General features: G+C 73.3%; 53 protein-coding genes (1 of these 53 cut by a window edge). 26 read left to right on the top strand and 27 right to left on the bottom strand.

From position 1 onward, the window contains the following. A protein-coding gene (locus tag ACIRFH_RS18545; protein WP_403522013.1) for a SpoIIE family protein phosphatase crosses the window boundary here: on the top strand, positions 1-1,660 show its 3' portion. The gene continues 833 nt to the left of window position 1, outside the view; only the last 1,660 of its 2,493 coding nucleotides appear in the window; the start codon falls outside the window, past its left edge; the stop codon is at positions 1,658-1,660. A 10-nt stretch (positions 1,661-1,670) separates the two neighbouring features. On the opposite strand, the gene ACIRFH_RS18540 is transcribed toward ACIRFH_RS18545, so the two are convergent. Further along, the gene (locus ACIRFH_RS18540; RefSeq protein ID WP_403521802.1) at positions 1,671-2,162 is read right to left on the bottom strand and encodes a flavin reductase family protein; all 492 of its coding nucleotides are present in this window, start codon (positions 2,160-2,162) and stop codon (positions 1,671-1,673) included. A gap of 236 nt (positions 2,163-2,398) precedes the next feature. Here ACIRFH_RS18540 and ACIRFH_RS18535 point away from each other — a divergent pair, with 236 nt between their 5' ends. Beyond that, positions 2,399-2,812, top strand: a complete 414-nt coding sequence (locus tag ACIRFH_RS18535; protein WP_403521800.1) for a Zn-ribbon domain-containing OB-fold protein — start codon at positions 2,399-2,401, stop codon at positions 2,810-2,812. 9 nt (positions 2,813-2,821) lie between these two features. Here ACIRFH_RS18535 and ACIRFH_RS18530 read toward each other — a convergent pair whose 3' ends face one another. Both ACIRFH_RS18530 and ACIRFH_RS18525 read right to left on the bottom strand, forming a co-directional pair. After that, positions 2,822-3,208, bottom strand: coding sequence for a PPOX class F420-dependent oxidoreductase (locus ACIRFH_RS18530; RefSeq protein ID WP_403521798.1), 387 nt, complete (start codon positions 3,206-3,208; stop codon positions 2,822-2,824). A 273-nt stretch (positions 3,209-3,481) separates the two neighbouring features. Beyond that, entirely contained in the window at positions 3,482-4,660 is a 1,179-nt protein-coding gene (locus ACIRFH_RS18525; protein ID WP_403521796.1) for a MalY/PatB family protein, read from the bottom strand. A gap of 168 nt (positions 4,661-4,828) precedes the next feature. Here ACIRFH_RS18525 and ACIRFH_RS18520 point away from each other — a divergent pair, with 168 nt between their 5' ends. After that, positions 4,829-6,169, top strand: coding sequence for a S1 family peptidase (locus ACIRFH_RS18520; protein WP_403521795.1), 1,341 nt, complete (start codon positions 4,829-4,831; stop codon positions 6,167-6,169). Between the two features lie 124 nt (positions 6,170-6,293). On the opposite strand, the gene ACIRFH_RS18515 is transcribed toward ACIRFH_RS18520, so the two are convergent. The 7 genes from ACIRFH_RS18515 to ACIRFH_RS18485 all read right to left on the bottom strand — a co-directional run bounded on the left by ACIRFH_RS18515 (position 6,294) and on the right by ACIRFH_RS18485 (position 11,702). After that, the gene (locus ACIRFH_RS18515; protein ID WP_385466696.1) at positions 6,294-6,479 is read right to left on the bottom strand and encodes a hypothetical protein; all 186 of its coding nucleotides are present in this window, start codon (positions 6,477-6,479) and stop codon (positions 6,294-6,296) included. Between the two features lie 271 nt (positions 6,480-6,750). After that, the gene (locus ACIRFH_RS18510) at positions 6,751-7,446 is read right to left on the bottom strand and encodes a L,D-transpeptidase family protein (RefSeq protein WP_403522011.1); all 696 of its coding nucleotides are present in this window, start codon (positions 7,444-7,446) and stop codon (positions 6,751-6,753) included. Between the two features lie 162 nt (positions 7,447-7,608). Further along, a complete protein-coding gene (locus ACIRFH_RS18505; protein ID WP_403521793.1) occupies positions 7,609-8,409 on the bottom strand; it encodes an SDR family NAD(P)-dependent oxidoreductase in 801 nt (266 codons plus the stop codon). A gap of 32 nt (positions 8,410-8,441) precedes the next feature. Continuing rightward, on the bottom strand, positions 8,442-9,356 hold the full coding sequence (locus ACIRFH_RS18500) for an SDR family oxidoreductase (RefSeq protein ID WP_403521791.1): 915 nt from the start codon (positions 9,354-9,356) through the stop codon (positions 8,442-8,444). Between the two features lie 169 nt (positions 9,357-9,525). Then, entirely contained in the window at positions 9,526-10,155 is a 630-nt protein-coding gene (locus ACIRFH_RS18495) for an MBL fold metallo-hydrolase (RefSeq protein ID WP_403521789.1), read from the bottom strand. Next, complete coding sequence (locus ACIRFH_RS18490) at positions 10,155-11,243, bottom strand: S-(hydroxymethyl)mycothiol dehydrogenase (RefSeq protein WP_403521787.1); 1,089 nt, start codon at positions 11,241-11,243, stop codon at positions 10,155-10,157. Before ACIRFH_RS18490 ends, ACIRFH_RS18495 begins: the two co-directional genes overlap by 1 nt. Positions 11,244-11,456: 213 nt before the next feature. Beyond that, complete coding sequence (locus ACIRFH_RS18485; protein WP_403521785.1) at positions 11,457-11,702, bottom strand: hypothetical protein; 246 nt, start codon at positions 11,700-11,702, stop codon at positions 11,457-11,459. Between the two features lie 172 nt (positions 11,703-11,874). Between ACIRFH_RS18485 and ACIRFH_RS18480 the strand changes: the two genes are divergently transcribed. Both ACIRFH_RS18480 and ACIRFH_RS18475 read left to right on the top strand, forming a co-directional pair. Continuing rightward, positions 11,875-12,240 (top strand): nuclear transport factor 2 family protein, encoded by a 366-nt coding sequence (locus ACIRFH_RS18480; protein ID WP_403521783.1) that lies wholly within the window; start codon positions 11,875-11,877, stop codon positions 12,238-12,240. A gap of 431 nt (positions 12,241-12,671) precedes the next feature. Continuing rightward, positions 12,672-13,922: a YncE family protein gene (locus ACIRFH_RS18475; protein ID WP_403521781.1), complete on the top strand. Its 1,251-nt coding sequence runs from the start codon at positions 12,672-12,674 to the stop codon at positions 13,920-13,922. Positions 13,923-14,197: 275 nt separating this feature from the next. Here the strand turns inward: ACIRFH_RS18475 and ACIRFH_RS18470 are convergent, their stop codons facing one another. From ACIRFH_RS18470 to ACIRFH_RS18455, 4 genes are all read right to left on the bottom strand, one after another. Then, positions 14,198-14,698: a metallophosphoesterase family protein gene (locus tag ACIRFH_RS18470; protein WP_403521779.1), complete on the bottom strand. Its 501-nt coding sequence runs from the start codon at positions 14,696-14,698 to the stop codon at positions 14,198-14,200. Between the two features lie 90 nt (positions 14,699-14,788). After that, a complete protein-coding gene (locus tag ACIRFH_RS18465) occupies positions 14,789-14,968 on the bottom strand; it encodes a hypothetical protein (RefSeq protein WP_403521777.1) in 180 nt (59 codons plus the stop codon). Between the two features lie 86 nt (positions 14,969-15,054). Further along, positions 15,055-15,474: a CBS domain-containing protein gene (locus ACIRFH_RS18460; RefSeq protein ID WP_403521775.1), complete on the bottom strand. Its 420-nt coding sequence runs from the start codon at positions 15,472-15,474 to the stop codon at positions 15,055-15,057. A gap of 119 nt (positions 15,475-15,593) precedes the next feature. Beyond that, positions 15,594-18,035, bottom strand: coding sequence for a SpoIIE family protein phosphatase (locus ACIRFH_RS18455; RefSeq protein WP_403521773.1), 2,442 nt, complete (start codon positions 18,033-18,035; stop codon positions 15,594-15,596). A 1,006-nt stretch (positions 18,036-19,041) separates the two neighbouring features. Here ACIRFH_RS18455 and ACIRFH_RS18450 point away from each other — a divergent pair. The 5 genes from ACIRFH_RS18450 (at position 19,042) to ACIRFH_RS18430 (ending at position 25,720) form a co-directional block, all read left to right on the top strand. Next, on the top strand, positions 19,042-19,257 hold the full coding sequence (locus ACIRFH_RS18450) for a type A2 lantipeptide (protein WP_403521771.1): 216 nt from the start codon (positions 19,042-19,044) through the stop codon (positions 19,255-19,257). 101 nt (positions 19,258-19,358) lie between these two features. After that, on the top strand, positions 19,359-20,165 hold the full coding sequence (locus tag ACIRFH_RS18445) for an HlyD family efflux transporter periplasmic adaptor subunit (RefSeq protein WP_403521769.1): 807 nt from the start codon (positions 19,359-19,361) through the stop codon (positions 20,163-20,165). Next, complete coding sequence (locus ACIRFH_RS18440; protein ID WP_403521768.1) at positions 20,162-22,384, top strand: NHLP family bacteriocin export ABC transporter peptidase/permease/ATPase subunit; 2,223 nt, start codon at positions 20,162-20,164, stop codon at positions 22,382-22,384. Before ACIRFH_RS18445 ends, ACIRFH_RS18440 begins: the two co-directional genes overlap by 4 nt. 1 nt (position 22,385) lies before the next feature. Continuing rightward, a complete protein-coding gene (locus ACIRFH_RS18435) occupies positions 22,386-25,208 on the top strand; it encodes an NHLP bacteriocin export ABC transporter permease/ATPase subunit (RefSeq protein ID WP_403521766.1) in 2,823 nt (940 codons plus the stop codon). Positions 25,209-25,321: 113 nt separating this feature from the next. After that, positions 25,322-25,720 (top strand): hypothetical protein, encoded by a 399-nt coding sequence (locus tag ACIRFH_RS18430; RefSeq protein WP_403521764.1) that lies wholly within the window; start codon positions 25,322-25,324, stop codon positions 25,718-25,720. Here the strand turns inward: ACIRFH_RS18430 and ACIRFH_RS18425 are convergent. Beyond that, entirely contained in the window at positions 25,685-27,343 is a 1,659-nt protein-coding gene (locus tag ACIRFH_RS18425) for an IS1182 family transposase (RefSeq protein ID WP_403521762.1), read from the bottom strand. The genes ACIRFH_RS18430 and ACIRFH_RS18425 overlap by 36 nt on opposite strands. A gap of 152 nt (positions 27,344-27,495) precedes the next feature. Here ACIRFH_RS18425 and ACIRFH_RS18420 point away from each other — a divergent pair, with 152 nt between their 5' ends. The 5 genes from ACIRFH_RS18420 to ACIRFH_RS18400 all read left to right on the top strand — a co-directional run bounded on the left by ACIRFH_RS18420 (position 27,496) and on the right by ACIRFH_RS18400 (position 30,743). Next, positions 27,496-28,506, top strand: coding sequence for a Ppx/GppA family phosphatase (locus ACIRFH_RS18420; protein ID WP_403521760.1), 1,011 nt, complete (start codon positions 27,496-27,498; stop codon positions 28,504-28,506). A 72-nt stretch (positions 28,507-28,578) separates the two neighbouring features. After that, entirely contained in the window at positions 28,579-28,761 is a 183-nt protein-coding gene (locus tag ACIRFH_RS18415; RefSeq protein ID WP_403521758.1) for a hypothetical protein, read from the top strand. 63 nt (positions 28,762-28,824) lie between these two features. Next, positions 28,825-29,856 carry an iron-containing redox enzyme family protein gene (locus tag ACIRFH_RS18410; RefSeq protein ID WP_403521757.1) on the top strand — a complete coding sequence of 344 codons (1,032 nt, stop codon included), beginning with the start codon at positions 28,825-28,827 and terminating at the stop codon, positions 29,854-29,856. A 31-nt stretch (positions 29,857-29,887) separates the two neighbouring features. After that, a complete protein-coding gene (locus tag ACIRFH_RS18405) occupies positions 29,888-30,532 on the top strand; it encodes a HemK2/MTQ2 family protein methyltransferase (RefSeq protein ID WP_403522009.1) in 645 nt (214 codons plus the stop codon). After that, entirely contained in the window at positions 30,513-30,743 is a 231-nt protein-coding gene (locus tag ACIRFH_RS18400) for a CDGSH iron-sulfur domain-containing protein (RefSeq protein ID WP_403521756.1), read from the top strand. The genes ACIRFH_RS18405 and ACIRFH_RS18400 overlap by 20 nt, the downstream gene beginning before the upstream one ends. Before the next feature lie 153 nt (positions 30,744-30,896). Here ACIRFH_RS18400 and ACIRFH_RS18395 read toward each other — a convergent pair whose 3' ends face one another. Beyond that, positions 30,897-31,331, bottom strand: a complete 435-nt coding sequence (locus tag ACIRFH_RS18395) for a protease inhibitor (RefSeq protein ID WP_403521755.1) — start codon at positions 31,329-31,331, stop codon at positions 30,897-30,899. Positions 31,332-31,680: 349 nt separating this feature from the next. Between ACIRFH_RS18395 and ACIRFH_RS18390 the strand changes: the two genes are divergently transcribed. Beyond that, the gene (locus ACIRFH_RS18390; protein ID WP_403522007.1) at positions 31,681-32,850 is read left to right on the top strand and encodes a lactate 2-monooxygenase; all 1,170 of its coding nucleotides are present in this window, start codon (positions 31,681-31,683) and stop codon (positions 32,848-32,850) included. A 159-nt stretch (positions 32,851-33,009) separates the two neighbouring features. Further along, positions 33,010-33,519 carry a GNAT family N-acetyltransferase gene (locus tag ACIRFH_RS18385; protein WP_403521753.1) on the top strand — a complete coding sequence of 170 codons (510 nt, stop codon included), beginning with the start codon at positions 33,010-33,012 and terminating at the stop codon, positions 33,517-33,519. Positions 33,520-33,662: 143 nt separating this feature from the next. Here the strand turns inward: ACIRFH_RS18385 and ACIRFH_RS18380 are convergent, their stop codons facing one another. The 4 genes from ACIRFH_RS18380 to ACIRFH_RS18365 form a co-directional block, all read right to left on the bottom strand. After that, entirely contained in the window at positions 33,663-35,273 is a 1,611-nt protein-coding gene (locus ACIRFH_RS18380; RefSeq protein WP_403521751.1) for an RICIN domain-containing protein, read from the bottom strand. A gap of 482 nt (positions 35,274-35,755) precedes the next feature. Continuing rightward, complete coding sequence (locus ACIRFH_RS18375; protein ID WP_403521749.1) at positions 35,756-36,133, bottom strand: toxin Doc; 378 nt, start codon at positions 36,131-36,133, stop codon at positions 35,756-35,758. A 3-nt stretch (positions 36,134-36,136) separates the two neighbouring features. Then, positions 36,137-36,385 carry a hypothetical protein gene (locus ACIRFH_RS18370; protein ID WP_403521747.1) on the bottom strand — a complete coding sequence of 83 codons (249 nt, stop codon included), beginning with the start codon at positions 36,383-36,385 and terminating at the stop codon, positions 36,137-36,139. A 161-nt stretch (positions 36,386-36,546) separates the two neighbouring features. Further along, a complete protein-coding gene (locus ACIRFH_RS18365) occupies positions 36,547-39,642 on the bottom strand; it encodes a glycoside hydrolase family 2 TIM barrel-domain containing protein (RefSeq protein ID WP_403521745.1) in 3,096 nt (1,031 codons plus the stop codon). Between the two features lie 255 nt (positions 39,643-39,897). Here ACIRFH_RS18365 and ACIRFH_RS18360 point away from each other — a divergent pair, with 255 nt between their 5' ends. Then, entirely contained in the window at positions 39,898-42,276 is a 2,379-nt protein-coding gene (locus tag ACIRFH_RS18360; RefSeq protein WP_403521743.1) for a SpoIIE family protein phosphatase, read from the top strand. 107 nt (positions 42,277-42,383) lie between these two features. Continuing rightward, on the top strand, positions 42,384-43,076 hold the full coding sequence (locus ACIRFH_RS18355; protein WP_403521741.1) for a DUF4232 domain-containing protein: 693 nt from the start codon (positions 42,384-42,386) through the stop codon (positions 43,074-43,076). A gap of 19 nt (positions 43,077-43,095) precedes the next feature. Here the strand turns inward: ACIRFH_RS18355 and ACIRFH_RS18350 are convergent, their stop codons facing one another. Together ACIRFH_RS18350 and ACIRFH_RS18345 are read right to left on the bottom strand one after the other, a co-directional pair. Next, positions 43,096-44,064: an aldo/keto reductase gene (locus ACIRFH_RS18350; protein WP_403521739.1), complete on the bottom strand. Its 969-nt coding sequence runs from the start codon at positions 44,062-44,064 to the stop codon at positions 43,096-43,098. Positions 44,065-44,137: 73 nt separating this feature from the next. Next, a complete protein-coding gene (locus tag ACIRFH_RS18345) occupies positions 44,138-44,680 on the bottom strand; it encodes a flavoprotein (RefSeq protein WP_403521737.1) in 543 nt (180 codons plus the stop codon). A 256-nt stretch (positions 44,681-44,936) separates the two neighbouring features. Between ACIRFH_RS18345 and ACIRFH_RS18340 the strand changes: the two genes are divergently transcribed. Then, on the top strand, positions 44,937-45,386 hold the full coding sequence (locus ACIRFH_RS18340; protein ID WP_403521735.1) for a nitroreductase family deazaflavin-dependent oxidoreductase: 450 nt from the start codon (positions 44,937-44,939) through the stop codon (positions 45,384-45,386). 66 nt (positions 45,387-45,452) lie between these two features. Here ACIRFH_RS18340 and ACIRFH_RS18335 read toward each other — a convergent pair whose 3' ends face one another. Then, positions 45,453-46,367 (bottom strand): cation diffusion facilitator family transporter, encoded by a 915-nt coding sequence (locus tag ACIRFH_RS18335; RefSeq protein WP_403522005.1) that lies wholly within the window; start codon positions 46,365-46,367, stop codon positions 45,453-45,455. Between the two features lie 292 nt (positions 46,368-46,659). Between ACIRFH_RS18335 and ACIRFH_RS18330 the strand changes: the two genes are divergently transcribed. Both ACIRFH_RS18330 and ACIRFH_RS18325 read left to right on the top strand, forming a co-directional pair. Next, positions 46,660-47,685, top strand: coding sequence for a glutathione S-transferase family protein (locus ACIRFH_RS18330; RefSeq protein ID WP_403521733.1), 1,026 nt, complete (start codon positions 46,660-46,662; stop codon positions 47,683-47,685). A gap of 59 nt (positions 47,686-47,744) precedes the next feature. Next, positions 47,745-48,047, top strand: coding sequence for a DUF4235 domain-containing protein (locus tag ACIRFH_RS18325; protein ID WP_403521731.1), 303 nt, complete (start codon positions 47,745-47,747; stop codon positions 48,045-48,047). A 73-nt stretch (positions 48,048-48,120) separates the two neighbouring features. Here the strand turns inward: ACIRFH_RS18325 and ACIRFH_RS18320 are convergent, their stop codons facing one another. Beyond that, the gene (locus ACIRFH_RS18320; protein WP_403521729.1) at positions 48,121-48,516 is read right to left on the bottom strand and encodes a VOC family protein; all 396 of its coding nucleotides are present in this window, start codon (positions 48,514-48,516) and stop codon (positions 48,121-48,123) included. A 191-nt stretch (positions 48,517-48,707) separates the two neighbouring features. Then, positions 48,708-49,676, bottom strand: a complete 969-nt coding sequence (locus ACIRFH_RS18315; RefSeq protein ID WP_403521727.1) for a GlxA family transcriptional regulator — start codon at positions 49,674-49,676, stop codon at positions 48,708-48,710. A gap of 71 nt (positions 49,677-49,747) precedes the next feature. Between ACIRFH_RS18315 and ACIRFH_RS18310 the strand changes: the two genes are divergently transcribed. Continuing rightward, positions 49,748-50,698, top strand: a complete 951-nt coding sequence (locus tag ACIRFH_RS18310) for an NADP-dependent oxidoreductase (protein ID WP_403521725.1) — start codon at positions 49,748-49,750, stop codon at positions 50,696-50,698. A 125-nt stretch (positions 50,699-50,823) separates the two neighbouring features. Continuing rightward, positions 50,824-51,210 (top strand): anti-sigma factor antagonist, encoded by a 387-nt coding sequence (locus ACIRFH_RS18305; protein ID WP_403521723.1) that lies wholly within the window; start codon positions 50,824-50,826, stop codon positions 51,208-51,210. Here ACIRFH_RS18305 and ACIRFH_RS18300 read toward each other — a convergent pair. Further along, a complete protein-coding gene (locus ACIRFH_RS18300) occupies positions 51,176-52,129 on the bottom strand; it encodes a ribose-phosphate diphosphokinase (protein WP_403521721.1) in 954 nt (317 codons plus the stop codon). The genes ACIRFH_RS18305 and ACIRFH_RS18300 overlap by 35 nt on opposite strands. A gap of 397 nt (positions 52,130-52,526) precedes the next feature. Between ACIRFH_RS18300 and ACIRFH_RS18295 the strand changes: the two genes are divergently transcribed. Next, positions 52,527-53,189, top strand: coding sequence for a DUF4230 domain-containing protein (locus ACIRFH_RS18295; protein WP_403521719.1), 663 nt, complete (start codon positions 52,527-52,529; stop codon positions 53,187-53,189). 95 nt (positions 53,190-53,284) lie between these two features. Further along, entirely contained in the window at positions 53,285-53,824 is a 540-nt protein-coding gene (locus ACIRFH_RS18290) for a VanZ family protein (protein WP_403521717.1), read from the top strand. A 51-nt stretch (positions 53,825-53,875) separates the two neighbouring features. On the opposite strand, the gene ACIRFH_RS18285 is transcribed toward ACIRFH_RS18290, so the two are convergent. Next, complete coding sequence (locus ACIRFH_RS18285; protein WP_403521715.1) at positions 53,876-54,988, bottom strand: ABC transporter substrate-binding protein; 1,113 nt, start codon at positions 54,986-54,988, stop codon at positions 53,876-53,878. Positions 54,989-55,429: the final 441 nt, after the last annotated feature.

Raw genomic sequence — 55,429 nt, 5'->3', positions numbered from 1 at the left:
GCCCGGTGACCGGGACCACCTGCGGGCCGTCGCCCGCCTGTGTGCCGGATGGCTGCGGGCGTTCGGCGGCCGGCCGGAGCCCGCCGGGACCGGTGCCGCCGATGCCGTACGACGGGTGTTCGACGCCCTGCCGGACGCGGCGGTGCTGCTGACCCCGGTGCGGGCGTCCTCGGGGCGGGTCCAGGACTTCCGCGTCGTCGCCGCCACCCCGCGCGCCGCGCGGTTCGCCGGCGGCGACGGCACGGACCCGGCCGGCCGGCGGCTCCTGGAGTGGCTGTCCGGGACGGTGGCCGAGCCGCTGCGGCAGGGGTGCCTGCGCGCGCTGGCCACCGGGGAGCCGTACGAGAGCGAGCCGTTCGCCCACCGGGACGTGCCGGACTGCGTCGCGGGGCCGGCCGCCCACTCGGTGCGAGCGGTGCCGCTGGGCGACGGGCTCGTGCTGTCCTGGGTCCGGCACGACGCCTCCGACCGGCAGGAGCAGCGGCTGGCCGATCTGCAACGGCTGGGCGACCTCGGCTGGGCGAACTGGAACCTGGTCACCCACGAGGCCGCCTGGTCCGACCAGGTCTTCGCCATCTTCGGCCGGGACCCCGCACACGGCCCGGTCGCGCTCACCGCCCTGCCCGGCCTCGCGCTGCCCGACGAGATGACCGCGCTGTCCCGGGCCGTGCGGGAGCTGACGCGTGAGGGGCGGCCGTGCGACGTCCCGTTCCGGACCAGGACGCCGGCCGGTGTCCGGCACCTGAGGTTCGTGGCCGAGGCGGTGACGGACGGCGAGGACATGCCCGTCGAGGTGCACGGTTTCGTCCAGGACCTGACCGCGCGGCGCCGGGCGGAGCTGGCTCTGGTCGAGAGCGAGCGGGCGATGCTGTCCCAGCACGACGTGCTGCTGGCCGAGCGGACGCTGGCCGCCCGGTTGCAGGACGCGCTGCTGCCCCTGCCCCGGCGCCCCGTGCGGCCGGCCGGGCTGCGCGTCGAGATCGCCTATCTTCCCGCGCAGGCGGGCGTGCAGGTCGGCGGCGACTGGTTCAGCGCCATAGAACTGCCCGACGGGGACGCCCTGTTCGTGGTCGGCGACGTCGCCGGTCACGGGGTGGACGCCGTCGCCACCATGGCCCAGCTGCGCTTCACCGCCAAGGGCATGGTCATCACGGGTTCCTCACTGACCGGCGCGCTGGCCCGCCTCAACACGCTGCTGCTGCACTCCCGGGGCGCCCACGGCACGGCGAGCATGATCCTGGCCCGCTACTCACCCGCGCGGCGACGGCTGGTGTGGGCCCAGGCCGGTCATCTGCCGCCGCTGCTGCTGCGTGCCGGGGAGACCCGCTACCTCGACCGGCCGAAGGGCATCCTGCTCGGGGCGAGCACCACCCCGGTCTTCGCGGAGGCGGAATGCCTTCTGAAGCCGGGTGACCGTCTCCTGCTGTACACGGACGGCCTGGTGGAGCGGCCCCCCGACGGCATCGACCGGGGCCTGGAGCGGCTCGCGCGGGCCGCCGCGGCCCACGAGGCCGACGCGGCGGGCACGTTGGAGCCGCTGCTGGCCACGCTGCTGCCGGAGACCGAACTCCGGGACGACGTCTGCGTCCTCGACATACGGGTGCCGAACGGTCAGGCGCCGGACGGGCCGATGCCGGACGGTCCGGCGCGGAAGCCGTAGGTGCCGCGGGTCAGTCCTCCACCGGGTGGCCGGGGTCGATGCCGAGGGCGTCACCGAGCCGCAGCAGCGGCCCGCCGGACGGCTCGCGCCCGCCCCACTCGACCGGGTCGATGACGAAACCGACGTGGTCGCCTCCGGTGACCCGCTCCACGACCCGGCCGACGAACCACGCCTCGGCGTCCTCCAGCACGACCGCCCCGCCGTACCCGTGGCGCCGGCGGACCTGCCGGAACTTGTCCACGTCGTCGCCGGTCTGCCCGCCGAACACCTCGGCCAGTCCGTGCTGCCCCCGGGCGAGCAGGTGGACGGCCAGGTACTCGGCGGACCGGGCCACCCGGAAGGTCCGGTTGACCTCGGACAGCCACACGACGAACCGCACGGGCTCCATGGAGCACTGGGAGGCGAAGCCGACCAGGCAGCCGGCCTCCTCCCCGCCCGCGGCCGCCGTCACCACGCACATGTCCGGGTCGAGCCGGTCCAGAAACACGTCCATGCCCGCCATGCTAGGCGGACGGGCCGGGCCGGACCGTCAGACAACTGCACTCAGTGCCACTTTCCCCCCATCACCCCTCCACCACTCCCCCACAGGCCCTGAATTCAGCGGTACACAGCTTCTTTACGCGTGGCACTCAGTGCCATAATCTGTCGTCGTGCACGGTGGCACGGCCTGCCGCGCACATGCGTGCCCGGGTGACCGCGCACGCGGGATTCCGGCCCGAGTGCAGGGAGTTGACCAGCGTGTACCACCCCTCAGGAAGCGTCGCTCAGCAGGAAGCCGGCTCCGCGACGGGCGTGCTCGCCCCCAGGGCCCCGGAGACCGAGGCCATCTGGTTCCAGCGCTGCACCTGGTGCGGCACCTCCATGTACCACCGGCTGCTGTGTCCGGTGTGCCGCGGCAGCGACCTGCGGACGGAGCGCAGCGAGGGCACCGGGACGGTACGCCACGCCACGGTGGTGCACCGCAACACCCCCGCCGCGCGCAATGTGTCCCTGATCGAGATGGCCGAGGGCTTCGTGCTGCGCGGCCGGGTCATGGGCCCGCTCATCGCCATCCACAGCGGGGACCGGGTGCGGCTGTCCACGGCCAAGGACCCGGTACGCGGTGAGCCGGTCTTCCAGCTGGTCGACGAGCCGTACCGGGCCTGGACCTGAACCGGGTCCTCACGGCGTGAGCGTGATCGTGATGCCCACGGTGCCGTCCGGGCCCCGGCGCAGCCGGCTCCCGAAGAGGGTGAGCCGTCCGAGGACGCCGTACTTGCGGGCGATGAGTCCGCGGTACCGGCCGGCCGTGGCCGCGTCGCCGATCTCGGCGGTCGCGGGGACCTGGTCACCCGTCGGGTTGCCCCGCACGTCGCAGGGGCCGACCAGGACGTCGGCACGCCTGCGGATGCGCTTGACCTTCCAGGAGTCGGCGGCCGTCCACACGCCGAGCGCGTCCTCGTCCCGCACGACCCACACCGGGGTGGCGACCGGAGTCCCGTCCTTGCGGTAGCTGGTGACCAGCAGGTACTTGCCGGCCCCGAGCCGGGCCAGTGACGCCTCGTCCATGGCCGGAGTCTAGTGCCGCGGCAGGCGACGTTCGCCCGGTGAGGAGCGGCGTCCGGTGCGGGCTCTGGGGGTCCCCCCGGCCGGAGGCTGGGGGAGTGCCGGCCGAAAGCCCTCGTACTGGACGCACTCGGGCTTTCGGCCGGTGCGGCGAGCGGGGGCACCCCCTCCGGGGAAGCGTGCCGGGCGTCGCGACGGGGCGAACGCCGCCTGTCGCGGCACCAGGAGCCGCCCGGATCCGCGCATCACCCGTACGCGGCAAGTGCGCGTCGCGGCTCAGGTCAGGGCCGACGCCATCCTCCGTACCGCCTCCGTGATCACCTCCGGGGAGGCCGCGAGGTTGAGCCGGACGTGCCCCTCGCCGCCGGTGCCGAAGTCCGGGCCCGGGCTGAGCGCCACCCGGCCGCGTCGGAGGAAGACCTGCGCCGGGTCGTCGCCGAGGCCGAGCGCACGGCAGTCGAGCCAGGCCAGGTAGGTCGCCTCCCCGGTGCGGTGGACGACGCCGGGCAGGTGCGCGGCCAGCAGGCCGGTGAGCAGCCGCCGGTTCTCGTCGATGCCGGCGAGCACGGCGTCCAGCCAGGGGACGCCGTCGCGCAGTGCGGCGGTGTGGGCGATGACGCCGACATGGCTCGGACCGTGTCCGACCTCCTCGGGCATCCGGGCCAGGTCGCCGGCGGCGCCGGGCCCGGCGAGGGCGAGTGCCGCCTTGAGCCCGGGCAGGTTCCAGCCCTTGGACGCCGACATCAGCGACAGGCCGCGTTCGGCGCCGGGGACGCTCAGGTACGGCACGAACCGCACGCCGCCGGCGACGACGGGCGCGTGGATCTCGTCGGCCACGACCCGGACGCCGTACCGCTCGGCGAGGGCGGCGACGGTGGCCAGTTCCCCGGCGGTGTGGACGGTGCCGGTCGGGTTGTGCGGGCTGCACAGCAGGTAGGCGGCCCGCCCGCCGCCGGCGACCGCCCGCCGGAAGGCGTCCTTCAGCACCTGGGGATCGAGGCGCAGGTCCGCGCCGAGCGGCGCCTCGACCACGCGCCGGTCCAGGTGCGTCACGAACTGGTAGAACGGCGGATACACCGGCGGATTGACGATCACCGGGTCACCGGGGCCGGTCACCAGCTTGAGCATCTCGACGACGCCCAGCATCACGTCGGGCACGATCGCGGTGCGTTCCACGGCGAGGTCGTCCCAGCCCCAGCGTTTGCCCGCGAAGGCGGCCAGTGCCTCCGCGTAGGAGGTTCCGGCGGGGTAACCGGTGTCGCCGAGTTCCATGGCGTCGGTGACGGCGCGCACGACGGGTTCGGCGAGCGGCACGTCCATCTCCGCCACCCACAGCGGCAGCACGTCATCGGGGTGGGTGCGCCACTTCATGCTCGTACGGCGGCGCAACCGGTCGAGGGTGAGCGCGCGCAGGGGCTCGGGGTCACGTGGCTGTTCCTGCGGGTTCCTGGTCATGGGGCTCAAGATAGGACGCCGTGGTGCGACCGGGGAACGGGACGACGGGGGACGGGATCACCGGTGCGGTGAACACGGCCGTCACCGGGTTCGTACGGAGGGAGGGCACTCGACGTCCGCAGGCCCCCGCGGTGGCGACGCCGCGCATCCGGGCCCGGGAGCGCACGCATGAGGCACGCACGACGACGTATCGTCCGGCGAGCGGCACGACCGGCCGCCGTCGGCGGACTCCTCCTGGGTACCGCGATGGTCACCCGGGCCGTGGCGGGCGAGCCTCCCGGCGCCCCGGCCGTCTCGCACACGCTCGCGCCGCCGGCGTCCGGCACCGGCGGCGCTCTCGTCTCCCGCCTCGGCGCCTCGCGCACGGCGGGCCACTGGGTCGGCCCCGACGGGCGGCCGGTCGTCGCGGTCACCGACGACGCGGCGGCCGACGAGGTGCGGCGGGCGGGCGCCGGGGCGAAGGCCGTCCGGCACAGCATGGCGGAGCTGACGTCGGCGACGTCCGCGCTGCGTTCGGCACCCCGGGTCGCGGGGACGGCGTGGGCCCTCGACTACCGGTCCAACGAGGTGGTGGTACGGGGTGACAGCACCGTCTCCGGAGCCGACTGGTCACGGCTGACGAAGGTCGCGGAGGGCATCGGCGGTTTCCTCCGCATGGAGCGCACCGAGGGGGTGTCCACGACGCGGCTGAGGGGGGCACGGCCGATCCTGTCGACGGCCGGCCGCTGCTCGGCGGGCTTCAACGTGACCGACGGCCGCGGCGACTTCATCCTCACCGCCGGTCACTGCGGGCCGACGGGGGCGGTGTGGTTCGGGGACGACGGAGGCGGCCGGCAGATCGGGAAGACGGTCGCCCGGAGTTTCCCCGGTGACGACTTCTCACTGGTGGAGTACGCGAACGGCCGGGCGGGAGGCGGCGCCGGCGTGGTGGCGGTCGGAGACGGCGAGGGGGCGCGGATCACGGGCGCGGGTGAAGCGGCCGTCGGACAGCGGGTGTTCCGCAGCGGCAGCACGAGCGGACTGCGCAGCGGTCGGGTCACCGCGCTCGACGCGACGGTGAACTACCCCGAGGGCACGGTCTCCGGCCTCGTCCAGACGAACGTGTGCGCCGAGCCCGGGGACAGCGGGGGCCCGCTGTTCTCCGAGGGGGTCGCCCTCGGCGTGACGCCGGGAGGCAGCGGCGACTGCGCCGAGGGCGGGACGACGTTCTTCCAGCCGGTGGCGGAGGCACTGACGTCGCTCGGCATGCGGATGATCGTCTCGTCGCCGGACGGGGCCGGGCAGCGGGCCGCACCCGCGCCCTCCGGGGGCGGTGCGGCGTCACCGGGGGCGCCGGTGCCGGGAGTGGACGGCACCGCCTCGCTCTCCCGGCTCACGGACCGCCGCGCCGTCGGCCCCGGCCTGCTGGTGATCGCGGGCAGCCCGGTCGCGCTGGCGGCCACACGGTGGCTGCGCGCGGAACAGGACCGCAAGGCCCGCCGGCGGTACTACTCGGGCACGTGGAGGTGAGTCATGGGGGGCGCCGTCGGAGAAGCCGACGGCGCCGTGACGGACGGCCTGGGCCGGTACGAGAAGAGCACCCCGTGCGGGGTGCCGGGGGGCGGGCTCCGATACGCCGAGGAGCCTCGGGCGGTCAGGCGGCCTTCACCGGCTCAGGGGCCGCGGCGGCCCACTCCAGGACGAGCCGCTGGTACTCCTCGCGCTGCTCGACGCTCAGTGTCCCGCCCGACCGGAGCCACAGGGCCCGGATCTCCTCGTTGACCTCGGCAGCCGATCGCTCGGAGGAGGGTTCAACAGTGGTGGACATGCTGTGAAGCATACGGCGCCGGGCGTGAAGACGATGTGAGTAATCACGAGCCAAACGGACATATCGGACCGTGTTACTGATCACGTCGATCGCCCCATCTGTCAAGACCCATGGGCGAGTTCGTTCCCACCGATTGTGTCCCGGCACACATGCCTCGCCCTCCGCCGGTGTCACGGATCACGACGGCGAACGGCCTTCACGGGCGGACCGGCCGCCGGCACGTCCCCGCTTCCGGACCCGCCCCGGACGGGACGGGTCCGCGCTCGCCGGGTGTCCGGGTCCGTCAGGTGCCCGGCTTGCGCCCGTACACGTAGACGTCGTCGCCGTTCTTCAGCAGCGACCAGTACTTCTTGGCGTCGGTCTTCGTCATGTTGACGCAGCCGTGGGACCCCGGCGGGTTCCACACGCTGATGCCGACCGAGTGGAAGGCCTGGCCCCCGTCGAAGAACTGGCTGTAGGGCATCGCCACGTTGTAGATCGTGGAGACGTGGTCGATGTGCCGCCAGTAGACCTTCTTCAGGCCGGTGCGGGTCTCGTAGCCGTCACGGCCCGTGCGGACCGGCACCGGACCGTAGACGAGCTTCTTGCCGTCCTGGATCCAGCTCAGCTGGAGGGTCAGGTCCACGCAGGCGATGCGCCCCTTGTTGACCGGACATTTGCCCGACTTGTTCGGGTTCTTGCCGACGGCTTTCTGCTTCTGCATCAGGTCCATCACGCCCCAGGTGACGGAGCCCGCGTAGCCGATGTTCGGCGTGATGCCGTGCTTGGTCTGGAAGGCCCGGATCGCCTTGCAGTCGGCGGTGGACTGCTTCCCGTCGGCCGGGCGGCCGAGGAACTTCTCGACCTTCTTCTGGTAGGGGCCCGTCTGCGTGCTGCAGCTCGCGGCCTGTGCCGGTGCGGCACCGAGCACGAGCGTGAGCGGCGCCACCAGTGCGGTGAGCCCGAGTGCGACGGCACCCCGTCTGCGTATGTCCCCCATGGCGGTCATGCCTTTCACGTCGAAGCGATGGGATGGGCGGAAGGTCGCCCGTGTGCGATCCCCGCGTGCTAGACCGCCGGCCGGCGGTCTCGGTTGCCCGCGGGCCGGCATCGCGACGAAACAGTGACGAACGACACCGGGCGGTCCATACCGGGAGCCCTGTCAGTCCGTGCCGCCCCGCTCCTGCAGGGCCTGCCGGAACCCGGTGTTGACCGCGGTCAGACCGCCGTCGACGACCAGGGTGGTCCCGGTGATCCAGGACGCGTCGCGCGAGGCCAGGAAGGCGACGGCTGCCGCGATGTCCCCGGGCTCTCCGATCCGCCCCAGAGGATACAGCCCCCGGAGCGCCGCCAGCTCACCCTCCCTGCCCTCCCAGGCCGCGGTGCGCACGGTGCCCGGCGCCACCAGGTTGACGCGGACGCCCCGCGCGGCGGCGTGCCCGGCCAGGGTGCGGGTCAGCGAGGCCAGACCGGCCTTGGCGGCGCTGTAGGCATGGTTGCCGAAGTCCTGGACGCCGTTGACCGAGCCGATGCTCACGATCGCGCCGCGGCCGGAGGCCGCCAGGCGGGGCAGCGCGGCGCGACAGCAGCGGTAGGCTCCGGTGAGGGTGATGTCGAGGTCGCGCGCCCACGCCTCGTCCGGTTCGTCCTCGAAGAGCGGGACGTCGGGGGTGCAGGCATAGGCGTTGTTGACCAGCACGTCGAGGGAGCCGAAGGCGGCGACGGCACGGGCGACTGCCGCCTCGACGGAGACCCGGTCGGCGACGTCGCAGTCGAACGCCTCGGCGGTGAGTCCCCGTTCCCGCAGCGCCGCCGCGGTCTTCTCGGCCGCGGGCCGGTCCACGTCGGTCACCAGCACCCCGGCCCCCTCCTCGGCGAGCCTCGCCGCGATGGCGGCGCCGATGCCGCGCGCGGCGCCGGTGACGAGAACGCCGTGTCCCTCGAAACGCATGGTGTCGGTCATGGGGCCGACGGTAGTGCGCGGGCGAGCGACGGTCAGCGATAACCGGTCACGTCCGCCGGCTTGCCCGCGTCCTGGACCTCGACGAGGTAGCGCCAGGCGTCGGGACGGCTGCCGTCGAGGTCGGTGAAGCCGTACTCCCGCGCGAGCCCGCCGCTGGAGAGGGAGAGGCCGTTGAGGCGGGCCACTCCGGGGTCGGCGGCCAGTGCGGCCACGGCGCGGCCGACGTAGCGGGGGGTCTCGGAGATGGCGAAGTGGGGGACGCGGTCGAGGGCCTCGCGCCAGTTGTCCTCCCGTACGCCGAAGTGGTCGAGCATGATCTCCGAGCGCATCCAGCCCGGCGTCAGCGCGACGGCGGTCGCGCCGCGCGGCCCGAGTTCGTGGCCGAGGGCGAAGGCCATGCGCAGCACCGAGGACTTGGCGAGGTCGTAGAAGAAGGAGACCCGGTAGTGGTCGCGGTTGTAGTCGGCGGTGCCGTCGGTGACCTCGACCACGAGCCCGCCGGGGTTGCGCAGAAGCAGGGGCAGGGCGTGGTGGCTGGTGATCGCGTGGGTCTCCACGGCGAGCCGCAGCAACCGCAGTCCCTTGTCGAGGTCGTGCTCCCAGACGGGGCGGTCCCACTCGAACAGGTTCTCGCCGCCCCAGATGTCGTTGACCAGGATGTCGAGGCGGGCCTGTTCGCGGGCGATGCGGTCGACGAGCGCGGCGACCTGGGCCGGTTCGAGGTGGTCGGTGGGGACGGCGATGCCGTGGCCGCCGGCCTCGGTGACGAGGTCGGCGGTGTCCTCGACGGTCTCGGGACGGTCGTACTCCGAGCGCCGGGAGCGGGTGGTGCGGCCGGTGACGTAGACGGTGGCACCGGCCGCGCCCAGTTCGACGGCGATGCCGCGTCCGGCGCCGCGGGTCGCTCCGGCGACCAGTGCGACCCTGCCCTCGAGTGACTTTGCCATGTCCGGCTCCCGTTCCCTCTGTACACGAACTCACCACGAGCTCACCGCGCGGTCGCCAGGGACCGCGGACGAGCGATGTCGTGATCGAGACTGCACGGGAAGCCGGACAACGTCTGTCACCTTTTCCGCGTGTCTTCCGGCTTGGCGCCGAGTGCCGCGCGGTCCGGTCTCAGTGGCCGCGCCGGATCCACTCCTCCAGGTGCGGGGCCTCGGCGCCGATCGTGGTCGGGTCGCCGTGGCCGGTGCGGACCTCCGTCCCGGGCGGCAGCACGAGGAGCCGGTCGCGGATCGAGTCGATGATCGTCGGGAAGTGGGAGTAGGAACGGCCGGTGGCGCCGGGGCCGCCCTGGAAGAGCGTGTCGCCGGTGAAGACGGTGCCGAGGCCCGGGTCGTACAGGCAGACGGCGCCGGGGGCGTGGCCGGGGGTGTGCAGGACCGTCAGGTCGGCGCCGGCGGCCTCGATGACCTGACCGTCGGTCAGCCAGGCGTCCGGTTCCCGGTCGGGGTGGGTCTGGTGCCACAGCGGCAGGTCGTCGCGGTGCAGCCAGATGGTGGCACCGGTGCGCTCGGCGAGGGCGGGGGCGGCGTTCACGTGGTCGTTGTGGGCGTGGGTGCACACGATGGCGGTCAGGCGCCGGTCCCCGACGGCCTCGGCGATGGCGTCGGCGTCGTGGGCGGCGTCGATGACGACGACCTCGTGGTCGTCGCCGACGAGCCAGACGTTGTTGTCGACGTCCCAGGTGCCGCCGTCGAGGCTGAACGTGCCGGAGGTGACGAGGCGTTCGATGCGGGCGGTCATCACAGCACCACCACCGAACGCAGCACGTCGCCGGCGTGCATCCGCTCGAAGGCCTTCTCGACCTCGTCGAGCCGGATGGTCTCGGTGACGAACGCGCCGAGGTCCAGGCGGCCCTGGAGGTGGAGGTCGATGAGCATCGGGAAGTCGCGGGAGGGCAGACAGTCGCCGTACCAGGACGACTTCAGCGACCCGCCGCGCCCGAAGACGTCGAGGAGCGGCAGTTCGAGCTTCATCTCGGGCGTCGGCACGCCGACGAGGACGACGGTGCCGGCGAGGTCGCGGGCGTAGAAGGCCTGCTGGTACGTCTCCGGGCGGCCGACCGCCTCGATGACGACGTCGGCGCCGAAGCCGCCGGTCAGTTCGCGGATCGCCTCGACGGGGTCGCTCTCGCGGGAGTTGACGGTGTGGGTGGCGCCCATGGAGCGGGCGGTCTCCAGCTTGCGGTCGTCGATGTCGACGGCGATGATCTTCGCCGCCCCGGCGAGGCGGGAGCCGGCGATCGCCGCGTCGCCGACGCCGCCGCAGCCGATGACGGCGACGGTGTCGCCGCGGCCGACGCCGCCGGTGTTGATGGCGGCGCCGATGCCGGCCATCACGCCGCAGCCCAGCAGTCCGGCCACCTCGGCGGAGACGGCCGGGTCGACCTTGGTGCACTGTCCGGCGGCGACCAGGGTCTTCTCGGCGAAGGCGCCGATGCCGAGCGCCGGGGAGAGTTCCTGGCCGGTCGAGGCCAGGGTCATCTTCTGCTCGGCGTTGTGGGTGTCGAAGCAGTACCAGGGGCGTCCGCGCAGACAGGCGCGGCACTTGCCGCACACCGCGCGCCAGTTGAGGATCACGAAGTCGCCGGGGGCCACGTCGGTGACTCCGGCGCCGACCGACTCCACGACGCCCGCGGCCTCGTGGCCGAGCAGGAAGGGGAAGTCGTCGCTGATGCCGCCCTGCTTGTAGTGCAGGTCGGTGTGGCACACCCCGCAGGCCTGGATCGCGACCACGGCCTCGCCCGGTCCGGGATCGGGCACGACGATCGTCTCGATCCGTACCGGCTCGTCCTTGCCGGGTGCGATCACGCCGCGTACTTCCTGCGCCATGGTCCTGACTCCTTGTTCGGCCATTCGTTGTTCCTCCCCGACCCTACGCGCAACCGATCGGCGGGGGCCGGTGACGGGGCGCCCCGGGTCGCCGGCGACCGCCGATCCGCTGAACGCGGAATCCGCGGCGGCCCGGTTCCCGCGGCCGAGCCCGCACACGTGTGAGGGCCGCCCGGACGCGGGCGGCCCTGTGCGGAGGACGCGGCGTGGCCGTCAGCCCCGGGGGCCGAACAGCGAGGACAACAGGCCGCTGGACTTGCCGTCCCCGCTGGACGTGCCCTCCTTGGTGGACGTGCCCTCCTTGGTGGACGTGCCGTCGCCGGCGAGCGAGTGGAGCAACGAGTCGAGGGCGTTGTCGCCCGACGAGTCCGTGCCGGCGGCGCTCGCCATCGGCGCGACGAGGACGGTGACAGCCGCGGCGAGACCGACCGCGGTGATGATGCGTCGTGGTGTGATCATGCCTTCGGCAACGCCGGCGGGCCGATGGCGGACACGGGCGGCCCGCCGTTCTCACCCGTCGGGAGCAGCGGTACGTCGGGGCTTGCCGGAGCCGTCCGGACGGAGGAGGCTCGGAGGAGAGGCCCTCGGCGGCCCGTTCCCGGTCGGGCCGCGGCCCTCTGAGGAGGTCGTCATGGGCACCAGCACAGGCCCCGGCTTCGACACCGAAGCCCTGCGCCGGGGCATCGAGGAGGAGACGGCGGAGACCCTCCTGTCGCTCTACGCGGACGACGCGGAGATCCGCATCGTGGACCGCTACACACAGCCCAGCAACCCCAAGGTCCTGCACGGCCGCGACGAGATCGCCGAGATGCTCGACGACGTCTACGGCCGCGACATGACGCACCGGCTCGAGAACTGCGTCGTCCAGGGCGACCAGGCCGCCTTCACGGAGTCCTGCGCCTATCCCGACGGCGCCCGCGTCCTGGCGGAGTCGATGATGTCGCTGCGGGACGGGAAGATCGTCCGGCAGACCATGATCCAGGCCTGGGACGATTAGCCGGAGCGGCGGGCCGGCCGGCGCCGAAACCGTGGGGGAAGGCCGTCGGCGCCGCCGGTGAACGCCGTGGCGGCGCGTCGCGGCGGGCGGCGCCGGGCCGCGGGCCGCGCCGCCGTGGCGCGGGCGGTTTCCTCGGCCCAGGCATCGACCCGGCGGCGGAGCGGGGCGCGGGCGTCCCGCAAAGGACGTCCGGACTCGTCGCCGTGACGGTCCGTGGCCGTCCTGGCCCTGTCCGTCCCCGCGTCCCTGCGTCCCCGCTTCACGCGGCCCCGGCGCCGGCTCCTCGCGCCGGGGCCGCTTTTTGTCGCGCATGCGGTCTTGTGGAGACGCCGCCTCTTCCTTACTTTTCAGTAAGTTCCCCTGGGTAACACCCTCTGTCCAGGTACTCCGTATCCGTGCGCCTCCCCCTCACCACCAGAGGAGAGAACAGCATGCCTGTCCGCAGACCCAGGCACCTTTGCTCCGTGGCCGCCGCCCTCGCCCTCACCGTCGCCGCCCCCGCGACCGCGACCGCGTCCCCGGACGCCCCCGCCGCACTGCGCGAGGTGATGTTCGTCGGCAACAACTGGGACGGCACCGCCGACGTGATCGGATCCACCGGCGACTTCGCGAAGATCGGCCGGATCGGCGTCGTCCCGGACAAGAAGCAACGGATGGCCGAGATCAACGCCGACCCGATCCGGTGGATCTACTTCCAGGCCATCCGCAACAGCGTCGGCGAGGGACACGACCAGTTCGTCGACGACATGTACTCGACGCCGGACGGGAGGTCGCTCGTCGTCTCCCGGCCGAGCTTCGCGGACGTCGTGTCCATCGACCTCGCCACCGGGCAGCTCAACTGGCGTTTTCCCGTCTCGGGATACCGCGCCGACCACATGGCCCTCTCACCGGACGGCACCCGTGTCGCGGTGTCGGCGTCCACGTCCAACACCGTGCACGTGCTGGACATCGGCACGGGCCGGCAGCTCGGGTCCTTCCGCACGGGGGACAAGCCGCACGAGAACATCTTCACCAAGGACGGCAAGTACCTCTGGAACATGTCCATCGGTGACGTCAACACCGCGCTCGACGCCCCCTGGCTGGACTGGACGAAGGGCGACCGGCGCATCACCGTCGTGGACGCGACGACGTTCCGGCAGGTCAAGGTCATCGACATGCGCGAGCGTCTCGACGCGATCGGTCTCGGCGACCACTCCGACGCCGTGCGGCCCGCCGTGTTCTCACCCGACGAGTCCACGCTGTACTTCCAGGTCTCCTTCTTCAACGGCTTCTTCGAGTACGACCTCGCCACCGACCGGATCACCCGGACCAAGACCCTGCCGAAGAACCCCGCCACCAGCGAGGACCGCACCACCTGGGTCAACGACTCGCGGCACCACGGCCTGTCCATGAGCCCGGACGGCGCCAGGATCTGCGTGGCGGGCACGATGGACGACTACGCGACGGTCGTCGACCGTACGACGCTGAAGGAGGGGCCGCTGGTCACGGCCGTCAAGCCCTACTGGGCCACGGTCAGCGGCGACGGCACCCACTGCGTGGTCTCCGAGAGCGGCGCCGACCGGGTCACCGCCATCGACTTCGCGACCGGCGAGAAGTCGGTCTCCGTCCCGGTCGGCGACCACCCGCAGCGCGTCCGGCTCGGCCATGTCACGGTCGACTGGGCCGGGCCGACGACCGGCTGACCCGGTGCGCGGCCCGCGGTGCGCGGCCCGCGCAGAAGATGTCCGCCGGTTCGTGTGTGAGCCGCGCGCAGAGGGGTAGTCGCCCGGCATCGGATGAGGCATGCATGTCCTCGGCAGTACTCCTGACGGAAGGAGGTCCGTGACAGCGCACACTCGTAGCGCCCGGGCCGCTTCCCCCGACACGGAGCGACCCGGCACGTAACGGGCAGCGCCCTCATGGGCGCTGCCCGTCCCTGTTGCCGTGTCCCGCGAGCTCCCCTGCCCCGCGAAGCCGGCTAGCGCCGCGGCAGGCGGTGCAGTTCCACGTCCCCCAGGCGGCCGTCGGCGGCCGTGGCGGTCATGTACGTGCAGTACGGCTGGCGGCGCCGGTCGGTCGGGGAGCCGGGGTTGAGCAGCCGCAGACCGGTGCTCGCCGTCGTGTCCCAGGGGATGTGGCTGTGTCCGAAGACCAGCACGTCGAGGTCGGGGAAACGGGCGGCACAGCGTGCCTCCCGGCCCTTGGCGGCGCCCGTCTCGTGGACGACGCCGAAACGCAGGCCCCCGAGGTCGGCGCGGGCCACCTCGGGCAGCCGGGCGCGCAGGCCGGGTCCGTCGTTGTTGCCGTACACCGCGACGAGTCGTCGGCTGCGTTCCTGCAGCAGGTCGAGCGTGTCCGTGTCGACCCAGTCCCCCGCGTGCAGGACGACGTCGGCGCGCGGGATCTCCGCCAGCAGGGACGCGGGCAGTCCCCTGGCCCGCTTGGGCACGTGGGTGTCGGACATGAGCAGCAGGCGCACGGCTCCAGCCTGGGTACGGGGCGGCGGGCACGGACACGGGTCGCGCCGGCACGAAGGCCGGCGCTCGACGATCTCGGTCGCGGGGTGCGGTCAGTCCTCACCCCGGACGATGTTCGACTCCTGACCCGTCTGCGGCGCGCGCGGGGTGTCACCGTCCTCGACGGCCGGTACCCAGGTGCGCAGAGCACCCTTGCTCCGCAGGCGGCGGGCCTGCGACCAGCCCGTCTCCAGGCGGCGGACAGCGGGTTTCTCGCTGGTGTCCGCTCTCACGGGGCATCATCCTCTTCCTTCTGTGGCCGGTGCCGTTGCCCTGCGGGTCCCCGGGCGCGCACCGGTGAAACGGACGCGTGCCGTCCTCACGTGTTGGGCCGGGCCACGCTGATGTCGCCCAGCGCCGAGCCGGGATCACGCTCCATGGCCAGGTCGCCCAGGGCGACGATGCCCACGGGGTGTCCGTCGTCGACGACCGGGACACGGCGTACGGCGTGTTCGCGCATCAGCCGGATCGCACGGTCCAGTTCGTCGTCGGGGCCGACGGTCACCAGGTCGTCGCTGCACGCGCCGGCCACGGTGGTCCGGTCCAGGTCGCCGCCCTCCGCGACGGAGCGGATCACCAGGTCCCGGTCGGTGACCAGTCCGCGCAGCCGGTCGCCCTCCGTCACCAGGACGGCTCCGAGGTCCTGGTCGCGCATGATGCGGGCCACCTCGGTGACCGAGGTCTGCGGCTCGACGGTCACCGGATCGGCGGTCATGATGTCGCGGACGTGCTGGGTCATGGCGTCCTCCCTCGTGGAATCGCTGTCGGTCTCGGCGGCCGGGTACCCGGTGGGACGGCGGCGATCCGTCCGATTTCGGCTGGGCACGGGGTGGTGTTCGGCCGATGGGCCCGGCGGTCTCACCGGCCCAGCGTGATCTCGCTCCACACCTGCTTGCCGCCGCTGACCGGCAGCGTCCCCCACGTGGCCGACACCGCCTCGACCAGCAGGATGCCGCGTCCGCCCGTGGCCTCCCAGCCGATGCTGGTCGGTTTGACGGGCGTACGCGGCGACGCGTCGGCGACCGCGACGCGCAGCCGGCCGCCCACCAGGGTGAGGTCGAGACGGACATGGCCGTCGGTGTGCACGAGGGCGTTGGTGACCAGTTCGGAGACGACGAGGAGCACGGCGTCGATGTCGGCCACCGGGACGTCCCACGAGCGCAGGGTGCGGCGGGTGAATCGACGGGCGTGCCGGACGGCCTCGGGCAGCCGCCACACCGTCCAGGTCTCGCGCAGCGGACGCGTCTCCATGCCGTCGTAACGCACCAGCAGCAGGGCGACGTCGTCGCTGCGGGGGGCGTTGCCGAGCAGGGCGTCGGCGACGAGACCGAGGCGGGCGGGGTCGGACACGGCCAGCGCGTGCGCGAAGTGGTCCATGCCCTCGTCGATGTCGGCGTCGGCGGACTCCACGAGCCCGTCCGTGGTGAGGGCGATCAGGGTGCCGGGGCGCAGCCGGAGCGGGCTCATCGGGAAGTCGGCCTGCGCCACCACGCCGAGCGGCGGGCCGCCCTCCGCCTCCGCGATCTCCGTGGTGCCGTCGGGGTGGCGCAGCACCGGCGGCAGGTGTCCCGCGCGGACGCACCAGGCGGAGCCCTCCTCCATGTCGAGGTCGACGTAGACGCAGGTGGCGAAGAGGTCGGTGCCCATGTCGGTGAGGAGCCGGTTGGCCCGGGAGACGACCACGTCGGGCGGGTGGCCCTCGACGGCGTAGGCGCGCAGGGCGGTGCGCATCTGGCCCATGAGGGTGGCGGCGGCGGCGCTGTGGCCCTGGACGTCGCCGATGACGAGGGCGACGTGGTGGTCGGGCAGCGGGATCACGTCGTACCAGTCGCCGCCGAGCTCCAGCCCGGCCGTGCTGGGCAGGTAGCGGGCGACGGCGACCGCGCCGGGCAGTTCCGGCAGACGGCGCGGGAGCAGCTGGCGTTGGAGCATGCCGACGAGTTCGTGCTCGGCGTCGAAGGCGTGGGCGCGCATCAGGGCCTGCCCGGCGAGGCCGGCGGAGGCGGTGAGCAGGGCGCGCTCGTCGGGGCCGAAGTCGTGCGGGGAGTCCCAGCCGATCAGGCAGACACCGGCCGTGCGGCCCGCGGCCGGCAGCGGCAGGACGGCCAGACCGCCGGGGCCGACGTCGGCGAGCGCCGGTTCCAGCGCGGTGCCCGCGGGCCAGATCCGGGCGCGGCCCTCGCGCAGCGCCGAGGCGAGGGTGGGCATGGCGCGCACGGGGGCGTCGGGCCACTCGGTGCGCCACTCCAGCCGCCACAGCTCGGGCCACGACTCCGGTTCGGGCGGGTCGAGGACGGTGACGACGAGACGGTCGTTCTCCAGCTCGGCCAGGGCGATCCGGTCGGCGCGCAGCGGTCTGCGCAGGGCGGCGACCACGGCCTGACTGACGTCGCGGACGGTGCCCGCGGTGGCCAGGGCGGCGGCCAGGCGCTGGACGCGGGCGACGTCGGTCACGTCGGGGCGCAGGGCGGAGGCGTCGGCGACGGTGCCGGCGAGACGGGCCGGCCGTCCGTCGCCGCCCGGCAGCAGGCGTCCGCGCAGTCGCAGCCACTTCGGCGGGCCGGTGGGCTGCAGCGCCCGGAACTCCAGTTCCCGGTCGCCGATGGACATGTGGTCGGCCTCGACCACGGACATCAGGGAGGGCAGGTCCTCGGGCACGGTCAGTCCGAGCAGTGTCTCGACCTTGCCGTCGAAGTCGCCCGGGGCGAGGGCGAACAGTCGCAGGATGTCGGCGCCGACCTCGACCCGGCCGGTGTCCATGGCCAGGCGGAACGCGTCCGGCCGCAGTTCCCGGCTCTCGGCGGCCGCGGGCGGGGTGGGGCCGACGACGGCCTCGGCGACCAGTTCCAGGCAGGTCCGGTCCTCGGGACCGAAGCCCTCGGGGCGTTCGGTCAGGGCGAGGAGACAGCCGCCGTCGCCGGGCACGGGCAGGGCGGCGAGGGAGAAGCCGCTGGACGGGACGCGCCGCGACTCGGCGGACCCGGCGAACTCCTCGGGGCCGAGCCACACCGGCGCCCCGGCCCGCCGGGCTTCGGCGACCGGGGAGCCGCCGGCCGCGGGGTAGCTGTCGCGCACGCCGTACAGCGTCCTCGGCACACCCACCGACTCGGCGAGGCAGAGCAGCTCGCGGTCCTCGCCGGGCGCGTAGACGGCGGCGAAGGACGCCCCGCCGAACACGAGCGCCTGTTCCAGGACGCGACGCAGTCGTTCCCTCCGGTCCGGGAGGGTGGCGACCGCCTTCAGGGCATCCCCGGCACGCGGCGTCCTCGTCCCGCGTTCCGCGGCGCCCTCACTGACCACGTCGCCATTACAGCGCGTACGGGACGGCCGCGCAGCCCCTGTGAAGGGGTTACCTGCGGTCCCGGGTACGGGAATGACGCCCGGTGCGCCGCGGCCGGGTCCGCGGGGACGCGGCGCCGCCCCTGTGGGGTACGGACGCACCGCCCGCGGCACGGTGGTGAACGGGCCCGCTCCGCGCAGGCGATGGCCCGCACGCCGGGACGTAGACCGGCCCGGCCCTCCCGACGGAGGTACCGGACCGGTCCGCGTGTCCGCGAGGAGGCAGGGGCCGGCACAGCGGTCGGGGTCAGCGGGTCCGCGTCGGGCCGGAGCCGTCGGCACGGCCGGCACCCGTGCTGTCGTGTGCGCCCGCAGTCCCCCCGTGCCGTCGGCGGCGTCCGTGCCGAGTGCCACCACCGCGCCTGCCGCCGTCGCGGCCCCGGGCTCCGGGATTCGCCGGTGGCCCGACCTGCTCGACCTCCTGGGACGGGAACCCCCGGGCAGCCGTCGGACGGCGGCTGCCCGGGGGTTCCCGGACGGCCGTCGGTACACACGGGCCGTACCGGCCGCTCGACACTCTCCGCGTCCGTTCCGGCGCTCTCCGTCACCGCCGTGGAGCGGAATCCCGGCTTCAGTGAATCTGCACACCGACCGCCCAACCTGGTCACTCCAACTGGCCGTTCTCCACAATCACCGGGTGTCGCGCACGCCTTTGGGACGGGAGTGCCGGATTCGCGGCGGCGCGGGCAAGGGGTCGCACGGTCCGATGCCGCGCCCGGTGTGAAGAAGTCGCCGCGAAGGCGTGCGCACTCCTGCACGGTTGAGCGCCCTGGTGCCGCAAGTGTCCAGGTGGGAGCGGTGATTGATTGGAAGGGCCGGCCTGACGCGTGCTTTGATCCATCGCACCGCGGGGGCCGCGGAGGGCTCCGGAAAAAGGGCGCCCGGCCGCCCGTGGCCGCGGCCGTCGTCTGTCCCCAGAGGGGGCCGCTCCCCCTTGTGAATTGGCTATACGAAGGGAAGTTCCATCATGAACTCCACCCCCCAGGTCGAGACCGTCGAGATCTCCGACGCCGAGCTCGACAACGTCTCCGGTGGCCTGAACGTGAACGCCGTCGGCACCGTCACCGGTCTGGTGGACGGCGTCGCCCCGGTCTCGGGTCTGCTCAACACCGCCGTCGGCACCGTCGAGGGTGTCACCGGTCTGAACACGGCCCCGGTCACGGGCCTGGTCGCCGGTCTCTGATCGCGCCCTCGTGCCGCTGAGTCCCGGAGCCGTGTCCCGGCTCCGGGACTTCCCGGCCGTTCTCCGACGGCTTCTTAGCGATCTCCTGGGATACGTCCGACGTGCAGTTCCGCCAACAGGCCCTCGCCAAACTCCAGTCACCTGAGGAGCTCGACCTCCCGGTGCGTTTCGCCCGCCCGCAGGGCTGGCTGGTGCTGTCCGTGACCGTCGTCGCGATGGCCGCCGCGTCCGTGTGGGCGGTGACCGGCTCGGTGGCCTCCACGGTCGGCGCGCCCGCGGTCCTCACCCACGGGCAGGGCAGTTACCTCCTGCAGAGCCCGGTCTCCGGCCAGGTCACCGCGGTTCTCGCCCGGCAGGGCGAACGGCTGGCCGCCGGTTCGCCGGTGCTGAAGGTCCGTACCGCCGAGGGCGACGCCGTCGTCCGCTCGCTCGACGCGGGCCGCGTCAGCGCGCTCGCCGCCACCGTCGGCCAGATCATCCGGACGGGCGCGGACGTGGCGTCGATCGAGAAGGTCGCCCACGCCGACGACCCGCTCTACGCCACCCTCTACGTCCCCGCCGAGAACGCCGCCGCCATTCCCGTGAACGCCCCGGTCGACCTGACCGTCCCGTCGGTGCCGGCCCAGGAGTACGGCGTGCTGCGCGGCCATGTGAAGTCGGTGGACCGCTCGGTCCAGTCGGCACAGTCGATCGGCGCGTTCCTCGGGGACGTCCGGCTCGGCGAGCAGTTCACGAAGGACGGCAGGCCGGTGGCCGTGACGGTCCGCCTGGACACCTCGAAGTCCACGAAGAGCGGCTACGCGTGGTCGTCCGCGGGTGGACCGCCGTACGACCTGACCTCCATGACGCCGGCCACGGGCTCCATCCGGCTCGCCGGGCAGCGTCCCGTCGATTGGCTGCTGCCGTGACCACCGCGACCGACACCCGGGGCAGACGCCGTGCCGCCCCGCCGAGACGCAAGGTGCCCAGGAGCCGGGCGAAGACCGTCCGTACACCCACCGTGCTCCAGATGGAGGCCGTGGAGTGCGGCGCCGCATCCCTCGCGATGGTGCTCGCCCACTACGGCCGGCACGTCCCGCTGGAGGAGCTGCGCATCGCCTGCGGCGTCTCCCGCGACGGCTCGCGCGCCAGCAACCTGCTGAAGGCCGCACGCGGTTACGGCCTCACCGCCAAGGGCATGCAGATGGACCTGGCCGCCCTCGCCGAGGTGACGGCGCCGGCCATCCTGTTCTGGGAGTTCAACCACTACGTCGTCTACGACGGCATGGGCCGGCGCTTCGGCCGGCGCGGGGTGTTCGTCAACGATCCGGGCAAGGGCCGCCGCTTCGTGTCCCTGGAGGACTTCGACGGCAGCTTCACCGGGGTCGTGCTGACCATGGAGCCCGGCGAGGACTTCGCCCGGGGCGGTCGCAGGCCGGGGGTGCTCGGCGCGATGCCGGCCCGGCTGCGCGGCACCGCGGGCACGCTGCCCGCCGCCGTGCTGGCGAGTCTGCTGCTGGTGGCGGTGGGCGCGGCGGTGCCCGCGCTCAGCCGCACCTACATCGACACGTTCCTGATCGGCGGCCAGACCTCGCTGCTGGGCGTGCTGTTCGCGTCGATGGGCGCCTGTGTCCTGCTCACGGTGGTGCTGACCTGGCTCCAACAGGCGAACCTGCTGCACGGCCGCATCATCTCCTCCACCCTGTCCAGCGCCCGTTTCCTGCGGCATCTGCTGCGGCTGCCGGTGACGTTCTTCTCGCAGCGCAGCCCGGCCGACCTGGTGCAGCGCCTGCAGTCCAACGACGCCGTCGCCGAGACCCTGGCCCGCGACCTCGCGGCGGCGGGCGTCGACGCGATCGTGGTCGTGCTGTACGCCGTGCTGCTGTACACGTACGACCCCCAGCTCACGTTCGTCGGCATCGGCGTGGCGCTGCTGAACGTCGTCGCGATGCGCGTCGTCGTCAGGCTGCGCGCGACGCGCACGGCGAAGCTGCGGGCGGACACGGCCCGGTTGACCAACACGGCGTACACCGGTCTGCAGCTGATCGAGACGATGAAGGCGACCGGCGGTGAGGACGGCTACTTCCGCAAGTGGGCCGGGCAGCACGCCACCACGCTGGAGGAGCAGCAGCGGCTCGGGGTGCCGAGTGCCTGGCTGGGTGTGGTCGCGCCGACGCTCGCCACGTTCAACAGCGCGCTGATCCTGTGGATCGGCGGCATGCGGGCGGTGGAGGGCCACATCTCGGTCGGTCTGCTGGTCGCCTTCCAGGCGCTGGTCACCCGCTTCACGGCCCCGCTGACCCGGCTGAACGGCGTCGCGGGCCGCATCCAGGACTTCGCGGCCGACGTGGCCCGGCTGAAGGACGTGGAGAACTTCCGGGCCGACCCGCTCTACGGCCGGCCCGGCGGCGGCGATTCCACGCGCCGGCTGCACGGCCATGTCGAGCTGGAGAACGTCTCGTTCGGCTACAGCCCCCTCGACAAGCCGTTGCTGACCGGTTTCGACCTGAGCGTCGGGCCGGGGCGGCAGGTGGCGCTGGTCGGCGGTTCGGGCAGCGGCAAGTCCACGGTGTCCCGGCTGATCTCGGGTCTGTACACCCCGTGGGAGGGCGTGATCCGCATCGACGGGCAGCGCCTGGAGGACATTCCGCGCGGGGCGCTGGCGTCCTCCGTCTCCTTCGTCGACCAGGACGTGTTCCTGTTCGAGGGCTCGGTGCGCGACAACGTGGCGCTGTGGGACCCCTCGATCCCGGACGACGCCGTGGTGGAGGCGCTCAGGGACGCCGCGCTGTACGACGTCGTGATGCGCCGTCCGGGCGGCATCCACAGCAGGGTCGAGCAGGACGGCCGCAACTTCTCCGGCGGGCAGCGCCAGCGCCTGGAGATCGCGCGGGCGCTGGTGCGCAGGCCCAGCATCCTGGTCCTGGACGAGGTGACCAGCGCGCTGGACGCGGAGACCGAGCTGGTGGTGATGGACAACCTGCGCCGGCGTGGCTGTGCGTGCGTGGTGATCGCGCACCGGCTGAGCACCGTGCGGGACAGCGACGAGATCGTCGTCCTGGAGCACGGCACGGTCGTGGAGCGCGGGCGGCACGAGGAACTGGTGGCGCGCGGCGGCGCGTACGCGGCGCTGGTCGGGGAGCGGTGAGATGACGACGGTGCACGAAGGGCAGGGCGATCTCGTCCTCGGCGCGCTCGGTTCCCTGGGCACGCGCGTCGACTGCGCCGGGTTCAACCGCCTCGACCTGGAGGGCCCGCAGGTGCTCTGGCTGGTGGTGTCCGGCGCGGTGGACCTGTTCGCGGTGGACGCGGGGCAGCAGGGCCACTGGCACCACCTGGGCCGTCTGGAGGCGGGCTCGGTGCTGCTCGGGCCGGTGACCGGCCCCCGGCACACGCTGGTCGCCCGTCCGCTGCGGGACTGCGTGGTGCACCGCGTCGGGCTGCGCGAGCTGTACCGGCCGGCGCCCACCCAGACCTGGTCGTACGACGAGTACGGCAACCCCCAGTACGTGCCGCCGGCGACGAGCCCGCTGGAGTACGCCCTCGCCCTGGGCGTCGGACGCGGTCTGTCCGTCCTCTTCCAGGCGCCGATGGCCTCGGAGCGGGCGGCGGCGCCCACGGACGACGACGTCTTCTGGATGCAGGTGCCGCCCGGCAGCGTGCAGTACGGGGCGGTGTACGGCGACGAGGCGGCCGGCGACCTGCTGATGGACCCCGCGCTGTGGCAGAGCATGGTCGACCAGCAGTACCGGCTGCTGACCGCCCTGGACCGCTGGATCGAGCAGCTGGAGCGCACGCACGAGACGCGCACGGCGGCCGGCATCAAGGCCGGTGAGGCGGTTCGCGCCCAGGCCGACCGGACCCTGCTGGCCTCCATCGGCCGGCGGCCGGGGAAGCGGGTGACGGCCGCCGACGCCGACGCCACCTACGCGGCCTGCGAGCTGGTCGCCCGCGCGGCCGGGATCACCCTGGCCGAACCCGCGCGCAACGGCACCGAGAGCGACCGGCTCGACCCGGTGGAGCGGATCGCCCTCGCCTCCCGGGTCCGCACCCGGGCGGTACGGCTGGACGGCCGCTGGTGGCGGGACGACGTCGGGCCGCTGGTCGGTCACCGGGCCCTGTCGGGCGCGCCGGTGGCGCTGCTGTGGCGGCGCGGCGGCTATGTGGCCGTGCATCCGGCGACCGGCCGGGAGACGCCGGTCGAGAAGGCCAACGCCGAGGAGTTCGAGCCGCGCGCGGTGATGTTCTACCGGCCGCTGCCCGAGCGCCGGCTCGGTCCGCTGGGGCTGCTGCGGTTCTGTCTGCGGGGCACGCGCGGTGACCTGACGGGGCTGCTGCTCGCGGGACTGGTGACGGTGGCGATCGGCGCGCTGGTGCCGGTCGCCACCGGCAAGGTGCTCGGCGAGTTCGTGCCGAGGGCGCAGACCGGGCTGATCGTGCAGGTGTGTCTCGCGGTGATGCTGAGCAGTGTCGTCGCGGCGGCGTTCACGCTGTTGCAGAACCTCACGATCCTGCGGCTGGAGGGCCGGATCGAGGCGACCCTCCAGCCGGCCGTGTGGGACAGGCTGCTGCGGTTGCCGACGAAGTTCTTCACCGAGCGCTCCACGGGTGAGCTGGCGAGCGCGGCCATGGGTGTCAGCGCGATCCGCAGGCTGCTCGCGGGGGTCGGACCGACGGTGGTCCAGTCGGTGACCGTCGGGGCCGTGAACCTGGGGCTGCTGCTCTGGTACAGCGTGCCGATGGCGCTCGCGGCGATGGGCATGCTGGTGGTCGTCACCGGCGTGTTCCTGGGGCTCGGGCTGTGGCAGGTGCGCTGGCAGCGGCGGCTGGTCAAGCTCACCAACAAGCTGAACAACCAGGCCTTCCAGACCCTGCGCGGACTGCCCAAGCTGCGGGTCGCGGCGGCCGAGAACTACGCCTACGCGGCCTGGGCGGAGCGGTTCGCGCGCAGCCGTGAGCTCCAGCAGCGGGCGGGGCGCGTCAAGAACCTGAACGCGGTGCTCGGCGCGGTGTACCTGCCGCTGTGCACGCTGCTGATGTTCATGCTGCTGGCCGGCCCGGCGCGCGGTTCGATGTCGGCGGCGGCGTTCCTCACCTTCAACACCTCGGTGACGATGCTGCTGACCTCGGTGACCCAGCTGACCGGCGCCTTCGTGTCGGCGGTGGCGGCGCTGCCGTTGTTCGAGGAGATCAAGCCGGTGCTGGAGGCGGCGCCCGAGGTGCGCACCGCGAGCACCCGGCCGGGACCGCTGTCCGGGGCGATCGAGGCGCGGCGGCTGTCGTTCCGGTACACCGACGACGGGCCGCTGGTGCTGGACGACGTGTCGTTCGCGGTGCGGCCGGGCGAGTTCGTGGCGATCGTCGGGCCCAGCGGCTGCGGCAAGTCGACCCTGCTGAGGCTGCTCATCGGCTTCGACCGTCCGCTGTCGGGCAGCGTCCTGTACGACGGCCAGGACCTGGCCGCGCTCGACCGGTCGGCGGTGCGCCGTCAGTGCGGGGTGGTGCTCCAGCACGCGCAGCCGTTCACCGGCTCGATCCTGGACGTCATCTGCGGCACCGAGCCGTACACGCCGGAAGAGGCGATGGCGGCGGCCGAGCTGGCGGGGCTCGCCGAGGACATCAGGCGGATGCCGATGGGCCTGCACACCATCGTCTCGGGCAGCGGGGCGGTCTCCGGGGGCCAGCGGCAGCGGCTGATGATCGCGCAGGCGCTGATCCGCCGACCGCGCGTCCTCTTCTTCGACGAGGCGACCAGCGCCCTGGACAACGAGACGCAGCGCACGGTGATCGAGTCGACCAAGGCGCTGAACGCCACCCGGATCGTCATCGCGCACCGTCTGACCACGGTGCTGGACGCCGACCGCGTGATCGTGATGGAGGACGGGAAGATCGCCCAGCAGGGCCCGCCGGCCGAGCTGCTGGCGGACACCGGCGGCCGACTGCACGAGCTGGTACGGCGGCAGCTGGCCTGAGGCCCCGGTCCAACTGCGCCCCGGCCGGCGATGCCCGGACGCTGTTGGCGAATTCAGCCCGATCTTGGTGTGAGCCCGCGCTCACTCCGGGATCGGGCTGATCCGCGTGCGGCGTGGCTGCCAAGATGCGTTCCGTGGTTACGGATGCGGAGTGGGAGCGGATCCGGGGGTATCTGTGCTTCGGCCAGGTCTTCCGGGGCACTGTCGTGAAGGTGCCCAGACCTGGGACAATCGGGATCTTCGTGGACATCGGATTGGACGTCGGTGGCTTCGTCGACGTCCTGCTGTTGCCGGAGCGGGAGGAACGCTGGCCCGCCGAAGGCACGGTCGCTGATTTTGAGGTCTGGTGGGCGGACAGCCGTCAGCAGGTCCGGCTGAAGCCGTCTGATCCGCGGTATCTGCGGGAGGACTTCGCGGACTTCGTGGCGCGTGTCAGGCCCAGTTGGCCGTCCGATATCGGCCGCCCTATTCAGGGCTCACTGCTCGATCGGCAGAAGTGCCGCGAAGTGTGAGACGCGGGTGTGGGCCCGAGGCGTCTGCGTGAGGTGGGCGTCGATGCGGGCGAGGTTGATCGCGGCGCCCGTGAGCTGGTGCTGGAGGCTGGTCTTCGCCAGGCCGCGGTAGCGGGATCTGCGCAGGCCGCAGCGTTGGACGCCTTGGGCAATGGTGCCCTCGACGCCGGCTCGGATCTTGTAGCGCTCTTTCCACCCATCGGTCTTTTGCAGGGCACGAGCCTGCTGGAGGGTGTCGTACTCTTCGCGTGGCCGCAGGGTGAGCTGTCGGCGCTGGGCCGTCGGGGTGCTGAGGCAGTCGCTGCGGCGGGGACAGGGACGGCAGTCCAGCACCGAGAAGGCGACCCGGATGACGGGCATGCGCCGCTGTGAGCTGTGCACGGCCCAGGCTTTGCTGGTGCGGCCGTTCGGGCAGGTGGCTCGCTGGTTGTCCCAGTCGATGGTGAAGGCGTCCTGGCCCCAGGATCCGTCACCGCGCGCGGACTGGACACTGTTGACCGGCTGAAGCGGGCCGTGCAGCTCGACGCCGTAGTCGCGGCGGGCTGCGACCATGGCGGGGCTGTTGGCGTAGCCGGTGTCGACCCAGTGCTCCTCGGGCAGCAGTTCCCGCCGGGCGAGCCCGGCATGGACCGCAGCGGCCATGCGGTCGTCATTGACCGCGGCGGCGGTGGTGACCACATTCGTGATCAGGTGCAGGACGTCGGGGCCGCACGTCTCGGTGAGATGGACCTTGTAGCCGTCCCAGTCCAGGTCACGCTTGGAGCCGGTGCGAGTCTCGGTGTCATAGGGGGTGACCAGGCGTTGTGTGCCCGGCGGGCGGTCTTTTGGGGCCCGGCGCTGCACCTCGCCTTCGACCAGGTGGAAGTGCTGGACCCAGATCCGCCGCAGGACCTCCACCTGCGGCAGAGCACGCAGATGACACGGCGCATTGGGCGAGGTCACCGCCTGGAGCAGCCGCATGCCGTCGGCGCCGATCCGCCGGCCGATCTCCTCCCGCTTCGAGCGGGCCTTGGGGAAACGCGAGTCCTCGGCCCGGGTGGCGTAGTGCCTGAACCAGTCCGGCTCAGCGATCTGGTCCAGCCACTCAGGAGCGGTCAGGGCCAGCGCGTGCAGCGCGGCGCGCAAAGCCTCCGCCACCATCTCCAGCCAGCGCAGCTCCCGCGCCGCCGACAGCACGTGAGTGGAGTCGGTCCGTGCTCTCCCGCCGCCGACCAGTAACCCCCTGTCCCGGGCCGCATCCAGGATGCCGTCCAGCACCCGCCGCCCGGCATCTGCCTCGATGATGCGGTCGCGGAACTCCGACAGCACCGAGAAGTCGAAGCCGGGATCGGTCAGCTCCAGACCGAGCGCGTACTTGAAGTCGATCCTTGCCCGCACCGCCTCGGCGGCCTGCCGGTCGGTGAGCCCCTCCACGAACTGCAGCACCAGCACCACAGCCAGCCGCCCCGGCGACCAGGCGGGCTTGCCCCGTGATGGAAACAGGTCGGTGAACTGGTCGTCGGTGAACAGCGGGCCCAGCTCGTCCCGGACCCGGATCGCCAGGCTGCCCTTGGGAAAGGCAGCCTTCGCCACCCGCGCGGTCTCTTCGGGGACCTCCCTTGGCGCCACCGGCCGCAACGACATCGACAATCTCCCCCTACAGCAACGTCGGTCTCCAAGACCACAACCGGGTCTGGGAGACCGACGTCACGCGGGCCCCGAATTAACCAACAGCGTCCGGCGATGCCCGGCCGGGGCGCAGTTGGACCGGCGCGCAAGTGGGTACCTGCGCTGTCATGCGAATCAGCGTGGTGGATGTCGGGTCGAAGACCGTACGGCTCGTGGTGGCGGACGCGGAAGGTGGTGTTCCGCTGCCGGTCCACACGGCGAAGTGGCGCCTGCGGCTGTCCGAGCAGGTCCCGCCGGGCGCCCCGGTCCCCGAGGAGGCCGTGGAACGGCTGGTGGCGGCGGTCGACGACGCGAGCCGGACGGCGGCCCGGTGGGGTGCGGCCGACCCGCTGGCCTTCGCGACCGCCGTGGTGCGTACCGCGCCGAACCGCCGGGAGGTGCTGCGCACCGTCCGGGAGCGCACCGGGGTCGGTCTGTGCACCCTGCCGGGCGAGGTGGAGGCCGAGCTGGCGTTCCTCGGGGCACGGCGCTGGATGGGCTGGCGGTCGGGCCCGCTCGCCCTGCTGGACATCGGCGGCGGCTCGCTGGAGGTCGCCTTCGGTCGTGGCCGGCTGCCCGACTTCGTGGCCTCGCTGCCGCTGGGGGCCGGGCGGCTGACCCACGAGTTCCTCGCCGGCGGCCAGGACGTGCCGGACCCGGAGCAGCTGCGGGCGCTGCGCCGCGGGGTCCGCCACCAGCTGCGGGACGTCGCGGCCCGGATCCGCTGGGAGGGGCCGCGCACGGCGGTGGCGACCTCACGGACGTTCCAGCAGCTCGGTCGGCTGTGCGGGGCGCTGCCGGGACGCCACGGACCCTTCGTGGAACGGCGGATGACCTGCGCGGACCTCAAGCAGGCGGTCGGCCGGCTGGCCGTCCTGCCCGCGGCCGAACGGGCCCGCCTGCCCGGCATCTCCGCGCCGCGGGCCGCGCAGAGCCTGGCGGGCGCGGTGGTCGGGCACACGGCGATGAAGCTGACCGGACTGGAGTCGGTGACGCTGTGCCCCTGGGCGATCCGCGAGGGCATCCTGCTGCGCCACATCGAGGACGGCCCGTCCTGGTGGGCGGAGACCGTCCGCGCCGACGACGAGCCCGCCGCCCCCGGCCCGGTGCCGCTGCGCATCGCGGCCACGGCGGACTGACACCACCACGGGCCCCGGCGACGGGGCCGACGACCGCACCGAGCCGAACGAGAACGAGAAGAGGAGCGCTTCGTGTCCCACGACGGCGACCGCGACCACCAGCAGCCCGAGACGGCCATCGAGGAGGTCATGCGCGAGATCGAGGAGGCCGAGACCCGCGACCCGGAGTCCGCGGAGGAGCGGCGGCACCGGGGCGAGGCGGGCGACGCCACCTCCCCGAACCTCGAGGCTCAGGAGGAGTCCGGCAAGGAGTAGGGCTGCGCCGCGGGAGCCCGGCACGGCACGGATGCGACGGCGCCGGCCGGGTACCCGCGTCGCATGGAGAACGTCCGCGAAGAACCACAGCTGCCGACGGCCCGGGGCCCGCTCTCCGCGGCCGTCGGCTCGTATCTGCTCGGCACGGGCCCGCTCCCCCGCCCCGAGGACGCCGCCGCGGCGGCACCGTACGGCGACGACCTCCAGCTCGCCCTGTACCAGTGCTACGAGCTGCACTACCGCGGTTTCGCCGGCGTGTCCCCCGGCCTGGAGTGGGACCCCGGTCTGCTGCGCGTCCGGGCGGCGCTGGAGGACCGCTTCCTGTCCGCGCTGCGCGCCGACACACCGGTCCACGACAGCGTGGCGGACGCGATCGGGGCGCTGCTGGTCGAGCCCGTCGACGGCGAGGGCGTGAGCCACTTCCTGCGGGACGAGGGCGAGTTGTGGCACCTGCGGGAGTACGCGGCCCAGCGTTCCCTGTACCACCTCAAGGAGGCCGACCCGCACGCGTGGGTGCTGCCGCGGCTGTGGGGCCGCGCGAAGGCGGCGATGGCGGCGGTGGAGTTCGACGAGTACGGCGGCGGCCGCGCCGACCGGGTGCACGCCCGGCTGTTCGCCGACCTGATGAGCGACCTGGGGCTGGACACGGCGTACGGACGTCATCTCGACGCGGCCTCGGCCGAGTGCCTGGCCACGGTGAACATGATGTCCCTGTTCGGCCTGCACCGGGCGTTGCGCGGCGCCCTGGTCGGTCACTTCGCGGCCGTCGAGATCACCTCGTCGCCCGGCTCCCGGCGGCTCGCCGAGGCGATGCGCCGCACCGGTGCCGGGCCCGCCGCCGAGCACTTCTACGACGAGCACGTCGAGGCCGACGCGGTGCACGAGCAGATCGTCCGGCACGAGGTGATCGAGGGGCTGCTGGAGCAGGAGCCGCACCTCGCGGCGGACGTCGCCTTCGGCATCGACGCCACCGGCTTCCTGGAGGACCGCTTCGCCGACCGGCTGCTCGCCGACTGGCGCGCCGGCCGCTCGTCCCTGCGCACCCCTCCGGCGGACGAGTCCCGCGAGCCCTGCGGAGCCTCCCATACTCCGTGACCGCCGGGGTACGTGGGTTGACGTGAACTTCATGGTGCTACCGGGCGTCTACGCCCCTCAGGAGGACACCACCCTGCTGACCGGGGCCCTGGCCGACGAGTCGCTGCCGCCGGGTGCGGCCGTTCTGGACGTGGGCACGGGCACGGGCGCCCTGGCGCTGGCGGCGGCCCGGCGGGGCTGCCGGGTCACGGCGGTGGACGTGTCACGGCGTGCCGTGTGGGCCGCCCGGCTGAACGCGGCGCGGGCCGGGGTACGCCTCCGGGTGCTGCGCGGCAACCTCTTCGCCCCGGTGCGGGGCGAGTCGTTCGACCTCGTCCTGGCCAATCCGCCGTACGTTCCGGCGCCGGGCGGCGGCCGCCGGCCGCGCGGTGCGGCCCGGGCCTGGGACGCGGGTCACGACGGCCGGCTGGTGCTGGACCGGATCTGCCGGGAGGTGCCCGCCCTGCTGAAGCCCGGTGGTGTGCTGCTGCTCGTGCAGTCCGCGCTGAGCGATCCCGGGCAGACCGTCGGGCATCTGCGGGCGGCCGGTCTGAAGGCCGCGGTGACCCGGCGGCAGCGGATCGCCTTCGGACCCGTGCTGCGCGGCCGGGAGCGCTGGCTGCGGCAGCGGGGTCTGCTGTCCCTGGCCGACAACGAGGAGGAGCTGGTGGTCGTCCGTGCCGAACTCCCCGTCTGACACGCCCCGCCGGATCACCGTCCAGCGCCGGGGGCCGATGCTGGTGGAGGGGCCGGTGGAGGTCGAGCTGGAGGACGGGACGACGGTGTCCTCCGACCGTTTCCGGGTCGCCCTGTGCACCTGTCGCCGCAGCCGGCGCTATCCCTGGTGCGACACCAGCCACCGCGCCCGGTCGTCGGGGCCGGGCGGCGGGCCGCCGGACGAGGGCTGAGGGTTCCACGTCCTCCGATGCCGGGGAACGGCGGACGGCCCCACTCCGTCCGCCGCCCCCGGTGCGGGACCGCCGCACGTCCACGCGGCGGCGCTCGCACTCCCCAGCGACGAGCAGCCGGTCACGTCGCGCGGACCGCGCGGTCCCGGTCTCTCAGAACGCGAAGACGCTCGTACCGCTCGCGTTCTTCACGCACTCGTTGGCGAAGGTGCGCTCGTAGGAGACGCGCCGACCCTGCCAGACACCGTCGACGGTGACGACGACCGGGGCGTACTCCCGGGTGCACCGCACACCGGTGTCGTCCGTCAGGGCGTCCGGATCCCCGCCCGCGCCGCGCAGTTCCGCGCAGGCCGGGCCGGAGGCCGGGTGGGTGCCGGAGGCTCCCGGCGTACAGGTCAGGGTGACGGCGCGCAGCGGCGCGGTGGTGGCAGCGCTCTCTCCGTGCCCCACGGTCAGCACCAGGGCCGAGGGGGCGTGGAGCGACGCGGGGGCGGTGGCCGGGGAGGCATGGGAGGCCCCGGCGAGGGGCCCGCAGACGGCGGTGGCCGTCAGGCCCAGAGTCGCTGCCCAGCGCGCGGTGTTCCGCATCGTGTGCATCCTTCCGCTCGGTTCGAGGATGGCGCCGGCCCGGACCGGTGGGTGCCGGACCGGCGAGCGCGAGTCTGCCGAGTCCGCCGCCGGAACACATCTCGACCCCCCGGATTTCGGTAACCTTGCGTATTGAATCAGTGGCGGGAAGTCACGGGATTGGAACGTTCCACGTCCGGAACGAGGCGGTTCTTGATCATGCGTTCCGGCCGGATGGCGTGATCCACGCGTTCACCGATCGACCGGAAACATCCCCGAAACAGTCCGGCATCCGCCGAAACCCCTCGCCCTACTCGTGAGTATGGTGCTGACGGCGCGCGAGCTCGACGACGAGAGGCGGGACGTACGGATGGCGAAGCACTGGGCGGACTTCCAGTACGAGATCTACCTGAACGGGATGACGGGCGCGGTGCCCCGGCTGCCGACCGACCTGACCCGCCTGGAGGAGCTGACCGAACGGCGGCTCGGTCCCGGCCCCGTGGGCTACGTCGCGGGCAGCGCGGGTGACGGCTCCACGGCCCGCGCCAACCGGCGGGCCCTGGAACGGCGCCGGATCGTGCCGCGGATGCTGCGGGACGTGCACGAGCGGGACCTCTCGGTCGAGGTGCTGGGGCGTGCCCTGCCGGCCCCGCTGGCGCTGGCGCCCGTGGGCGTGCTGTCGATCATGCATCCGGACGCGGAGCCGGCCGCCGCCCGGGCCGCCGCCGCGCAGGGCGTGCCGTTCGTCCTGTCCTCGGCGTCGAGCACGCCGATGGAGCAGGTCGCGGAGGCGATGGGCGACGCCGAGCGCTGGTTCCAGCTGTACTGGCCGAAGGACCGCGAGGTGGCCCGCAGCTTCCTGGACCGGGCGAGGGTGGCCGGGTTCACGGCCCTGTTCGTCACCCTGGACACCCCGCTGCTGTCGTGGCGCCCGCGCGACCTGGACCAGGCGTACCTGCCGTTCCTGCACGGCGTGGGCACCGCCAACTACTTCTCGGACCCGGCCTTCCGGGCGGGGCTCGCCAAGCCGGTGCACGAGGACCCGGACGCGGCGGTGGCGCACTTCGTCGGCATGTTCTCCGACCCGGGCAAGACCTGGCCGGACCTGGCGTTCCTGCGGGAGAACTGGGACGGCCCGATCGTCCTCAAGGGCGTTCTGCACCCGGACGACGCCCGGCTCGCCGCCGACGCCGGGATGGACGGGGTGGTGGTGTCCAACCACGGCGGCCGCCAGGTGGCCGGTGCGATCGCGGCGGCGGACGCGCTGCCGGGCGTGGCGGAGGCGGTCGGCGACCGGCTCGCCGTGCTGTTCGACAGCGGCGTCCGCACCGGCGACGACGTCTTCAAGGCGCTGGCGCTCGGCGCGCGGACGGTGCTGCTGGGCCGCCCCTACGTCTACGGCCTGGGCCTGGACGGGCAGGCGGGCGTCGAGCACGTGATCCGCTGCCTGCTCGCCGAACTCGACCTGACGCTCGCCCTGGCGGGACACTCCTCCCCCACCACGCCCGGACCGACCGACCTCGTCGAGGAGCGCGCCTGAGCCCCTGGAGGACGTCCCGGCCGCCGCCCCACCGCACGGAACACAGGTCCAGGGCGACCGACGCCCTTCCGCGTCGGCCTTCGGCTCTCCTGTTGCACCGGGTTGCCCGGCGCCGGGCGCGAAGGCCCCGGCCCTTTCCGTATGCGTAATATGCTCCATATGCAGCCGAGTATTACGTCAGTGCGTGGCGAGCCCGCCGTACGACGGGCCGTCGCCCGGGACGCCAAGCGGCTCACGCGACTCGTGCGCGGCTCGCGTGCCTACGAGGGCCAGTACGCGGCGATGGTCGCGGACTATCGCATCGGGCCCGACTACATCGAAACGCATCGGGTCTTCGTGGCCGTCGACACCGGTGATCACGCGGGCCGGGTGCTCGGTTTCTACTCGCTCGTCCTCTTGCCGCCGGAGCTGGACCTGCTCTTCGTCGAGGACGGGTCGCAGGGCCGTGGTGTCGGGCGGCTGCTCGTCGAGCACATGAAGTCCGAGGCGCGCGCGGCGGGGCTGGACCGTGTCCGGGTGGTGTCGCATCCTCCGGCCGAGGGTTTCTACCGCAGCGTGGGCGCGCTGCGTACCGGGACCGCCTCCGCGAACCCGCCCGCAGTGGCGTGGGACCGGCCCGAGTTGGAGTTCTCGACGCAGTCCCCGGCCGGTGCCGCGCGGTCCGCATGAGTACGCGCACTCATGCGGGCACCTGCTCGCGGACCGTGGCCGTGAGATGTTCTTACACCTCGTCGGCCTCACCGCACAGGAGACGGTCTTGGCTCCGCAGGGCTTCGGCCGGGTGATCGTCCCTGCGGGCAGAGGACGAGGTCCTAGGGTCTGCCCGGCAGCTCCACGGGCCGCGCGTCCGGGGAGCCGGTCCCGGCGATCGGCAGGGAGCCGTCCCCCGCCGGCGCCTTCTCGATCCGCCAGCGCTGTCCGAGGGAACCGTCGTACACCGTGACGACGACGTCGGCGTCCGGCGCGTCGGCGGTGGCGGCGAGGGCGAGGCCGCTCTGCCGGCGCGGCAGCAGCGCACCCTGTGCGGTGCGGTCGTAGCGCACGTCGTCGCCCCGCCCGGTGCCCTCGTCGGCGCAGGTGCCGAGAACGACGACTCCGGCGTCCGCCCGGGAGTCCAGGCACAGCCCGGGGTCGGCGACGCCGCGCAGCAGCCCGTCGTCCTCCAGGGTCCACTGCTGGGTCCACGCCTCGGAACACGTCGCCAGCCGGGCGCCCGTCCCGGCCTTCGGCTCGCCCCGTACATCGAGGCAGAGGCCGGCGGCGACGTTGCGCAGGCGGGTGGCGTCCGCGGCCGCGGGCAGCCCGGCGGTGCCGGGCGGCTTCGGGCGGGAGGTCGCGGACGCCGTGCCCCGGCCGTCGACGGCGCTGGGGGACGCGGCCGGGTCGGCGCCGCCGCCGTCGTACGACCACACGTTCACCACGAGCACGATCCCCAGCACTCCCGCCGAGGCGGCGCCGACTCCTCTGAGCACCGACCGGACGGAGCGCGGCCGGCCCGGGAGCCGGCGGACGGGCACGCGGATCCGGGCCAGGGGGCCGGGACGCCCGCCACGGTGCCGGGCGGCGGCCCTGGCCGGGGCGCCCCGGTCCGCGCGGCCCGGACGGGAGTCGAGATAGCGCCGGGCGCCCCAGCCGAGCACCGCCTCCGCGATCAGCGGCCCCAGGTCGCGCCCGAAGTGGCCGAGTTGTTCGGCCGCGTGCCGACAGTGCCGGCACTCCGCCAGATGTTTCCGGACGTCCGGCGGCAGCTCGCCGCCCCGGCGGATCGGGACGTCGAGGAGACGGTGGTGGAAGCGGCAGTCCTGGGTGGGCGCCAGTTGCCGGTGCGCCTGCAGACAAGCGTCCCGGAACTGCTCACGCGCTTGTTCGTACGTGGCGGAAGCGGTGTCGGTGTCCATGCCGAGCAGACCGGCCGGCACATCCACGGGTTCGCCCTCGACCTCCGTGTGCCACAGCAAACAGCGGGCCGGTCCGGGAAGGGACGCGAATGCGCGCGCGGCCAGTGCGCGGTTTTCCGGAATCAGGGATCTCGCGGCTCGCATGCCGCGCCCGCCGGCGGGTTTCAGCAGCTGCGGCAGAACACCGGTGACCGCGTCGTCGGCCGACCACTGGCGGACCGTGTCGCGCACGGCCACCAGCAGCCGCGGGCGCAGGGCCGTAGCCGGTTCGCCCTGGGCGAGCCGGTCCAGGACCCGGTGCTGGGCGGCGGCGGTGACCATGGCGGTGAGCTGCCCCGACGTGGCGAGGCAGACGGCCGCGTAGTCGTGGGCCGGCTGCCAGTGCCGGGCCGCCAGCAGGGCGGCGGCCCGGGAGGCCGCGCTCTCCGGGCCGTCCCGGAGCCGGGCCGCCAGCCACTCGTCGGACTCCCCGGGCTCCCCGCCGGAGGGCGGGGGGACGGGACGAGAGGGGTGGGGGGTGGGCACTGGGCTGCTCCCTTCCCACGCACAGAAGACTCAGACGTTCCGGTCACCGAAAGGGAATGGGTGCGTATCCTTCGGGTGCGGCGTGGAGGGGGCGTGAATTCGCCACGGCGAAATCGGGCCCGGTTCTCCACGGTGCGTGCGCGCCCCGGCCTCCGTCCCCCGCACGAGTGCTTCACTGTCGCACAAACCGCTCATGCCCAACAAGGCGCGCGGGGGACGTCGGGGCCGCTGCGGAGGAAAACCGGATTCCACGCCGACCGATGCTGTATACACCGGCTTTCGGATGTGTCGGCGCGCCCCGTGTGAAAGGCGCGCGCGCACCGGTGTGCCGCGCACGCTCCGGCGCACGCCCCCGTGTGGTGGACTGGCGACGGCCCTTCTCGGAAGGCCCGGCGCGGGACGGCGGCTCTCCCGCGCGAGGGCCGCCGGCCCCGATCCCCCGCCCTCGGTCGACGGCCCCGGGGAGGGCGCCCCGGGCGGGCTCAGATCTGCCAGGAACGCAACCGGTCGGCCGCCGCGTAGACGTCGGCGTCGCCGGTGAGCAGGTCGCGTGCGAGGTCGACCAGGGCACCGTAGGGCGGGTCGATGCCGACCCCGCTGGCGAACATGTACGCCACGGCCGTCGCGCAGGCGAAGCGGGCGTTGGCCGACGGCAGGGGCCTGAGCACGGCGAGGGTGTGCAGCAGGGCTGCGGCCCGCCAGGCGGGGTCGGAGTCCACCCCGAGGCGGGGCGGATCGACGCGGTGCCGGGCGACGGCGGCGACCAGTGCGGAGAAGTCGTTGATGGTGGGCTGTTCCGGCAGCACCTCCTCGTGACGCTGGAGCAGCCAGGGCACGTCGATGTGCAGGGCGGGTGCCATGGGTCAGGCGGCCCGCCCCTCGTCCCGGGCGGGCGGTGGTTCGTCGTCGGGGAAGGCGGCCGCGAACTCGTCGGCGTGGGCGGTGAAGAACCGCCGGAACGCCTCCGCGCCCTCCTGCAGCGCCCGGTGCCGGGCGATGTCGGCGGCGGCGGCCTCCCGTACGAGCGCCTTCATCGATGTGCCGCGCTCCTTGGCGATCTGCCGCAGGTCCTCGAGCTCGCGGTCGCTGAACTCCACGTTCAGGGCTGGCATGCCTCCCACGGTACCGCGCGGGTACTGAACCGTAAATACCGCCAGGTCAGAGCGGAGGTGTTGCGGTACCGCGGGAAGCGAACGGATGGTCGGACGGTCACCCGGCACGCCGTTGACGGCCGAGTGCCGAACAGGTGCCGACCGGATACCGACCGGGGCGGTCAGACGGCGGGCGCCTCCAGCCGGCTGATGCGGACCGCGCCGCGCGGCTCGCCGGGGTGACGGCTCGTCAGGGTGAGCCGGACACGGGAACCGCGTACCGCGTCGAAGGTGATCACCGTGGGGGCGTCGGACGCGGTGGCCCACTCGACGCGGACGTCCTCGGCCGTCCGCCACGCGTTTCCGTCCCAGACGGCGGCCTCGACGGAGGCGGGCAGGCTGTGGGTGGCGTCCACGGTGAAGGAGACCTCGATCCGGCCGTAGCGGCGCGTCCGCCCGTGATCGACCGAGACCCAGTCCTCGGCGCGGGCACCCTCGAAGGCGGGCAGCAGGGCAGTGGCGTCCTTGTGGAAGCCGTTGGACCAGCCGGTGGCCGGGTCGCCGTCGAGCATGGCGGCGGGCAGGGTGTCGGGGCGCCCGGAGTAGCTCGCGTCCGCGTGCGGGTGGTCCGCCGGCGCCGGGTGCTCGGGCGCGAACCGGGGAGCCGGTGTGGTCGCGGGGGACGCGGCCCGCCGGGCGCGCACGGTCGCCGTGTCCGCGCGCAGCCCCTCCGCACGGGCCGTCACGCGCACCGTCCCCGGCCGCGTGCCGGAGCGCACGATGGCGAGGGCCTTGCCGTGGAAGGCGGTGCGGGTGCTCGCCTGGTACCGCTCGGCGCTCTCCTGTCGGCCGTTGTCCACCCCGGCGAGGGAGCCGCCCGCGACCTCGAAGGAGATCAGGTGCTCGGCGTCGGGCACCACCACTCCGCGCCGGTCGACCACCTCGGCGGTCACGAAGACCAGGGAGCGGCCGTCGGCGGCGACGCTCTCGCGGTCCGGGACGAGGCGCACGGCGTGCGGCGCGCCGGCGGTGCGCAGGACGTCGGTGGCGACGGTCCTGCCGCCGCGCCGGGCGACGGCCTTCAGCTCGCCCGGCGCGAAGGGAACCTTCCAGGTCAGGTGGAGCTTGCCCGCGCTGCCGTTGGGGCTGGTGTAACTGCCCGGGTAGGGGCCGTCGGTGAAGGTCTTGTCGTCGCCGGTGGCCTCGGTGGTCTCCAGGTAGGTGCGGCCGTCCACCGTCTTCTTGGTGTCGAAGCGGCGCACGCCGAGGGACTTGCCGTTCAGGAACAGCTCGACGGTGTCGACGTTCGCGTACGCCCACACCTCGACGGTGTCGCCCTCGCGGTGGTTCCAGGTCGCCGGCAGCAGGTGGACCATCGGTTCGTCGGTCCACTGGCTGCGGAACAGGTGGTACATGTCCTTCGGGAAGCCGGCGGTGTCGACCGCGCCGAAGAAGGACGCCTTCACCGGGAAGACGTCGTACGGCGTGGGCTCCCCGATGTAGTCGATGCCCGACCACAGGAACTGCCCGGCGAACCACTTGCGGTCCCGGTCCTTCTTGTGCCCGTACTCGCCGCTCATGGTCCAGGAGGCGAGGTTGTTGTCGTACGAGGAGGTCGCCCGCCGGCCGGGGGTGTGGTTCTCACCGGTGTTGAGGTGCTCGGGCTCCTGGTAGGTGCCGCGCGTGGAGGTCTCGGAGGACGACTCGGACTCGAACAGGAACAGGTGCGGGTAGGCGGCGTGCAGGGCGTCGACCGACTTGGCGGTGTTGTAGTTGAGGCCGAGTCCGTCGAGCTTGGCCAGCATGAGGTCGGCCGCCGAGCCCCTGGCGGGCAGCCGGCGGTACTTGTCCGAGCCGATGACGAGCGGCCGGGTGGCGTCGGCGGCCCGGATCGCGGCGATGATCCGGTCGGCCATCGCGAGTCCGGCGGTGGAGGTGGAGTCGGGGATCTCGTTGCCGATCGACCACATGACGACGGCGGGCGAGTTGCGGGCCGCGAGCACCATCTCGGTGGCGTCCCGCTCGCACCACTCGTCGAAGAACCGGCCGTAGTCGTACCGGTTCTTGCCGGTGCGCCAGCAGTCGAAGGCCTCCACCAGCATCACGATGCCCAGTTCCTCGCAGACCTCGATCATCTCGGGCGAGGGCGGGTTGTGGGAGGTGCGGAAGGCGTTGGCGCCCATCGACTTCATGAGGGTCATCTGGCGGCGGATCGCGTCGGCGCTGACGGCCGCGCCGAGCGCGCCGAGGTCGTGGTGCAGGTCGACGCCCTTGATCTTGGCGTGGGCTCCGTTGAGGTGGAAGCCCTCGTCGGGGTCGAAGCGGAACGTGCGGATGCCGAAGGGGGTGCGGTACGTGTCGACCGTGCGTCCGCCGACGCGCAGTTCGGTGCGCAGAGTGTAGCGGTGCGGGTCCGCGAAGTCCCACAACCGGGGCCGGGGAACGGTGAGTTCGTGGGTCCCGCTCCCGTCGTCCGTGACGGTGACCGTCGAGGCGGCGCGGGCCACCGTACGTCCCCCGGCGTCCTCGACCGCCGACCTGATCTCGACCTCGCGCGCGGCGCCCGTGGCGTTGACGACGGACGTCTCCACCCGGACGAGGGCGCGCTCACCGCTCACCTCGGGCGTGGTGACGTACGTGCCCCAGCGCCGTACGTGCACCGGTTCGGTGACGACGAGCCGGGCCTCGCGGTAGATGCCGCTGCCCGAGTACCAGCGGCTGCTGGGCAGTTGGTTCTGCACCTTGACCGCGAGGACGTTCTCGGTGCGGCCGTCGGTGTGCACCAGATCGGTGAGGTCGAGGGCGAAACCGGTGTATCCGTAGGGGTGGCGGCCTACCTCCCGGCCGTTGCAGTAGACGCGGGAGTCCATGTAGACGCCGTCGAACTCGACCGAGATCCGCTTGCCGGCCAGCGCGGACGGCAGGGTGAAGGCGAGGCGGTACCAGCCGAGACCGCCCGGCAGGAAGCCGGTGCCGCCGGTGGTGCCGTGCTCGGTGGTGGGCGTCTGCTCGATGCTCCAGTCGTGCGGGACGGCCACCTCGCGCCACGCCGAGTCGTCGTAGTCCGGTTCGGCGGCCCGCGCGTACGCCCCGGTCCGGTCGGTGATCCCGCCCGGGTCGACGAGGGCGAAGCGCCAGCCGTCGCGCAGGGCGACCGTGCGGCGGCCCGCTCCCGCTCCCGCCGTGTCCGCGGCCCGCGCCGACGGGGCGCCCAGCAGCGCGCCCGCGGTGGGCGTCGCCGCGGAGGCGATCAGGACCGATCTGCGCGTGACCGTCATGCCGGATCTCCCTCAGCAGGAATCAGAAGCACTCACAACTGATCGTGAACAAACAGATTCTGATGTCGGCTCGCTGGCGGCCGTCAAGAGCACGGAAAGCACTTTCTACCCCGGGCGCACCGGTGGTTCGGTGGCGCGTGCGCCCAGAGGGCTCCGCGGGTCCGGTGGTTCGGGTCCGCGCGGGGTCCGGACGCACTAGGCTGGGCTCCAGGTGACGCGCTGTTCACTGTGGGTGTGCGCAATGGAGTGGCGACGATGAGTCCGGTCAACCCGCACGACGATGCCGCCGCGGCGCGCGCCGTCGTCGACGACTTCGGCACGCTGCGGGAGTGGAGCGAGGGCGCGCGTCTGCTGCTCGGCCACCCGGCCGCGGACGTCGTGGGGCGTCCCGCCGCCGAGCTGCTGGCCGACGGGGCCGCCGGCCCGGCACCGGATCCCGGGGCCGGGCGCTGGAACGGGACGCTGGCGCTGCGGCACCGCGACGGGCACACGGTGTCGGTATGGGTGCTCGCCCGCCACAGACCGTCCGAGGACGACGGTCCGGGCGCGTGGCTGGCCGTCACTCCCCTGGACAGTGGCCCCGAGCAGCCGGACGACCCGCTGGTCAGAGCCGCTCTGACCCAGTCGCCCTGCGCCACGATGATCTTCGACGACCGGCTCCGGATCCGCGGCGTCAACAACGCCATGGCCCGGCTCTTCGGGCTTCCCGCGGACCGCGTCCGCGGCCTGCGGGCCACCGACCTCGGAGCCCGGGCGCAGACCGCGGAGCTCGAGGAGCACATGCGGCACGTCCTCGCCACCGGCCGGGGCCACGACATGCACACGCATCTCAAGGCCCCCGGCGAGAGCCGCGCCCACGCCTGGCTCGCCCGGGTCGCCCCGCTCACCGGCTCCGACGGCGAGGTGCGCGGTGTCTGCGTGAGCGCCCACGACTTCACCGAGCAGCACCTCGCCCGGGAACGTCTCCAGCTGGTCAACGAGGCCAGCGTGCGCATCGGCACCACCCTCGACGTCACCCGCACCGCGCAGGAACTGGCCGATGTGTGCGTGCCGGCGCTCGCCGACTTCGTCAGCGTCGATCTGCTGGACCCGCAGGAGCACGGCGGCGACCCCGTCGCCACGCCGACGCCGCCGGTCGCCCTGCGCCGGGCCGCCCACCAGTCGGTCAACCCGGGATGTCCGGAGGCGGTGGCCGAGCCGGGCCGCCTCGACGTCTATCCGGAGGCCTCGCCGCAGGCCCGGTGCCTGGCCGCGGGGCGCGCGATCGTCGCCGCGGTGCCCACCGGCGACCTGGAGCGGTGGCGGGAGTGGGACCCCGTCCGGATCGGGCGGGTCGAGGAGTACGGCATCCACTCCACGATGTCCGTGCCGTTGCAGGCCCGCGGCACCACCCTGGGGATCGCGGTCTTCACCCGGTTCCGCCGTCCCGACGCGTTCACGCACGACGACGTGCTGCTGGCCGAGGAGGTCAGCGCCCGCGCCGCCGTCTGCATCGACAACGCCCGCCGCTACTCCCGCGAGCGCGAGACGACCCTGATGCTGCAGCGCAGCCTGCTCCCCCGGTGGCTGCCGCCCACCGCCGCGCTGGAGGCGGCCTCCCGCTATCTTCCGGCGGCCCGGTCCGGGGTGGGCGGCGACTGGTTCGACATCATCCCCCTGTCCGGGATGCGGGTCGCCCTGGTCGTCGGGGACGTCGTCGGCCAGGGCATCCAGGCGTCGGCCACCATGGGCCGGCTGCGGACCGCCGTACGCACCCTCGCCGACATCGACCTGACCCCCGAGGAACTGCTCACCCACCTGGACGACCTGGTCGTCCGGCTGTCGGAGGAGTCCGGTGGCGACGGCGCGGGCGAGGTCGGCGCCACCTGTCTGTACGCGGTGTACGACCCGGTGTCCCGGCACTTCTCCCTCGCCCGCGCCGGGCATCCGCCGCCCGTGCTGGTCCCGCCGGACGGCCCGCCCCGGCAGCTCGAGATGCCCTCCGGGCCGCCGCTCGGCGTGGGAGGTCTGCCCTTCGAGTCCGCCGAGCTGGAACTGCGCGAGGGCAGCGTGCTCGCGTTCTACACCGACGGGCTGGTCAAGAGCCGCGACCGGGACGCCGACGCCGGTCAGGCGCTGCTGTGCGAGGCCCTGGCCGTCCCCGCCGGCTCGCTGGACGCGGCCTGCGACCACGTGCTGCACGCCCTGCTGCCGGACGGCGGCGCCGCCGACGACGTGGCGCTGCTGCTGGCCCGCACCCGGGGACTGCCCGCCGGCCAGGTCGCCACCTGGGACATTCCCGCCGACCCGTCGCTGGTCGCCCCCGTCCGCAAGCAGGTCGTCGAGCAGTTGTCCGCCTGGGCGCTGCTGGAGGCCTCCTTCACCGCCGAACTGGTGGTCAGCGAGCTGGTCACCAACGCCATCCGGTACGGCTCGCCGCCCATCCGGCTCCGGCTGATCCACGACCGGGCCACGCTGATCTGCGAGGTCTCCGACAGCAGCCACACCGCGCCGCACCTGCGCCGGGCCAAGACCTGGGACGAGGGCGGGCGCGGCCTGCTGCTGGTGGCCCAGCTCACCCAGCGCTGGGGCAGCCGGCACACCGCCGAGGGCAAGACGATCTGGGCGGAGCTGGCCCTGCTCGACGACGAGTGATCCCGCGGTTTCCGCACCCGTGCCGCGGGACACTCGAAGGCAGGGCGTGCCGTCCGGCAGCCGTGCCGGGCCGTGCGCGACGAACCTCACGGGAGTGTGGAGAGGCGATGGCGAAGACGTCCCAGCCCGTAGGCCGGACGGCCCTGCTGGCGAGCGCGGTCGCGGTGCTCGGCATGCTGACCGCCTGCGGCACCGACAGCGGCACGGCGAGCACGACGCAGTCCGGTCGGGCCGAGCAGTCGGCCGGTGCGACCGGCGGCAGCGCGCTTCCGGACCGGAGCACCGGCAGCACACCCGCGGCCCGGGGCGCCGACGACGCCCCGACGGCCGGCGCCGTGCCCAGCGACACCGCCGGTTCCGCGTCCGCGTCCGCCCGCACCGACGGCCGCTGCCACACCTCCGAGCTGCGCGCCTCGGTCGGCCGCGTCGACCCCGGAGCCGGGCAGCGCAACTTCCCCGTCGTGCTGACCAACACCTCCGCACGCACCTGCACCCTGTACGGCTACCCCGGCGCCGCCTTCGTGGACGCGTCCGGCAAGCAGCTGGGCCCCGACCCGCGGCGCACCCCGGCCTCACCGCGGACGGTCACGCTGACGCCGGGCCGGAGCGCGTGGGCCGGGCTGTCGTTCTCCAGCCCGCAGGTCAGCGGCGCCCGCGCCGCGACCCCGGCGGCGCTGCTCGTCACCCCGCCGGACGAGCGGGACCCGATCGAGGTGACGTGGACGGCCGGTGAGGTCCCGGTGGGCGGCAACGCGTCGTCGGTGTCCGTCACCGCCCTGGCCCCCGGGACGGGCCCCTGAGCGCCCGGACGCCCCGCGGTCAGTGACCGGCGACCGGGTGCGGCGCGTACGGCCGCTCCAGCTCCTCGGTCTCCTTGTCGGTCAGGGTGAGTCCGACCGCCGCCACGGCGTCCTCGAGGTGCCCCGGCCGGGCGGCGCCGATGATCGGCGCGGTCACCGTGTCCTGGTGCAGCAGCCAGGCGAGCGCCACCTGGGCGCGCGGCACGCCGCGCTCGCCGGCGATGCGGGTGACGGCCTCGACGACGGCGCGGTCGCCCTCCTGGTAGAGCGTGCTGCCGAAGGCGTCGGTGGCGCTGCGCCCGGTCGTCGCTCCCCAGTCGCGGGTGAGGCGGCCGCGGGCCAGCGGGCTCCAGGGCAGCACACCGACGCCCTGGTCCGCGCAGAGCGGCAGCATCTCGCGCTCCTCCTCGCGGTAGAGGAGGTTGTAGTGGTTCTGCATGGAGACGAACTTCGTCCAGCCGTGCCGCTCGGCGGTGTACTGCATCTTGGAGAACTGCCAGGCGTACATCGAACTGGCCCCGATGTAGCGCACCTTGCCCGCCTTCACCAGGTCGTGCAGCGCCTCCATCGTCTCCTCGACCGGCGTGTGCGGGTCGAAGCGGTGGATCTGGTACAGATCGACGTAGTCGGTGCCCAGGCGGCGCAGGCTGTGGTCGATCTCGGTCATGATCGCCTTGCGGGACAGTCCGGCGCCGTTGGGCCCGGGCCGCATCCGGCCGTGCACCTTGGTCGCGAGCACGATCTCGTCCCGGCGGGCGAAGTCCGCGAGCGCCCTGCCGACGATCTCCTCGCTGGTGCCGTCGGAGTAGACGTTGGCCGTGTCGAAGAAGGTGACGCCGGCTTCCAGCGCCTGCCGGATCAGCGGGCGCGAGGCCTCCTCGTCGAGGGTCCACTCGTGGGTGCCGCGGTCGGGCACGCCGTAGGTCATGCACCCCAGACAGATCCGCGAGACGTCCAGGCCCGTCGAACCGAGTTTCACGTACTGCATCGTTGCTGCTCCTGCCTTCCGGATCGGTACCGGGCGAGCGTACGTCCTCGCGCGGTCCCGGACCCGGCGCGGGTCAGCGCTCCTCGACCAGATCGAGGGCCCGCTCCCAGTCGAACTCGGGGCGGGCGGCGTCCGCTTCGCCCCGGCCCGCGTACGGGTCGCCGAAGCGCACTCCCATCCCCCGCAGCCTCTCCAGGCTCTCCCGGTAGGCGGGATGGGCGGCCAGCGCGTCGGCCACGCAGGGCAGGACGGCGACGGGGACGCCGAGTCCGCACACCTCGCACAGGGTGGCCACGGCGAGGGTGTCGGCCAGGCCGGCGGCCCACTTGTTGACCGTGTTGAAGGTGGCGGGCGCGACCACGACGGCGTCGGGCGCCGGGAAGGGGCGCGGGTCGCCCGGCCGGCGCCAGGCGGAGCGTATCGGGCGGCCGGTCCGCGCCTCGACGGCGGCGGCGTCGAAGAAGCCGCCCATCGCGGCCGGGGTGGCGAAGACACCGACCTCCCAGCCGCGTTCCTGTGCGGCGGTGATCAGCTCGCCGATGCCGGCGGCCGCACCGGCGGCGCAGACGACGACGTAGAGGAAGGGCTTCTCGGTGCTCGGGGCCGGTCGGGTCACGCCGGAACCCTACTCAACCGTCGCCCGGTTCCGGCACCGGGGGAAGGACGGCCGCCGGGGCGGGTGCGCCGGCGATGTGACGCGCGCCGTCCGCTTCCCGGCCGGGCCGGACGGCGCCGGAAACCGTCGTCGGACGCTCCGTGTCGCGCGGCCGTCGGCCGTCCACGGCCGGGATGCGGTATGGATGGACCGTGCACCGGCCGGTGTCGGACCGCGGTGCCAGTCAGCCGTACGACGCGACGATGGGACGGAAACCATGCCTCTTGAGGGCGAGTACGAACCCAGCCCGACGCAGTGGGTGCGCGAGCAGGTGGAGCTCTACGAGAGCTCCGGCGGCACGAAGGGGACGACCCTCCTGGACACGGGCCTGCCCGTGATCGTGCTGACCACGCGGGGCGCCCGCAGCGGCAAGATCCGCAAGACGCCGCTGATGCGCGTCGAGCACGAGGGCCGCTACGCGGTGGTCGCCTCCCTGGGCGGGGCGCCCCAGCACCCGGTCTGGTACCACAACATCAAGGCCGACCCCCACGTGGAGCTCCAGGACGGGCCGGTGAAGCAGGACATGACGGCCCGTGAGGTCACCGGCGCGGAGAAGGCCGAGTGGTGGGAGCGTGCCGTGGCCGCCTACCCGTCGTACGCCGAGTACCAGGAGAAGACGGACCGGGAGATCCCGGTCTTCGTGCTGGAACCGGTCGGCGGGAGCTGATCCCGGGCGGGACGGAGAAGTCCCGGATCCGTGTGCATGGTCCGGCCGCCGCTGGGCACCCGTGGGTCAGGCCCCGCCGCGTTCCCCCGTCGCGGCGGGGCTTTCCGCCGCCTCCCGGGCGACCCGGTCGGTGACGTCGAGGAAGATCTGCCGGGCCTCGGGGACGGTGTGCGCGATGGACCTCTTGATGCGCACGGACACCTCCTCCACCCGCTCGCTGTCCAGGCCGGGGACCAGATCGATGCGGGCGGCCACCAGCGCGGAGTCGAGGCCCGTCTTCATCGTGAACAGCGCCTCGACGCTGTCGATCTCCGGCTGTGCCTCGAGCAGCGCGTGGATGCGGCCGCTCGACTCCGGATCCGCGGCCTCGCCGATCAGCTGGTCGCGGGACTCGCGGCCCAGCCGGTAGGCCACGTAGACGAGCAGCACGCCGATGGCGAGCGAGGCGCAGGCCTCCCAGACCACCTGCCCGGTGACCATGTGCAGGACCATGCCGACCATGGCGAGGGTGACGCCGAGCACCGCGGTGCCGTCCTCGGCGACGACCGTGCGCAGGGCCGGGTCGCGCATCCCGGCGGCGGCGCCGCCCTGCCGGCGTACCTGGTGCAGTGCCCGCAGCAGCGAGGCGCCCTCGGCGAGCAGGGCGACACCGAGCACGATCAGCCCGGCCACGTAGCCGCCGAGCTTCTCCTCCGCGCCCGTCCTGAGGGCCTCGACGCCCTGGAAGAACGAGAAGCAGCCGCCCATCACGAAGATTCCGACGGCCGCCAGCAGGGACCAGAAGAAGCGTTCCTTGCCGTATCCGAAGGGGTGGCGGCGGTCGGCGGGACGGCGGCTGCGGCGCAGCGCGGCGAGGAGGAAGACCTCGTTCAGGCTGTCGGCCACCGAGTGCGCGGCCTCCGACAGCAGTGCGGGGGATCCCGCGAGGAAGCCGCCGACCGCCTTGGCGACCGCGATCACCAGATTGGCCGCGAGGGCCACCAGGACGGTGATCCGCGTCCTGCGGTCCGCTTTGCCGGCGGGCTCGCCCGCGGCCTTGCCGCCGACGCCGTCGTCCGCCTCTTCCGTCTCCCGCGCCTCGCGGTTCCTCCCCCGGTCCGCCTTTCCGTCGCCCTGTCCGTTCGCTGCCCTGTTCGAGGTTGTCCGGCTCACGATTCGCCGACTGCCCCCTGCCTGCCCGGCTCACACTCTCCTTGTGGACGGCACGTCAGTGCCGACGGCCGAAAACGGGGAACGTGTTACCAGGGCCACCGACGACAGGGAGGTACGTCCCATGAGCGGCGACGACGGGACGCCCGGCAACAGCGGCTACGGCAGGAAGGCGTTCAAGCGGTCCAGGAGCCATTTCACCGACCGGATCACCGCCGACGGCCGGGATGGCTGGCCGGTGGCGGCCGGGCGCTATCGGCTGGTGGTCAGCCGCGCCTGTCCGTGGGCGAGCCGGGCCCTGGTCTCCCGGCGGCTGCTCGGTCTGGAGGGCGCCCTGTCCCTGGCGGTCACCGACCCGGTCCAGGACGACCGCAGCTGGCGGTTCACCCTGGACCCGGACGGCCGTGACCCGGTCCTCGGCATCCGCTTCCTCAGCGAGGCCTACGACGAGCGGGAGACCGGCTATCCCGGCGGGGTGAGCGTGCCGGCGATCGTGGACGTGCCCAGCGGGAAACTGGTGACCAACGACTACCAGCGGATCACCCTGGACCTCGCGACCGAGTGGACGGCCCTGCACCGGCCGGGCGCGCCCGACCTGTATCCGCACGCCCTGCGCGACGAGATCGACGAGGTGATGGCGGACGTCTACCAGGACGTCAACAACGGCGTGTACCGGGCGGGCTTCGCCACCGGCCAGGAGGAGTACGAGGCCGCCTGCTCGGGGGTGTTCCGCCGCCTGGAGCGGCTGGCGTCCCGGCTGGAGCGGCAGCGCTATCTGGTCGGGGACACGATCACGGAGGCGGACATCCGGCTGTTCACCACGCTGGTGCGCTTCGACGCCGTCTACCACGGCCACTTCAAGTGCAACCGCTGGAAGCTGGCGGAGAACCCGGTGCTGTGGGCCTACGCCCGCGACCTGTTCCAGACGCCCGGCTTCGGCGACACCGTCGACTTCGACCACATCAAGCGCCACTACTACCAGGTCCACACCGGCATCAATCCGACCGGCATCGTGCCGCTGGGCCCGGACCTGGACGGCTGGCTCACGCCGCACCACCGGGAGGAACTGGGCGGCCGGCCGTTCGGCGACGGCACGCCTCCCGGGCCGGTGCCCGCCGGCGAGGAGGTACCGGCGCGAGGCAGGCCCTGACCCCGCGGGCCGTGGCCGTCACGTCCCGAAGTCACACAGCGAACCCGAAGGAGACCCACGTGGGCAAGAAGAAGAAGCAGAAGCTCCCCCTCGCGTACAAGCCCGTCGGCTTCGTCCTGGGCTGGGCGGGCGGCGCGCTGGCCGGGATGGCCTTCCAGAAGACGTGGAAGGTGATCCGGCACGAGGACGACGCGCCCGACGCCCTGGACCCGGACCGCGGCTGGGGCGAGATCCTCCTGGCCGCGGCGGTCCAGGGCGCCATCTTCGCCGTGGTGCGCAGTGCCATGGACCGGACGGGCGCCAAGGCGATCGAGCGCTCGACCGGTGTCTGGCCGGGCGGTGACAAGGGCGGACGGGACTGACCGGACCGGCCTCGGGCCCTCGCGCCGCACTCACCGCGCCGACGGCACCCGGGGGCGTGGGGCCCCGGCTGCCTCAGCCCTGCTTGGGCGCCGTCGGCGGCGTGCTGCCGCGCAGGGTGAAGGAGTGGCCCGCCGGGTCGGAGAAGCCGCGCTCCTCGTGCGGGCCCGCCGCGTCCCTCGCCTCCAGCGGGCGCCCGCCGAGCCCCACGACGCCGCGCTCGGCCTCGTCCAGGTCCTCCACCACGAAGTCCAGGTGGGCCTGGAGGGAGTTCTCGGGGCGGGGCCAGCTCGGCGGAGTGGCGTTGACGTCCCGCCGGAACGCCATGCGGAAGCCTCCGGGCCCCTCGATCTCGATGCGGTTGGCGGACGCGTCGCTCTCCTCCGCGCCCAGCAGTTCCTTGTAGAACTCGGCGAGCTTCTCGGGTTCCGCGCAGTCGAGCACCACGACGCCCGCTGTGACCAGTGCCATGTCTCCTCCGAAGGATTCCGGGCCCGGGGCGTCGGGCCCCGCGGCCCTCTTCCTTGCGCATATCCCGGCCCGGTGGATTCAGTCGGCCGTCGGCCGACGCCCTTGGGAAGACGGCTTCCTGACCGGCCGTCACTGTTGCCGGTGAGCGACGAGCGACGGAATGTCGTCCCGTCAGGCCGCCGTGCGCCCGCTCACCGCGCCGACTGGAACGTCCGCCGGTACACCTGGGGCGAGACGCCGATCGACGCGTGCAGGTGCTGGCGCAGCGAGGCGCCCGTGGCGAAGCCGACCTGGCCGGCGATCCGGTCGACCGGGAGGTCGCTGGCCTCCAGCAGATGCCGGGCCCGGGCTACGCGCTGCTGGGTCAGCCAGCGGCCGGGACTCGTGCCCACCTCGTCGTGGAAGCGCCGGGCGAAGGTGCGCAGGCTCATCCCGGCGTGCGCGGCGAGGCGGGCCAGCGTCAGAGGCTCGTCGAGGTGGTCCAGGGCCCAGGCCCGGGTCGCCGCCGTGCTCGCGGCGCCCTGCTCGGGCACCGGCTGCTCGATGTACTGCGCCTGTCCCCCGTCCCGGAAGGGCGGGACCACGCAGCGGCGGGCGACCTTGTTGGCCAGTTCGCTGCCGTGGTCCTCGCGCACGAGATGGAGGCAGACGTCGACGCCGGAGGCCGCGCCCGCCGAGGTGATGACGCGGCCGTCGGCCACGAAGAGCACGTCCGGGTCGAGGGGGATGTGCGGGAACATGCGCCGGAACCGGTCGGCCAGCTTCCAGTGGGTGGTCGCCCGGCGGCCGTCGAGGAGGCCCGCGGCGGCCAGCACGAAGGCGCCGGTGCAGATGGAGACGATGCGGGCGTCGGGGCGGACGCGCGCGAGGGCGGCGGTGACCTCGGGGGCCGGTACGTCGGTGACCAGGGAGGGCGAGACGGCGGGGACGACCACCGTGTCGGCCGAGTCCAGCACCTCGGGTCCGTGGTCGGGGGTGACGGTGAAGTCCGCCTCGGTGCGCACCGGCCGGCCGTCGACGGTGCAGGTGATCACCTCGTAGCGGCCGTCGGCGGCGCCGAGGATCCGGCTGGGAATGCCCAGTTCGAAGGGATAGGCGCCGTCGAGGGCCAGTACCACGACCCGTTCCGTCCGCCCCGCGGGGCGCTTCGCATGTCGCATGGCACGATCCTATCGGAGCATGGCATTCATGCCATTTCCCTGAGGGGCGGTGAACGGCAGGCTGGGTGACCATGAGCGATGTGAACACGATGCGAGCCATCAGCCAGGACACCCTCGGCGGTCCCGAGGTGCTGCGTGAGGTACGGCTGGAACGGCCCGAGCCGCGCCCGAACGAGGTGCTGGTACGGGTACGTGCCGCCGGAGTGAACCCGACCGACTGGAAGCACCGGGCGAACGGCGGCTTCCTCGGCGAGCCGCCCTTCGTCCTGGGCTGGGACGTCTCGGGCGTGGTGGAGGCGGTGGGGATCGGCGTCGCCGCGTTCCGGCCGGGCGACGAGGTCTTCGGCATGCTGTCGTACCCGTTCGGCCACGGCTCCCACGCGGAGTACGTCACGGCCCCGGCCCGCACCTTCACCCACAAGCCCGCCGGGATCGACCACGTCCAGGCCGGCGCGCTCCCGCTGGTGTCGCTGACGGCGTGGCAGGCCCTGGTGGAGCGGGCCGAGGTGCGGCAGGGGCAGCGGGTGCTGATCCACGCGGCGGCCGGCGGTGTGGGCCATGTGGCGGTGCAGATCGCCAAGGCCCGGGGCGCGTACGTGATCGGCACGGCGAGCGCGGGCAAGCACGAGTTCCTGCGCTCCCTCGGCGTGGACGAGACGGTGGACTACCGGGAGACGGACATCACCGAGGCCGTGAAGGACGTCGACGTCGTCCTGGACACGATCGGCGGCGAGACCTCGCTGCGGTCCCTGCGCGTGCTGCGGCCGGGCGGGATCGTGGTGTCGATCCTGCCGGTCGGTTCGGACGAGTTCCCCCGGGAGGCCGAGCGGCTCGGCGTGCGGGCGGTGCGGATGCTCGTCGACGCGGACCGGGCCGACATGCGGGAGATCGCCGGCCTGGTCGAGTCGGGCAGGCTGCGGGCCACGATCGAGAAGACGTTCCCGCTGGCCGACGCGGCACAGGCCCACGAGCTCGGCGAGACGGGCCGCACGACGGGGAAGCTGGTCCTCGTGGTCGACTGACGGGCCGCGCCGTGAGAATTCGATGACATATGTCAATCGAGCATGCTCAAACTCGCTCGTTCGGGGTAACTTGCGAGTGAGCGTGGGCAGTTGGGCCCCCGGAGCGGACTGGAGGCGTTGTCGTCGTGCGACAGGGATCCGCGTCGCTCACCAGGCATCTGCGCGTCCGCCGCGTCCGGGGGCACACGGTGCTGGAGTTCCTCGGTGAGATCGACATCGCGTCGGCCGACGAGATCGTCCCGCACCTGGACCGGGAGACGGGGCGACCCGGCGCCCGGGTCGTGCTCGATCTCGGCGGGGTCGAGTTCTTCGACTGCTCGGGGCTGCGGCTGCTGCACCGGGCACGGCGCCGGGTGCTCGACGGGGGCGGCGAGGTACATCTGGTGTGCGTCCATCCGCTGACGCTGCGCATGCTGCGGATCACCGGGCTCGCGCGGCTGCTGCCCCCGCGGCCGGCCCTGGCGGACGTGCTCGGCGTCAGTCCGCCGTCGGAGGATCGAACAGGGCGCTGACCGACTCGCCGTTGTGGATGCGGCGCACGGCCTCGGCCAGCGCGGGGGCGATGGACAGGACCCGCAGCTTCTCCGTGTGGCCGTCGGCCGGCACCGGCACGGTGTTGGTGCACACGATCTCCAGCACGTCGGGCTGCTCGCCGAGCCGGCCGAGCGCACCGGCCGCGAACAGCCCGTGCGTACAGGCGAGCCGGATCGTGCGCGGACCCTGCTCCCGCAGCCGGTCGAGGAGTTCCAGCACGGTGCTGCCGCCCGCGATCTCGTCGTCGAGCACGATGACGTCGCGCCCTGCGACGTCCCCGATCACGGCGCTGATGCTGACCCGGTCGTCGGCGAACCGCTGCTTGGCGCCCGCCGCGACCTGGGCGCCGAGCAGCCGGGCGAACGCGGCGGCCTCCTTGGCGTTGCCGAGGTCGGGCGAGACGACCGTGGTGCGGGACAGGTCGTACCGCCGGAAATGCGCGGCCAGTTCGCGCAGCGCGTGCAGGTGGTCGACCGGGACCGAGAAGAAGCCGTGCACCTGGGGCGAGTGCAGGGTCATGGCGAGGACCCGGCCGGCGCCCGCCGTCACCAGCAGGTCGGCGACCAGGCGTCCGCCGAGCGAGATGCGCGGTGCGTCCTTCTTGTCGGAGCGGGCGTAGGAGTAGTGCGGCAGGACGACGGTGATCCGCCCGGCCGACGCCCCGCGGGCCGCGTCGCACATCAGCAGCAACTCGACCAGGTGCTCCTGCACCGGCTTGACCAGCGGCTGGATCAGGAAGACGTCCCGCTCCCGGCAGTTGGCCCGCAGCTGCACCTCCAGGCAGTCGTTGGCGAACCGGCTGACCCGGACGGGGCTGAGGGGCACGCCCAGATGCGCGCAGACCTCCTCGGCCAGCTCGGGATGGGCGCTACCGCTGAACACGGCGATGTCTCGCACGGACCGCTCCTCGCGTGATCCTGTCCGACCGGAACCCCAGCTTACGGAAATCCGGTCGCGGCGGCCCCGGGGGCGGGCGTCATGATGACGCCGTCCGTGTTCCCCCAGGTCAGGCTCCCTGGCATGCGCCGGCTCCTCGGCATCGCCCCGTGCCCCTTCCGGTCCACGGTCGTCGAGGACTCCTCCCCGCGCGCCCACCCCGGACATCGGAGTTCCGGTCCACGCCGACGCCGGTGACACCCGGGGCAGCCGGTTCGGCGCCCCGGGCACTCCGGTTTCGCCGTCGGGACCGAGCGCACCCCGGCGGGGTCGGCCACCGCAGTGACCTGATCATCAACTTCCTTGTCTGGTACGGGAGATGAAGGGAAAGCGGACAGGAGGAAGGAGGGCCGTCGCCATGACGACTCCCATCAGGCGCCTCCCCGGGCGGATGCCCGGCTGGGCCAAGGCGGTGAGCGCGCTCGTACTGGTGCTCGTCGCGCTGTTCGCGGGGCTTCGGCTGAGCGTGCTGCCGGGCCTCAAAGACCTGTTCGGCTCCGAGACCCACGACCGGTCGGGGCCCACGCTGCTGAAGTCGATCCGGGACATCAGCCGTTACGAGGCCGCGTCCGGCTCCTTCCAGGTCGTCGTGGACCTGGAGAAGGACGCCAGGTTCCTGCCCGACGCGATCCGCGGCACCCGCACCCTGTACGTCGGTGCCGGCACCGTCGACGCCTACGTCGACCTCGGGAAGGTGGACGAGGACGACGTGACGGTGAACGACGACCGCACGTCGGCCACGCTGCGGCTGCCGCACGCCGCGCTCGGCGAACCGGCCCTCGACCCCGAGCACTCGTACGCCGTCTCCAAGCAGCGGGGCCTCCTCGACCGGCTCGGCGACCTGTTCTCGGACAACCCCAACGGCGAGCAGGCCGTGCAGAAGCTCGCGGCCCGGCACATCGGCGACGCGGCGAAGGACAGCGAGCTGACCGCGCGCGCCGAGGGCAACACCACGGCGATGCTCCAGGGCCTGCTGCACTCCCTCGGCTTCCAGGAGGTGCGGGTGACCTACGGCTCCTGATCGGCAGTGCCCGGGCCGGGGAACGTCCCGGCATCCCCGGCGGCTTCGCGGGTAACCGCACCGGCACGCGGGGACGTTGACGACTGGAGGACCACATGGCTCGCGCCGTCCCACGACCGAGTTCTCTGTTGCGCCCCCGCTCCGCCAGGACGCGGAACGCCGACCGGCGCGAACGGCGCCCGCTCGCCCTCCCGCTGCGCCTGCTGGCGATGGCGTGCGCGTTCGTGTTCATGGTGGCGTTCGCGGCCGTACTGGCCCGGTTGACCCTGCACCCCTCCCCCGCCTCGGAGTCGCTGACGCACACCAACATGCATCCCGGACGCTCCCTGCGGGCCTATCTGGACCAGCCCGCGCTGCGCGACGCCGTGAAGCAGATCGGCGGCAACCTGCTGCTGGGCGTCCCCTTCGGCGTCCTGGTCCCGGTGGTCGCGCCGCGCACGCGCGGGGTGCTGCGGGTGCTGCTGCTGACCGCGGTGGTGATGCTGCTGGTGGAGTTCGCGCAGGGCGCCCTGGTCACCGGGCGGGCCTTCGACGTCGACGACGTGATCCTCAACAGCGCGGGCGCGCTGATCGGTTACCTGCTCCTGGGCCGGCGCACGAGCCGCGCGGTGCACGCACGCCGGCCCCGGGACTGAGCGGGTGGCCGCTCGTGCCCGAGACGGCCCCGAGAAGGGGCCGGGCGGTCCTCAGCCGGTGTGGAGGATCCGGAAGCGGCCGGGTTCCGCCGGATCCCGGTCGGCGACCTGGACGGGCGGCCACGTCCACTGCCGGACGCCGATGCCCGGCACGCGGGAGAACCGGATCCGCCCGCGGGTGCCCTCGACCGCGACGTGCGGCCAGGACGCGGCCGTCCGCGCCCGGTCCGCTCCGTGGGCGCGCAGCACCTCGGTGAGGACGAGGACGGCGTCGTATCCCTCGAAGGCGACGAACGAGGGTGCTTCGGCCAGCCGTTCCCGCAGGGCCGTCCCGACGCGTGTGCCGAGGGGGCCGAGGTGCTCCGGCAGATAGCGCAGGAACGGGATCCCGGCGCCGTCGTCGCCCAGTGCCGCCGCCCACCCGGCGAACTCCGGTTGTCCGGCGGGAGCGCCGATCAGGACGTGGGCGAGGCGCTCGTCGCGACGGACGGCCCTGACGATCGGCACCGCGGGCTCCGGGTGGCCGACCAGCAGCAGGAGGGCCGTCGCACGGTGGGCGACGAGTTCGTCGCCCAGGGCCGCGGGATCCAGCGTGCTCATGTTGAGTTCGACGACCGTGCCGCCGTGCGGAGCGAGGTGGTCCCGCAGGATACGGGTCCCTGATGCCCAGTAGACGCTCGGCTGGGTCGCGACGGCGATCCGACGATGCCCCTCCGTGAGGAGGAAGTCCCCGTAGAGCCGCCAGCCGCGGGACTGCGCCGGGGGAAGACGTGCGACCCAGTCCGTCGGCCGGTCGGTGAGCGCGTCGAGGACCGCCGACGAGCACAGGAAGGGCAGGCCGAGGGCGTCGGCCCTGGTGGCGGCGGCGCGGGCGACGATGCTGTGATACTCCCCCGCCAGGGCGGCCACGCCCAGGCCGGCCAGTTCCTCCACGGCCGCCGTGGCCCTGTCCGGGTCGGCTGCGGTGTCCCGGACCACCAGCTCGAGCGGTCGTCCGAGGATGCCGCCGGCGTCGTTGACGTCGCGCACGGCCAGTTCGAGTCCGGCGAGCAGGTGCCGGCCCGCCTCGGTCCAGCCGGGCGGGGTGAGCGGGACGAGCGCCCCGATCCGGATGTTCGTCCCGCCCCGCCGTGGCGTGCGCATCTCGGTGATCATGGCGGCCATTGCATCCGTCGCCGTCGCCGGCGGGCAACCGATTATGCGTTCGCCGGACCGGAGGGCTCCACGGCCCGGCCGGTCCGCGCGGACCGGACCACCGCGCGGACAGGGCCAGGGCCTCTCGTTCGGATCGGGCCGCGGGGAAGCAGCGGGACCTGCCGACGCCGGTGAGCGGGGCCCGGTGCGTCCGGCTGCAGGGCGGAGCAGGCAGTCGACGCGGTGGGGGCCCCGCACGAGCGAAGCCGAGCGTGGGGAGCCGGCGAGTGACGGCAACGCCGCGGACGGGCGTGCCGGACCCCGCGTCCGCGGCCTGGTCCGGACGAGAGGCCCTAGATGTGCTGTCCGGACAGGTTGGTGCCGCGGCAGGCGACGTTCGCCCGGTGAGGAGCGGCGTCCGGTGCGTGCTCCGGGGGTCCCCCCGGCCGGAGGCTGGGGGAGTGCCGGCCG

This window comes from Streptomyces sp. NPDC093586, from assembly GCF_044764905.1.
In the GTDB taxonomy this organism is placed as follows: Bacteria; Actinomycetota; Actinomycetes; order Streptomycetales; family Streptomycetaceae; genus Streptomyces.
Note: the sequence above shows the minus strand (reverse complement) of the source record. Positions and strands in the feature narration are given on the sequence as shown.

What these genes read in the sequence shown, in the direction of transcription:
- ACIRFH_RS18405 (WP_403522009.1), top strand. Translation starts at nt 29,888, where the DNA reads ATGGTGCTACCGGGCGTCTACGCCCCTCAGGAGGACACCACCCTGCTG.
- ACIRFH_RS18375 (WP_403521749.1), bottom strand. Translation starts at nt 36,133, where the DNA reads ATGGCACCCGCCCTGCACATCGACGTGCCCTGGCTGCTCCAGCGTCAC.
- ACIRFH_RS18410 (WP_403521757.1), top strand. Translation starts at nt 28,825, where the DNA reads ATGGAGAACGTCCGCGAAGAACCACAGCTGCCGACGGCCCGGGGCCCG.
- ACIRFH_RS18515 (WP_385466696.1), bottom strand. Translation starts at nt 6,479, where the DNA reads ATGCTTCACAGCATGTCCACCACTGTTGAACCCTCCTCCGAGCGATCG.
- ACIRFH_RS18330 (WP_403521733.1), top strand. Translation starts at nt 46,660, where the DNA reads ATGAGCGGCGACGACGGGACGCCCGGCAACAGCGGCTACGGCAGGAAG.
- ACIRFH_RS18390 (WP_403522007.1), top strand. Translation starts at nt 31,681, where the DNA reads ATGGCGAAGCACTGGGCGGACTTCCAGTACGAGATCTACCTGAACGGG.
- ACIRFH_RS18355 (WP_403521741.1), top strand. Translation starts at nt 42,384, where the DNA reads ATGGCGAAGACGTCCCAGCCCGTAGGCCGGACGGCCCTGCTGGCGAGC.
- ACIRFH_RS18295 (WP_403521719.1), top strand. Translation starts at nt 52,527, where the DNA reads ATGACGACTCCCATCAGGCGCCTCCCCGGGCGGATGCCCGGCTGGGCC.
- ACIRFH_RS18420 (WP_403521760.1), top strand. Translation starts at nt 27,496, where the DNA reads ATGCGAATCAGCGTGGTGGATGTCGGGTCGAAGACCGTACGGCTCGTG.
- ACIRFH_RS18510 (WP_403522011.1), bottom strand. Translation starts at nt 7,446, where the DNA reads ATGGGGGACATACGCAGACGGGGTGCCGTCGCACTCGGGCTCACCGCA.
- ACIRFH_RS18350 (WP_403521739.1), bottom strand. Translation starts at nt 44,064, where the DNA reads ATGCAGTACGTGAAACTCGGTTCGACGGGCCTGGACGTCTCGCGGATC.
- ACIRFH_RS18425 (WP_403521762.1), bottom strand. Translation starts at nt 27,343, where the DNA reads ATGTCGTTGCGGCCGGTGGCGCCAAGGGAGGTCCCCGAAGAGACCGCG.
- ACIRFH_RS18520 (WP_403521795.1), top strand. Translation starts at nt 4,829, where the DNA reads ATGAGGCACGCACGACGACGTATCGTCCGGCGAGCGGCACGACCGGCC.
- ACIRFH_RS18315 (WP_403521727.1), bottom strand. Translation starts at nt 49,676, where the DNA reads ATGCGACATGCGAAGCGCCCCGCGGGGCGGACGGAACGGGTCGTGGTA.
- ACIRFH_RS18460 (WP_403521775.1), bottom strand. Translation starts at nt 15,474, where the DNA reads ATGACCCAGCACGTCCGCGACATCATGACCGCCGATCCGGTGACCGTC.
- ACIRFH_RS18320 (WP_403521729.1), bottom strand. Translation starts at nt 48,516, where the DNA reads ATGGCACTGGTCACAGCGGGCGTCGTGGTGCTCGACTGCGCGGAACCC.
- ACIRFH_RS18435 (WP_403521766.1), top strand. Translation starts at nt 22,386, where the DNA reads ATGACGACGGTGCACGAAGGGCAGGGCGATCTCGTCCTCGGCGCGCTC.
- ACIRFH_RS18360 (WP_403521743.1), top strand. Translation starts at nt 39,898, where the DNA reads ATGAGTCCGGTCAACCCGCACGACGATGCCGCCGCGGCGCGCGCCGTC.
- ACIRFH_RS18310 (WP_403521725.1), top strand. Translation starts at nt 49,748, where the DNA reads ATGAGCGATGTGAACACGATGCGAGCCATCAGCCAGGACACCCTCGGC.
- ACIRFH_RS18340 (WP_403521735.1), top strand. Translation starts at nt 44,937, where the DNA reads ATGCCTCTTGAGGGCGAGTACGAACCCAGCCCGACGCAGTGGGTGCGC.
- ACIRFH_RS18540 (WP_403521802.1), bottom strand. Translation starts at nt 2,162, where the DNA reads ATGGCGGGCATGGACGTGTTTCTGGACCGGCTCGACCCGGACATGTGC.
- ACIRFH_RS18365 (WP_403521745.1), bottom strand. Translation starts at nt 39,642, where the DNA reads ATGACGGTCACGCGCAGATCGGTCCTGATCGCCTCCGCGGCGACGCCC.
- ACIRFH_RS18370 (WP_403521747.1), bottom strand. Translation starts at nt 36,385, where the DNA reads ATGCCAGCCCTGAACGTGGAGTTCAGCGACCGCGAGCTCGAGGACCTG.
- ACIRFH_RS18505 (WP_403521793.1), bottom strand. Translation starts at nt 8,409, where the DNA reads ATGACCGACACCATGCGTTTCGAGGGACACGGCGTTCTCGTCACCGGC.
- ACIRFH_RS18500 (WP_403521791.1), bottom strand. Translation starts at nt 9,356, where the DNA reads ATGGCAAAGTCACTCGAGGGCAGGGTCGCACTGGTCGCCGGAGCGACC.
- ACIRFH_RS18495 (WP_403521789.1), bottom strand. Translation starts at nt 10,155, where the DNA reads ATGACCGCCCGCATCGAACGCCTCGTCACCTCCGGCACGTTCAGCCTC.
- ACIRFH_RS18530 (WP_403521798.1), bottom strand. Translation starts at nt 3,208, where the DNA reads ATGGACGAGGCGTCACTGGCCCGGCTCGGGGCCGGCAAGTACCTGCTG.
- ACIRFH_RS18480 (WP_403521783.1), top strand. Translation starts at nt 11,875, where the DNA reads ATGGGCACCAGCACAGGCCCCGGCTTCGACACCGAAGCCCTGCGCCGG.
- ACIRFH_RS18290 (WP_403521717.1), top strand. Translation starts at nt 53,285, where the DNA reads ATGGCTCGCGCCGTCCCACGACCGAGTTCTCTGTTGCGCCCCCGCTCC.
- ACIRFH_RS18285 (WP_403521715.1), bottom strand. Translation starts at nt 54,988, where the DNA reads ATGGCCGCCATGATCACCGAGATGCGCACGCCACGGCGGGGCGGGACG.
- ACIRFH_RS18525 (WP_403521796.1), bottom strand. Translation starts at nt 4,660, where the DNA reads ATGACCAGGAACCCGCAGGAACAGCCACGTGACCCCGAGCCCCTGCGC.
- ACIRFH_RS18385 (WP_403521753.1), top strand. Translation starts at nt 33,010, where the DNA reads ATGCAGCCGAGTATTACGTCAGTGCGTGGCGAGCCCGCCGTACGACGG.
- ACIRFH_RS18485 (WP_403521785.1), bottom strand. Translation starts at nt 11,702, where the DNA reads ATGATCACACCACGACGCATCATCACCGCGGTCGGTCTCGCCGCGGCT.
- ACIRFH_RS18490 (WP_403521787.1), bottom strand. Translation starts at nt 11,243, where the DNA reads ATGGCGCAGGAAGTACGCGGCGTGATCGCACCCGGCAAGGACGAGCCG.
- ACIRFH_RS18450 (WP_403521771.1), top strand. Translation starts at nt 19,042, where the DNA reads ATGAACTCCACCCCCCAGGTCGAGACCGTCGAGATCTCCGACGCCGAG.
- ACIRFH_RS18475 (WP_403521781.1), top strand. Translation starts at nt 12,672, where the DNA reads ATGCCTGTCCGCAGACCCAGGCACCTTTGCTCCGTGGCCGCCGCCCTC.
- ACIRFH_RS18395 (WP_403521755.1), bottom strand. Translation starts at nt 31,331, where the DNA reads ATGCGGAACACCGCGCGCTGGGCAGCGACTCTGGGCCTGACGGCCACC.